The organism is Roseateles sp. NT4 (assembly GCF_051857475.1).
Lineage (GTDB): Bacteria > Pseudomonadota > Gammaproteobacteria > Burkholderiales > Burkholderiaceae_C > Pelomonas.
Map to the genome: position 1 here is coordinate 673,131 of NZ_JBPZGZ010000002.1, position 53,922 is coordinate 727,052.

57 protein-coding genes (2 of these 57 running past the window's edge) are annotated in these 53,922 nt (G+C 67.2%); 23 read left to right on the forward strand and 34 right to left on the reverse strand.

Going from position 1 to position 53,922, the window contains the following annotated elements:
- Both ACS5PN_RS12660 and ACS5PN_RS12665 read right to left on the reverse strand, forming a co-directional pair.
- Positions 1-325, reverse strand: the 5' end (the start) of a protein-coding gene (locus ACS5PN_RS12660) for an ATP-binding protein (protein ID WP_439464312.1). Its footprint begins 1,745 nt before the window's first position; the window shows 325 of its 2,070 coding nt (coding positions 1-325); it begins with the start codon at positions 323-325; the stop codon falls past the left edge of the window.
- Positions 322-753 (reverse strand): response regulator, encoded by a 432-nt coding sequence (locus ACS5PN_RS12665; RefSeq protein WP_439464313.1) that lies wholly within the window; start codon positions 751-753, stop codon positions 322-324. Before ACS5PN_RS12665 ends, ACS5PN_RS12660 begins: the two co-directional genes overlap by 4 nt.
- Before the next feature lie 136 nt (positions 754-889).
- Here ACS5PN_RS12665 and ACS5PN_RS12670 point away from each other — a divergent pair, with 136 nt between their 5' ends.
- On the forward strand, positions 890-3,493 hold the full coding sequence (locus ACS5PN_RS12670; protein WP_439464314.1) for a sensor histidine kinase: 2,604 nt from the start codon (positions 890-892) through the stop codon (positions 3,491-3,493).
- Complete coding sequence (locus ACS5PN_RS12675; protein WP_439464315.1) at positions 3,468-4,109, forward strand: response regulator; 642 nt, start codon at positions 3,468-3,470, stop codon at positions 4,107-4,109. The genes ACS5PN_RS12670 and ACS5PN_RS12675 overlap by 26 nt, the downstream gene beginning before the upstream one ends.
- Here the strand turns inward: ACS5PN_RS12675 and ACS5PN_RS12680 are convergent.
- The 3 genes from ACS5PN_RS12680 to ACS5PN_RS12690 are packed head-to-tail and all read right to left on the reverse strand — an operon-like array spanning position 4,106 to position 5,339.
- On the reverse strand, positions 4,106-4,264 hold the full coding sequence (locus ACS5PN_RS12680) for a hypothetical protein (RefSeq protein WP_439464316.1): 159 nt from the start codon (positions 4,262-4,264) through the stop codon (positions 4,106-4,108). The genes ACS5PN_RS12675 and ACS5PN_RS12680 overlap by 4 nt on opposite strands.
- Positions 4,252-4,665 (reverse strand): DUF6036 family nucleotidyltransferase, encoded by a 414-nt coding sequence (locus ACS5PN_RS12685; RefSeq protein WP_439464317.1) that lies wholly within the window; start codon positions 4,663-4,665, stop codon positions 4,252-4,254. The genes ACS5PN_RS12680 and ACS5PN_RS12685 overlap by 13 nt, the downstream gene beginning before the upstream one ends.
- Positions 4,662-5,339, reverse strand: a complete 678-nt coding sequence (locus ACS5PN_RS12690; protein WP_439464318.1) for a helix-turn-helix transcriptional regulator — start codon at positions 5,337-5,339, stop codon at positions 4,662-4,664. Before ACS5PN_RS12690 ends, ACS5PN_RS12685 begins: the two co-directional genes overlap by 4 nt.
- Positions 5,340-5,580: 241 nt before the next feature.
- Between ACS5PN_RS12690 and ACS5PN_RS12695 the strand changes: the two genes are divergently transcribed.
- Both ACS5PN_RS12695 and ACS5PN_RS12700 read left to right on the forward strand, forming a co-directional pair.
- Positions 5,581-5,931: a PRC-barrel domain-containing protein gene (locus ACS5PN_RS12695; RefSeq protein WP_439464319.1), complete on the forward strand. Its 351-nt coding sequence runs from the start codon at positions 5,581-5,583 to the stop codon at positions 5,929-5,931.
- Between the two features lie 72 nt (positions 5,932-6,003).
- Entirely contained in the window at positions 6,004-6,195 is a 192-nt protein-coding gene (locus ACS5PN_RS12700) for a hypothetical protein (protein ID WP_439464320.1), read from the forward strand.
- Here ACS5PN_RS12700 and eutC read toward each other — a convergent pair.
- Positions 6,192-6,983 carry an ethanolamine ammonia-lyase subunit EutC gene (gene eutC / locus ACS5PN_RS12705; RefSeq protein WP_439464321.1) on the reverse strand — a complete coding sequence of 264 codons (792 nt, stop codon included), beginning with the start codon at positions 6,981-6,983 and terminating at the stop codon, positions 6,192-6,194. The two genes, ACS5PN_RS12700 and eutC, sit on opposite strands and share 4 nt — an antisense overlap.
- On the reverse strand, positions 6,980-8,350 hold the full coding sequence (locus ACS5PN_RS12710; protein WP_439464322.1) for an ethanolamine ammonia-lyase subunit EutB: 1,371 nt from the start codon (positions 8,348-8,350) through the stop codon (positions 6,980-6,982). The genes eutC and ACS5PN_RS12710 overlap by 4 nt, the downstream gene beginning before the upstream one ends.
- Before the next feature lie 99 nt (positions 8,351-8,449).
- Here ACS5PN_RS12710 and ACS5PN_RS12715 point away from each other — a divergent pair, with 99 nt between their 5' ends.
- Positions 8,450-9,502 (forward strand): hypothetical protein, encoded by a 1,053-nt coding sequence (locus tag ACS5PN_RS12715; RefSeq protein WP_439464323.1) that lies wholly within the window; start codon positions 8,450-8,452, stop codon positions 9,500-9,502.
- Here ACS5PN_RS12715 and ACS5PN_RS12720 read toward each other — a convergent pair whose 3' ends face one another.
- Entirely contained in the window at positions 9,503-10,384 is an 882-nt protein-coding gene (locus ACS5PN_RS12720) for a LysR family transcriptional regulator (RefSeq protein WP_439464324.1), read from the reverse strand. It abuts the gene before it with no gap.
- A 133-nt stretch (positions 10,385-10,517) separates the two neighbouring features.
- Here ACS5PN_RS12720 and ACS5PN_RS12725 point away from each other — a divergent pair, with 133 nt between their 5' ends.
- Positions 10,518-11,459, forward strand: a complete 942-nt coding sequence (locus ACS5PN_RS12725) for a DMT family transporter (protein ID WP_439464325.1) — start codon at positions 10,518-10,520, stop codon at positions 11,457-11,459.
- 4 nt (positions 11,460-11,463) lie between these two features.
- Here the strand turns inward: ACS5PN_RS12725 and ACS5PN_RS12730 are convergent, their stop codons facing one another.
- Positions 11,464-12,024 carry a hypothetical protein gene (locus ACS5PN_RS12730; protein ID WP_439464326.1) on the reverse strand — a complete coding sequence of 187 codons (561 nt, stop codon included), beginning with the start codon at positions 12,022-12,024 and terminating at the stop codon, positions 11,464-11,466.
- Between the two features lie 120 nt (positions 12,025-12,144).
- On the opposite strand from ACS5PN_RS12730, the gene ACS5PN_RS12735 reads away from it, so the two are divergent.
- Positions 12,145-13,011 carry an alpha/beta hydrolase family protein gene (locus tag ACS5PN_RS12735; RefSeq protein ID WP_439464327.1) on the forward strand — a complete coding sequence of 289 codons (867 nt, stop codon included), beginning with the start codon at positions 12,145-12,147 and terminating at the stop codon, positions 13,009-13,011.
- On the opposite strand, the gene ACS5PN_RS12740 is transcribed toward ACS5PN_RS12735, so the two are convergent.
- Positions 12,977-13,840 (reverse strand): GNAT family N-acetyltransferase, encoded by an 864-nt coding sequence (locus tag ACS5PN_RS12740; protein WP_439464328.1) that lies wholly within the window; start codon positions 13,838-13,840, stop codon positions 12,977-12,979. The two genes, ACS5PN_RS12735 and ACS5PN_RS12740, sit on opposite strands and share 35 nt — an antisense overlap.
- Positions 13,841-13,941: 101 nt before the next feature.
- On the opposite strand from ACS5PN_RS12740, the gene ACS5PN_RS12745 reads away from it, so the two are divergent.
- The gene (locus ACS5PN_RS12745) at positions 13,942-14,769 is read left to right on the forward strand and encodes a ThuA domain-containing protein (RefSeq protein WP_439464329.1); all 828 of its coding nucleotides are present in this window, start codon (positions 13,942-13,944) and stop codon (positions 14,767-14,769) included.
- Positions 14,770-14,771: 2 nt separating this feature from the next.
- On the opposite strand, the gene ACS5PN_RS12750 is transcribed toward ACS5PN_RS12745, so the two are convergent.
- The 8 genes from ACS5PN_RS12750 to dnaN all read right to left on the reverse strand — a co-directional run bounded on the left by ACS5PN_RS12750 (position 14,772) and on the right by dnaN (position 29,524).
- Positions 14,772-15,686, reverse strand: coding sequence for a restriction endonuclease (locus ACS5PN_RS12750; RefSeq protein ID WP_439464330.1), 915 nt, complete (start codon positions 15,684-15,686; stop codon positions 14,772-14,774).
- Between the two features lie 22 nt (positions 15,687-15,708).
- A complete protein-coding gene (locus tag ACS5PN_RS12755; RefSeq protein WP_439464331.1) occupies positions 15,709-16,812 on the reverse strand; it encodes a hypothetical protein in 1,104 nt (367 codons plus the stop codon).
- Complete coding sequence (locus tag ACS5PN_RS12760) at positions 16,805-18,607, reverse strand: AAA family ATPase (RefSeq protein WP_439464332.1); 1,803 nt, start codon at positions 18,605-18,607, stop codon at positions 16,805-16,807. The genes ACS5PN_RS12755 and ACS5PN_RS12760 overlap by 8 nt, the downstream gene beginning before the upstream one ends.
- Positions 18,607-20,328, reverse strand: a complete 1,722-nt coding sequence (locus ACS5PN_RS12765; protein WP_439464333.1) for a restriction endonuclease subunit S — start codon at positions 20,326-20,328, stop codon at positions 18,607-18,609. Before ACS5PN_RS12765 ends, ACS5PN_RS12760 begins: the two co-directional genes overlap by 1 nt.
- Positions 20,325-22,784: a type I restriction-modification system subunit M gene (locus ACS5PN_RS12770; protein WP_439464334.1), complete on the reverse strand. Its 2,460-nt coding sequence runs from the start codon at positions 22,782-22,784 to the stop codon at positions 20,325-20,327. The genes ACS5PN_RS12765 and ACS5PN_RS12770 overlap by 4 nt, the downstream gene beginning before the upstream one ends.
- A gap of 20 nt (positions 22,785-22,804) precedes the next feature.
- The gene (locus tag ACS5PN_RS12775; RefSeq protein WP_439464335.1) at positions 22,805-25,546 is read right to left on the reverse strand and encodes a type I restriction endonuclease subunit R; all 2,742 of its coding nucleotides are present in this window, start codon (positions 25,544-25,546) and stop codon (positions 22,805-22,807) included.
- Positions 25,547-25,766: 220 nt separating this feature from the next.
- Complete coding sequence (gene gyrB / locus ACS5PN_RS12780) at positions 25,767-28,316, reverse strand: DNA topoisomerase (ATP-hydrolyzing) subunit B (protein WP_439464336.1); 2,550 nt, start codon at positions 28,314-28,316, stop codon at positions 25,767-25,769.
- Positions 28,317-28,411: 95 nt separating this feature from the next.
- Positions 28,412-29,524: a DNA polymerase III subunit beta gene (gene dnaN / locus ACS5PN_RS12785; RefSeq protein WP_439464337.1), complete on the reverse strand. Its 1,113-nt coding sequence runs from the start codon at positions 29,522-29,524 to the stop codon at positions 28,412-28,414.
- A 366-nt stretch (positions 29,525-29,890) separates the two neighbouring features.
- On the opposite strand from dnaN, the gene ACS5PN_RS12790 reads away from it, so the two are divergent.
- From ACS5PN_RS12790 to ACS5PN_RS12800, 3 genes are all read left to right on the forward strand, one after another.
- A complete protein-coding gene (locus tag ACS5PN_RS12790) occupies positions 29,891-30,583 on the forward strand; it encodes a hypothetical protein (protein WP_439464338.1) in 693 nt (230 codons plus the stop codon).
- Between the two features lie 326 nt (positions 30,584-30,909).
- On the forward strand, positions 30,910-31,368 hold the full coding sequence (locus tag ACS5PN_RS12795) for a hypothetical protein (protein WP_439464339.1): 459 nt from the start codon (positions 30,910-30,912) through the stop codon (positions 31,366-31,368).
- Positions 31,369-31,480: 112 nt separating this feature from the next.
- Entirely contained in the window at positions 31,481-32,812 is a 1,332-nt protein-coding gene (locus ACS5PN_RS12800) for an aminotransferase class I/II-fold pyridoxal phosphate-dependent enzyme (RefSeq protein ID WP_439464340.1), read from the forward strand.
- Positions 32,813-32,815: 3 nt separating this feature from the next.
- Here ACS5PN_RS12800 and ACS5PN_RS12805 read toward each other — a convergent pair whose 3' ends face one another.
- The 3 genes from ACS5PN_RS12805 to ACS5PN_RS12815 all read right to left on the reverse strand — a co-directional run bounded on the left by ACS5PN_RS12805 (position 32,816) and on the right by ACS5PN_RS12815 (position 34,345).
- The gene (locus ACS5PN_RS12805; RefSeq protein ID WP_439464341.1) at positions 32,816-33,520 is read right to left on the reverse strand and encodes a glutathione binding-like protein; all 705 of its coding nucleotides are present in this window, start codon (positions 33,518-33,520) and stop codon (positions 32,816-32,818) included.
- A 97-nt stretch (positions 33,521-33,617) separates the two neighbouring features.
- Complete coding sequence (locus ACS5PN_RS12810; RefSeq protein ID WP_439464342.1) at positions 33,618-33,965, reverse strand: hypothetical protein; 348 nt, start codon at positions 33,963-33,965, stop codon at positions 33,618-33,620.
- A gap of 5 nt (positions 33,966-33,970) precedes the next feature.
- Positions 33,971-34,345 carry a nuclear transport factor 2 family protein gene (locus ACS5PN_RS12815; RefSeq protein ID WP_439464343.1) on the reverse strand — a complete coding sequence of 125 codons (375 nt, stop codon included), beginning with the start codon at positions 34,343-34,345 and terminating at the stop codon, positions 33,971-33,973.
- A gap of 74 nt (positions 34,346-34,419) precedes the next feature.
- On the opposite strand from ACS5PN_RS12815, the gene ubiA reads away from it, so the two are divergent.
- From ubiA to ACS5PN_RS12830, 3 genes are all read left to right on the forward strand, one after another.
- Complete coding sequence (gene ubiA / locus ACS5PN_RS12820; protein ID WP_439464344.1) at positions 34,420-35,325, forward strand: 4-hydroxybenzoate octaprenyltransferase; 906 nt, start codon at positions 34,420-34,422, stop codon at positions 35,323-35,325.
- A 1-nt stretch (position 35,326) separates the two neighbouring features.
- Entirely contained in the window at positions 35,327-36,103 is a 777-nt protein-coding gene (locus tag ACS5PN_RS12825; protein ID WP_439464345.1) for a substrate-binding periplasmic protein, read from the forward strand.
- A gap of 69 nt (positions 36,104-36,172) precedes the next feature.
- Positions 36,173-37,813, forward strand: a complete 1,641-nt coding sequence (locus ACS5PN_RS12830) for a S41 family peptidase (RefSeq protein WP_439464346.1) — start codon at positions 36,173-36,175, stop codon at positions 37,811-37,813.
- Here the strand turns inward: ACS5PN_RS12830 and ACS5PN_RS12835 are convergent.
- The 6 genes from ACS5PN_RS12835 to proC form a co-directional block, all read right to left on the reverse strand.
- Entirely contained in the window at positions 37,810-38,832 is a 1,023-nt protein-coding gene (locus ACS5PN_RS12835; RefSeq protein WP_439464347.1) for a Gfo/Idh/MocA family protein, read from the reverse strand. The two genes, ACS5PN_RS12830 and ACS5PN_RS12835, sit on opposite strands and share 4 nt — an antisense overlap.
- Before the next feature lie 11 nt (positions 38,833-38,843).
- The gene (locus ACS5PN_RS12840) at positions 38,844-39,872 is read right to left on the reverse strand and encodes a Gfo/Idh/MocA family protein (RefSeq protein WP_439464348.1); all 1,029 of its coding nucleotides are present in this window, start codon (positions 39,870-39,872) and stop codon (positions 38,844-38,846) included.
- The gene (locus ACS5PN_RS12845; RefSeq protein ID WP_439464349.1) at positions 39,862-41,013 is read right to left on the reverse strand and encodes an HPP family protein; all 1,152 of its coding nucleotides are present in this window, start codon (positions 41,011-41,013) and stop codon (positions 39,862-39,864) included. Before ACS5PN_RS12845 ends, ACS5PN_RS12840 begins: the two co-directional genes overlap by 11 nt.
- 85 nt (positions 41,014-41,098) lie before the next feature.
- Positions 41,099-41,647 (reverse strand): hypothetical protein, encoded by a 549-nt coding sequence (locus ACS5PN_RS12850; protein WP_439464350.1) that lies wholly within the window; start codon positions 41,645-41,647, stop codon positions 41,099-41,101.
- A 182-nt stretch (positions 41,648-41,829) separates the two neighbouring features.
- On the reverse strand, positions 41,830-42,360 hold the full coding sequence (locus tag ACS5PN_RS12855; RefSeq protein WP_439464351.1) for a chorismate--pyruvate lyase family protein: 531 nt from the start codon (positions 42,358-42,360) through the stop codon (positions 41,830-41,832).
- 1 nt (position 42,361) lies between these two features.
- Positions 42,362-43,174 carry a pyrroline-5-carboxylate reductase gene (proC, locus tag ACS5PN_RS12860; protein WP_439464352.1) on the reverse strand — a complete coding sequence of 271 codons (813 nt, stop codon included), beginning with the start codon at positions 43,172-43,174 and terminating at the stop codon, positions 42,362-42,364.
- A 79-nt stretch (positions 43,175-43,253) separates the two neighbouring features.
- Between proC and ACS5PN_RS12865 the strand changes: the two genes are divergently transcribed.
- The 3 genes from ACS5PN_RS12865 to ACS5PN_RS12875 are packed head-to-tail and all read left to right on the forward strand — an operon-like array spanning position 43,254 to position 46,212.
- Positions 43,254-44,264, forward strand: coding sequence for a hypothetical protein (locus ACS5PN_RS12865; RefSeq protein WP_439464353.1), 1,011 nt, complete (start codon positions 43,254-43,256; stop codon positions 44,262-44,264).
- Between the two features lie 39 nt (positions 44,265-44,303).
- Positions 44,304-45,305 carry a hypothetical protein gene (locus tag ACS5PN_RS12870; RefSeq protein WP_439464354.1) on the forward strand — a complete coding sequence of 334 codons (1,002 nt, stop codon included), beginning with the start codon at positions 44,304-44,306 and terminating at the stop codon, positions 45,303-45,305.
- Entirely contained in the window at positions 45,295-46,212 is a 918-nt protein-coding gene (locus ACS5PN_RS12875) for a hypothetical protein (RefSeq protein WP_439464355.1), read from the forward strand. Before ACS5PN_RS12870 ends, ACS5PN_RS12875 begins: the two co-directional genes overlap by 11 nt.
- Positions 46,213-46,353: 141 nt before the next feature.
- On the opposite strand, the gene ACS5PN_RS12880 is transcribed toward ACS5PN_RS12875, so the two are convergent.
- From ACS5PN_RS12880 to ACS5PN_RS12895, 4 genes are all read right to left on the reverse strand, one after another.
- Complete coding sequence (locus tag ACS5PN_RS12880) at positions 46,354-48,210, reverse strand: ABC transporter ATP-binding protein (RefSeq protein WP_439465565.1); 1,857 nt, start codon at positions 48,208-48,210, stop codon at positions 46,354-46,356.
- An 81-nt stretch (positions 48,211-48,291) separates the two neighbouring features.
- On the reverse strand, positions 48,292-48,708 hold the full coding sequence (locus ACS5PN_RS12885; RefSeq protein ID WP_439464356.1) for a hypothetical protein: 417 nt from the start codon (positions 48,706-48,708) through the stop codon (positions 48,292-48,294).
- A gap of 37 nt (positions 48,709-48,745) precedes the next feature.
- Positions 48,746-49,141, reverse strand: a complete 396-nt coding sequence (locus tag ACS5PN_RS12890; protein WP_439464357.1) for an MAPEG family protein — start codon at positions 49,139-49,141, stop codon at positions 48,746-48,748.
- A gap of 45 nt (positions 49,142-49,186) precedes the next feature.
- Positions 49,187-49,465, reverse strand: a complete 279-nt coding sequence (locus ACS5PN_RS12895; protein WP_439464358.1) for a DUF2277 domain-containing protein — start codon at positions 49,463-49,465, stop codon at positions 49,187-49,189.
- A 58-nt stretch (positions 49,466-49,523) separates the two neighbouring features.
- Here ACS5PN_RS12895 and ACS5PN_RS12900 point away from each other — a divergent pair, with 58 nt between their 5' ends.
- Positions 49,524-50,450, forward strand: a complete 927-nt coding sequence (locus ACS5PN_RS12900) for a hypothetical protein (protein ID WP_439464359.1) — start codon at positions 49,524-49,526, stop codon at positions 50,448-50,450.
- 12 nt (positions 50,451-50,462) lie between these two features.
- On the opposite strand, the gene ACS5PN_RS12905 is transcribed toward ACS5PN_RS12900, so the two are convergent.
- Positions 50,463-50,651: an oxidoreductase-like domain-containing protein gene (locus ACS5PN_RS12905; protein WP_439465566.1), complete on the reverse strand. Its 189-nt coding sequence runs from the start codon at positions 50,649-50,651 to the stop codon at positions 50,463-50,465.
- A 43-nt stretch (positions 50,652-50,694) separates the two neighbouring features.
- On the opposite strand from ACS5PN_RS12905, the gene ACS5PN_RS12910 reads away from it, so the two are divergent.
- From ACS5PN_RS12910 to ACS5PN_RS12925, 4 genes are all read left to right on the forward strand, one after another.
- Positions 50,695-51,243 carry a GNAT family N-acetyltransferase gene (locus tag ACS5PN_RS12910; RefSeq protein ID WP_439464360.1) on the forward strand — a complete coding sequence of 183 codons (549 nt, stop codon included), beginning with the start codon at positions 50,695-50,697 and terminating at the stop codon, positions 51,241-51,243.
- Between the two features lie 76 nt (positions 51,244-51,319).
- Entirely contained in the window at positions 51,320-51,646 is a 327-nt protein-coding gene (locus ACS5PN_RS12915; protein WP_439464361.1) for a YbjQ family protein, read from the forward strand.
- 7 nt (positions 51,647-51,653) lie between these two features.
- Complete coding sequence (locus tag ACS5PN_RS12920) at positions 51,654-51,941, forward strand: hypothetical protein (protein WP_439464362.1); 288 nt, start codon at positions 51,654-51,656, stop codon at positions 51,939-51,941.
- Complete coding sequence (locus ACS5PN_RS12925) at positions 51,934-52,359, forward strand: hypothetical protein (protein ID WP_439464363.1); 426 nt, start codon at positions 51,934-51,936, stop codon at positions 52,357-52,359. The genes ACS5PN_RS12920 and ACS5PN_RS12925 overlap by 8 nt, the downstream gene beginning before the upstream one ends.
- On the opposite strand, the gene ACS5PN_RS12930 is transcribed toward ACS5PN_RS12925, so the two are convergent.
- A complete protein-coding gene (locus ACS5PN_RS12930; protein ID WP_439464364.1) occupies positions 52,343-52,663 on the reverse strand; it encodes a hypothetical protein in 321 nt (106 codons plus the stop codon). The genes ACS5PN_RS12925 and ACS5PN_RS12930 overlap by 17 nt on opposite strands.
- An 89-nt stretch (positions 52,664-52,752) precedes the next feature.
- Between ACS5PN_RS12930 and ACS5PN_RS12935 the strand changes: the two genes are divergently transcribed.
- Positions 52,753-53,166, forward strand: a complete 414-nt coding sequence (locus tag ACS5PN_RS12935; protein ID WP_439464365.1) for a hypothetical protein — start codon at positions 52,753-52,755, stop codon at positions 53,164-53,166.
- Here the strand turns inward: ACS5PN_RS12935 and ACS5PN_RS12940 are convergent.
- Positions 53,132-53,922: the 3' portion of a hypothetical protein gene (locus ACS5PN_RS12940; protein ID WP_439464366.1), read on the reverse strand. 109 nt of this gene lie beyond the right edge of the window; 791 of the gene's 900 nt are visible here — the last part of the coding sequence; the start codon falls outside the window, past its right edge; its stop codon occupies positions 53,132-53,134. The two genes, ACS5PN_RS12935 and ACS5PN_RS12940, sit on opposite strands and share 35 nt — an antisense overlap.

The following is a 53,922-nucleotide window of genomic DNA, read 5'->3' on the forward strand; positions in this document are numbered from 1 at the left end:
GCGTCTGCCAGGTCTCGGCATCGGTGGGTTCGAAAGGGCCATGCAGCATCACGTCCGGCAGGCGGCCCACCAGGCTGCTGCCCGGCGGCGGCGCGACGACCAGGCCGGCCACGCGGGCGGCCTCGTCGTTGCAGACCAGGCAGCGCCCCTCGGCGTCGTGCACGACGACGGCGACGCCGGCATCGGCCAGCACGGCATTCAGCATCTGCACGGCCTTCACGCCCAAGGCCTGGCTGCGGCGACGCAGCAGGCGGCTGCGGCCGAAATCGCGCAGCCGGCGCAGCCAGCGCGCCGGGCCCGAGGCGGGCAGGGGCAGAGCGCTCACGCGGCCACTCCCAGCGGCCTGGCGCGGGCGTTGCTCAGGGCCAGCAGCCGGTGCAGCTCGAGCTGGGCCTGCACGCGGGCCAGCAGCACCAGCGGGCGCAGTGGCAGGCTCAGGCAGTCGGAAGCTCCCAGGGCCAGGGCCAGTTCTTCGTCGCCGCCCTCGGACACGAACAGGACGGGAATGGCGTGTGCCGTCGCGTCGTCGCGCAAGCGGCTCAGCAGGTCCAGGCCATGCTGGTCGGCCACCGTCTCGCCCAGCAGGATGAGCCCCGGCGCTGGCGCGCTGCCGGCCAGGCGCAGCAGGGCGGCGCCCGTGGCGGCGCTGCGCACGTCGTAATTCGCCTCGCGCAGCAGCGTGGCCGCGCCTTCGGGCACGGCACCGGCCAGCAGCACCCGGGGCGCAGCGTCGGAGGGGTCAGATATGAGCATGGGCCGCATCTTGTTCGCGTGCGGTCCGCGTGGCGAGGGGCTAATGAGGGGTTTCCGGCAACCCCGACAGCAGCCGTCAAGAATCCCCTACACGGCCGGCATGGCGTCGTTACATGTCTTGACGGACAGTGGTTCCATGACGACGACCCAGGAGCCCAGCCATGGACTGCACGCCAGCAGCAAGGCGGCCGGGCGTCACGACGGCGGCGGCATGAACCGCGTGTCCCGACCGACCTGGCGCTTCGCGCTGCTGCCGGCCCTGGCCGTCGTGCTGCTGACCTGCGTGCTGCTCTTCGTCGGCCAACGGCTGCTGGGTGCCGAGCTCATCGAGCGCAGCCTGGCCCGCAACCAGCAGCGCGCCGACGTGATGGGCCTGCAGCTGCAGCTGGCCCTGCGCGACGCGGTCAGCCAGGTGCGCCTGCTGGCGCGCTCCCAGGCCCTGCAACCCGGCGTGGCACCCGCCCGCGCACGTGCCGAGCTGGACCATCTCGTCGAACGCTCGCCGCGCTTCGTCTGGGCCGGCCTCGTCGCGCCCGACGGCCAGGTCATCGCCGGCAGCCGCGGCTGGCTGGAAGGCACCTCACTCGCGCAGCGGCCGGTGTTCCGGCGCGGCCGTGACGGCATGGTGGGCGATGTGCACGAGCCCGTCGCCCTCGCCCCGCTGCTGGCCCGACTGCCCGGCGGCGTGCGTGAACTCATCGACATCGGCGAGCCCGTGCTCAACGAGGCCGGCGAGGTCGTCGGCGTCGTCACCGTCCACCTGGGCCTGGACTGGGTCAACGAACAGCTGGCGCTTGCCCTGGGCGAGCCCGCCGCCGCCACAGCCGAGGGCCTGCAGGGCCTGGTGCTGACCGAGCCGGGCACACGCAGCGTGGCCCCGGGCGCCGTCGTTCCCGCCGGCCTGCCACAGGCCCACCCCCGCCCCCAGGCCTGGCGCAGCGCCGAAGGCGCGCGCTGGCTGCTGGCCCAGTCGGCCCTGCGCGGCCTGGGCAGCAGCGACGCCCCCCTGTTGCCCTGGCGTGCCGTCGTGCTGCAGCGCGAAGACGTGGCGCTGGCGCCGCTGCGCGAGCTGACCTCCTCCATGCTGCGGGTGGGCCTGCTGTCGGCCCTGCTGCTGGCCGCGGCCGGCTTCTGGGCCGGCCGCCGCCTGCTCGCGCCCTGGGCCCCCATCTTCGACAGCGTGCTGGCCAGCCAGGCCGGCGGCGGTGCCGACATGGGCCATGTGGGCGCCCGCGTGCAGGACCTGGTGGCCGAGCGCGCCCAGCGCGGCCCGCAGTCGCCCACCGAGATGCTGATGGGCTGGCTGGCGCGCGACGCCGGCAATCTGCGCCGCGCCATCGACCATGTGCCGGTCGCCATCGCGCTGACCGACCACCACCACCGCTGCGAATACGTCAACCCGGCCTACACGCGGCTGCTGGGCTGGACGACCGAGGCCCTGCGCGGCCGCATTGCCGGCGAGGCCCTGCTGGACCCGACGCTGCGCGAAGGCCTGGCGCGGGCCTACCAGCAGCTGGGCGACCCGCCGGGCGAGTTCGTCATGCGCCTGGAGGCCCTGACGTCTACCGGCGAGACGGTGGCCGTGCAATGCCATCTCGTGCCCATGTTCGACGGCCAGGGCCGCCTGGGCGGCGCCCTGCAGATCGTGCACGACATCCGCCCCGAGCGCAGTGCCCGCGCCCGCGCCGACGCCATGGCCGGCCGCCTGCGCGCGCTGGCCGACGCGGCCGTCGACACCCTGCTGGCGACGTTGGACTCCGCCGGCCGCGTGCTGGAGTGGAACCGCGGCGCCGAGAGGCTCAGCGGCCACGCGTCCGTTGCGGCCCTGGGCCAGACGTTGGATACGCTGCTGCCGGGCTTCGGCGGCTGCGCGGCCTGGATGCGCGCGGCCCAGATCGACGGCGCGTGCGAGCTGCGGGTGCACGGCCAGGGGCCCGACGGCCGCGAGCGTCGCTTCGAGGGCACCCTGTACGCCCTCGGCCTGGCGCCGGGCTCGGCACGCTTCGGCCTCATCCTGCGCGACGTCAGCGAGCGTGCCGCCCAGGTGCGGCTCGTCGAGGCCACGCGCGACGAGATCATCCAGTTCAACCGCAGCCTGCTCGACCAGGAAAAGCGCACCGGCCGCCGCCTGGCCCAGTCCCTGCACGACGAACTCGGCCAGACCCTGGCCGCGCTGCGCCTGCACTGGGAGGCCTGGCGCAGCGCCAGTGCCGAGCAGCGCGAGCGCATGGACGAGCGCATCGCCAACCTCATCGCCCTGGCCAACCGGCAGGTGCGCGGCGTGCTGGCCGAGCTGCGCCCGCCGCTGCTGGACGAACTCGGCCTGGTCGCCGCCATCGACAACGAGATCCGCCAGCACGGCGACACCCGCATCGTGCTGCAGGCCAGCGAATCGAACCAGCTGCAGCGCTGGCCGGCCGACATCGAGTACGCCGTCTTCATGGTGGCCCGCGAGGCCTTGCTGAACGCGCTGCGCCACGCCGACGCCCAGGTCATCACCGTACAGCTGGATGGCGATGAATTCCTGCTCGAACTCAGCATCGGCGACGACGGCCGGGGTTTGCAGCTGCCGGCCGGCGCGCCCCAGCTTGGCCTCATCGGCCTGCGCGAACGTGCCCTCGCCATCGGTGCGGAACTTCACATTGACGGCCGTGTCGGCCATGGCACCATGGTCGCATTGACCTGGGAAGCCACCGACGACGAGACGCCCGCCGATGAGCCGCATCTACCTGATCGATGACCACGCCATCATGCGCGATGGCCTGCGCATCGTGCTCGAGACCGCCGGCCACGAGGTCATCGGCGAGGCCGCCGGTCCCACGCCCGCCCTGGCCGACCTGGGCCGCCTGCTGCCCGACGTCGTGCTGCTGGACCTGCGCCTGGGCCAGCGCTCGGGATTCGAGCTGCTGGCGGAGCTGAACAAGCGCGGCCTGCAGCTGCGCGTCATCGTGCTGACCATGTCCGACCAGCCCCGCCATGTGGCCGAGGCGCTGAAGCTGGGCGCCTGGGGCTATCTGCTCAAGGGCTCGGCCAGCTCCGAGGTGCTGCAGGCCGTGCAGGCCGTGGCCGCGGGCCAGCGCTTCCTGAGCCCGCAGGCGGCCGAGTTCGCCGCCTCCATGCTGACCAGCGCCGGCACGCCGGGTGACGAAGGCGACCTGTCGCCGCGCGAGCGCCAGATCCTGCTGATGGTGGCCCAGGGCGCGACCAGCAGCGCCATCGGCGAGGCCCTGCACCTGTCGCCCAAGTCCGTGGACACCTACCGCAGCCGGCTGATGAAGAAGCTTGGCTTGAACGACATCGCGGGCCTCGTGAAATGGGCCATCCGCGAAGGGCTGATCAGCCTGGACGAGAACTAGGCCTCAGGGATCTCATGGCCGGCGTCGCGCAGCGCCTTGACCCAGCGACGAATCGTGGCGCGCAGGCTGCGTTGCAGCCGGTCGTCCAGTGGCATTTGATGAACCAGATTCAGGGCTTGCTCCGGTCGCAGGTAGCGGTGCTTCAGCATGGCCATGCAGAACTCGCGATCCTTGTCCCGGCCCGCGCCGCCTTTGACATGAACAGGTCTGGCAGGTCCAGGCAGTAACCCACCCGGCCATTGGTGTTGCCGTTCTGGACTCGATGCACGCGGTGGAACCAGCCATCGGGCAGGATCGCGGTATCGGGACCAACGCCCTGCGCGTAGTAGCCGTTTTGTTCGTGGAACTGCGACCCTTCACCGATGGCGCCATCGATCTTGTCGGCCAGTCCGGGCGCGTGAAGTGGATAGATGTCTGCTTCGGCCGAGGCCGTGAAGACAGGGTCAGGGTTGGGGACTGCGCCAAGGATGGATTGGCTTCCAACAATGATGAACTCGTACTGATCGGTCACGTCCGCGCTCGCGCGGATGATGTGCTCCAGCTCTTCACGAGTCACGACACATCCTCTTTGAGGTCGCCGCCCAGCCGCACCCCGCTTTTGAGTTTGCTGGCTGCCGTCAGGATGTTCTGTCTCACGGCCTCCGGCAGGATGGTCGGCAGTGGCGAGGCTTGCCGCAACTCCTGAGCGCGCCGCGTACGCCCCAGCACCTTGCGCCAGTTGCGGCCTTCAAGAATGTTGCGCCACTCTTCCCAGAGACTCGCAGAACGTGAAGATGGCTTGGTGGTCAACCAAAGTTGCAGCGTCGCCTTGGCCTTGTCGAGCAGTTCAGGATTCTTCTGCACCGCCCGTATCGCCTCTTCATGGAGCGCGAGGCTCTGGAGGTCCTGGACTTGGTGACGCGACTCGTCGGCAGAGACGAGCACTTGCACGACAGGCTTTCTGCGTCTGGAGCGCGCGCCCGCAGATCCGGATGGCGCGGGCTGCATTGCGTCTCCAGCCAATAACGCAAGCTCGCCGCTGACGCCCAGCACGGACATGACACGCAGATAGGTCCCGATGGCGGTACCGGGGTCGCCAGCTTCAACCGCGCTGAGCGTTGAACGAGACACACCGACGCGGTGCGCCATCTCAACCGTACCTATGCCCTTTTCCTGCCGGAGACGCTTGAGTCGATCGCTCAGTTGCAGCAGCAACTGGCGATCCAGCATGGCAAGAGTTGAAGCAGTCATTTGTCCAATATTTTAGGCAAAAAATGCATATTTGCCTACTTTGACAGACATACGGCGACATGTGTTTTTCGAGATCTGGCCCGAGTCACCTCACGGTCGGTCCACTCCTACAGTGCCGGGGCGCGCCCCCCGACTGCGTCGAAACGTTCAGCCACGCATAGTGGACTCATGGTGTGCACAGCACCTGGCGGAGCAGGCCGCAGGCCCGCGCCGTGCCCATGTTCAATCTCAGGAGTCCATCATGGCCAGCGTCACCCCCACCATCTCCTCGTCCAAGGTCGAAGGCACCAATGTCTACAGCCCCAGCGGCGACAAGCTCGGTTCCATCGACGACCTCGTCATCGACAAGAAGTCCGGCCAGGTCCGCTATGCCGCCCTGGAATTCGGCGGCTTCCTCGGCATGGGTACCGACCGCTATCCCCTGCCCTGGGATCAGCTGAAGTACGACACGCAGAAGGACGGTTACGTCGTCAACGTCGACAAGACCCAGCTGGAGCGCGCGCCGCGCTACCCCAGCGACGAAGCGCCCACCTACAGCGACGAATACGGCCGCAAGGTCTACGACTACTACGGCTCGACGTGGTGGATGTAAGCCGGCTCCCATAGCCGCTTCGTGATCCAAGGGGCGGCGTTGCCGCCCCTTTTTCCTTGCCTGGAGCACACCATGCCCGACCCCACCCGCACGCCACCCATCCCGCCCGAACCGGCACCGTCTGTACCGCAGGCCGCCGACGCCGACCGGCCCACCGCCAAGCAGCGCCCCGCGCGCGACGTGAAGAACGGCGCCTTCGATGACTCGGTGGCCGGCGAGGAAGACCCCGGCGCCGGCATCGACACGCTGACGCCGCGGCGCTAGCCGCCCAGCAGGCGCATCAAGGGCGCGGCCGCCGCCGTCGGCAGGGCGCGCTCGTCTTCTTCGTCCTTCAGCGCGATGCCGCTCAGCTGGCGCGTTCGTGCCAGTTTCAGCAGGCCGTGCAGCTTGGCCGCGGCCGCCTGCGGCGACAGGCCTTCCGGGCGCACGTTGGAGATGCAGTTGCGCTCGGCGTCCACCCGACCCACGCATGGCGCCCAGCTGAAATACACCCCCAGGCTGTCGGGCGCCGACAGGCCCGGCCGCTCGCCGATCAGCACGACCGCGCAGCGTGCCTTCAGCAGCTCGCCCACCTCATCGCCCAGGGCCACACGGGCCTGCGTCGCGATGACGGGCGGCGCCCAGGTCCAACCGCCTTCCTGCAGCAGCCGCTCCCGCAGCGCCGTGAACAGGGGCAGGGCCTGGCGCTGCAGGGCCAGCGCCGACAGGCCGTCGGCCAGCACGAAGGCGAGATCGGTCGCCGGCGCTTGCAGGTCCTGCAGCCGGCCGGCATCGGCCTCGTCGAGGCGCCGTCCCAGGTCGGGGCGCTGCAGATAGCTCGCTCTGTCCATGGCCCGGCTCCGCACCCGCAGCGGCACTTCACCCAGCGCACGCAAACCTTCCAGCAGCGCGTCGGCATCCAGCGGCGCATGCACAGCATCGCGCGCCTCGGCATGGGCTTGCAGGAAGGCGAGGTGGCCGGCCGTCGGCACGCTGATGCCGGCGCGGCCCAGGCCGATGCGCGCGGCGGTGTAGCGGCGCAGGCGGGACCAGGGCTGCTCGACAACGCTCATGCCTGCTCCAGCATGGCAGCAAAGCGCGCCGGCAGACCGTCGGCCAGCTGGGGCACCTCACCGGCCTCGAAGATGCCCATGCGCTGCAGCCAGGCCTCGAACTCGGGCGCGGCGCGCAGGCCCAGCAGGCGGCGCATCGCGAGTGCGTCGTGAAAGCTGGTGCTCTGGTAGCCCAGCATGATGTCGTCCGAGCCCGGCACGCCCATGATGTAGTTGCAGCCGGCGGCGCACAGCAGGGTCAGCAGGCTGTCGACATCGTCGACATCGGCCTCGGCATGGTTGGTGAAGCAGACGTCCACGCCCATGGGCAGGCCGAGCAGCTTGCCGCAGCAGTGGTCCTCCAGGCCGGCGCGCAGGATCTGCTTGCCGTCGTACAGATACTCCGGCCCGATGAAGCCGACCACGCTGTTGACCAGCAGCGGCTCGAAGCGCCGCGCGACGGCATAGGCCCGGCACTCCAGCGTCTGCTGGTCGCAGCCGTGATGGGCGCCGCTGGACAGGGCGCTGCCCTGGCCGGTCTCGAAATACATGACCTGCCGGCCACCGCGCTTCAGCGCCAGCGCCGCGGCTTGAGCCTCCTCCAGCAGCGCCAGCGTGATGCCAAAGCCCCGGTTGGCGCCCTCGGTGCCGGCGATGGACTGGAACACCAGGTCCACCGGTGCGCCGCGGTTCATCGCCTCCAGCGTCGTCGTCACATGGGTCAGCACGCAGCTCTGCGTCGGGATCTCGTGCCGCGTGATGACGGCGTCCAGCATCTGCAGCAGCCGCGTCACCTGGGGCAGGTTGTCGGTGGCGGGGTTGATGCCGATGACGGCGTCGCCCGCGCCCATCAGCAGGCCATCGAGCAGGCTGGCCGCGATGCCGGCCTCGTCGTCCGTCGGGTGGTTGGGCTGCAGCCGCGTCGCCAGGCGGCCGCGCTGGCCGATGGTGCTGCGGAACTGCGTGACGACCTCGCAGCGCGACGCGATCAGCATCAGGTCCTGCACGCGGCAGAGCTTGCTGACGGCGGCCGCCATCTCGGGCGTCAGGCCGGCGGCGCTCTGCGCCGGGTCGGCGGCGTCGGCCAGCAGCGCGTCGCGCAGGCCGCCGACGGTGAGGTGAGCAATCGGCGCGAAGGCAGCCGCGTCATGCGTGTCGACGATGAGCCGCGTGACCTCGTCGCTCTCATAGGGCACGACGGCTTCGCTGAGGAAGGCCTTCAGCGGCAGGTCGGCCAGGGCCAGCTGGGCTGCCACGCGTTCACGCGCATTCGCGGCGGCCACGCCGGCCAGCTCATCGCCCGAGCGGCGCGGGCTGGCGCGCGCCAGCAGGGTGCGCAGGTCGGAGAAGCTGTAGCGCTCGCCGTCGAGGGTGTGCGTGTAGGCCATGGCCGGAGTGTGCGCAAAAGCGGCGGCGCCTGCATGACAAAGCGGTGACCCGCCGCGTCAGCAAGACTGGGGATGCCCGTCCCGGCCATGGCGGCTAGCGTGACGGTCTTTGCTGCACGGCGCGAGGCGACCATGGACGACGACAAGATCTCCCAGCGGGTCAGGTGGGGCGTGACCGGCCTGCTGGCGGTTTGCGCCGTGATGGCCCTGATGCTGTGGCGGCAGGACAAGCACAGCGACTCGGCCCTCTGGTTCGTCGGCCTGCTGGTACTGACGGCTACGGCGCTGACCCTGACGGCCATCGTTTTCGGCGGCCTCAAGCTCAACGATCCCAGCGAGGCCTTCGGCCTGCCGTCGGGCTCGGTGCGCACCCTGCTGGCGGTCGGCGTGATGGTGTTGTTCGCCGTGTTCGGGCTCAAGTTCTTCGGCGACGACGGTCAGGGCGCCGTGAGCGACAAGCCTTTCATCGAGACCACCGTGCCGGCCGCCAAGCTGGCCGACGAACTGGCGCGCTACAAGGATGTCGCCGTGCTGGCCGTGGTGGTGTCTCCTGGCAAGGCCGCCTCCGGCGCCGACCCGGGCACCGATGCCAAGCTCAATCTCTATGCGGTGAAGCCCCGTCGGCCAGCGGATGCCGTAGACGCGCAGAAGCAGCTGCTCACCGCCATCATCACCCTGCTGACCACGGTGGTCGGCTTCTACTTCGGCAGCAAGAGCGCGGGCGATGGTCTGCGTTCGCAGGCAGGCGGCACCACGCCGCCTGCCGATGCGTCCCTGCAGCGCCAGCACGCAGCGCTGACGACGGAGCGCGACGGGCTGGAGGCCCACATCAAGAGCGACCGCGAGACCCTGGAGGGCCTTCGCAACTCACCGGGCGACATCCCGCCCGACTGGCAGCAGCGCCTCGACGAAGCGCTGAGCCTGTCGAACGGCCTGGACGCGCTGCGTGACCAGGTGGCCCGCGCCCTGACCGAGGCCCAGACCCGGCTCGGCGCCATCACCGCGGCGCCTGCCGGCGGCGAGGCTGCGGCACGCGATGCGGCCCAGAAGGCGCTGACGCGTGCCAGCACCGAGCTGGATGCCCTAAAGCAGGCCGCCCAGCAGTTCGAAGCCGCCGTGGCCCAGTTGCGCGAGCCGCCCGTGAAGACCTGATCAGACCCAGGTCAGCGCCACTGCGTCCCTGACTGCGCCCACGGCCGGCACGGCCATGGCGGCCGGGCTGCTGATCCAGCAGAACCAGGTCGGCGCCGCCCAGCCCGGCCAGATGCGGGCCTGGCCGGCGTCTTCCATCAGCACGGCCTGGTCGCGCCTGACCATGCCGGCGCCCATGCCGGCCGCCACCATGCTGCGCACCGCCACCTCGGTGTCGGCCTGCAGGCCCACCTCCAGCACAGCGCCGGCCTGGGTGAAGAGGCGTTCCTGGTGCACGCGCAAGCCGCAGTCCGGCGGCGTCGTCACCCAAGGCAGCATGGCGAGGCCGGCCAGGTCGGCCGGCAGGCCGCCGTTCAGCAGCAGGCGCTGCGGCACCACGGGCACGATCTCGCAACCCTGCAGGCGACGCAGCTCCAGGCCCTCGATCTCCGGGTGCTCGTGCAGCACGCAGGCGCAGTCCAGCTCGCCCTTGCGCACGGCGGCGATGGCGCGCAGCGACACCAGCTGCTGCAGCTGCAATTGCACGAGGGGATGGTGCTCGGCCAGGTGCACGAAGACCTCGCCCAGGCGCAGGGCCACCGCGTCGCTGACCGTGCCCATGCGCACCTGGCCGCGCGCCTCGCCACGTATCTGCGCAGCCGCTGCCTGCATGCCCTGGGCCGCGGCCAGCGTGCGGCGCGCCTCCTCCAGCAGGCGCTCGCCGGCAGGCGTCAGCGCCATGCCACGGGCGCTGCGCTCGAACAGCTTGACGCCGAACTCGTCCTCCAGCGCCTTGAGCTGGGCGCTGACCGCCGGCGGGCTGGTAAAGACGCGCTCGGCGGCCCGCGTGAGGTTGCCCTCGGTGGCCACGGCCACAAAGGTCTTGAGCTGGTAGATCTCCATGGCCGGCATTCTGAACACGCCGGGCCGGGCGGGGGTGTGGATTTTCCGAACGGGGCGGTCTGCCGAAACGAATGGAGGGAATCGCGCGAGGCGCCCAGACTGATTGCCATTGAAATCCGTCTGGAGCCCCTCCATGACTGCCACCTCCAACCTCCGCGCCATCGTCGCCCTGCTGCTCGCCACCACCGCCTGGGGCAGCCTCTTCCTGATCGGCAAGCCCGTCGTCGCCCAGCTCGACCCGGTCTGGTTCACGCTGGTGCGCTACGGCCTCGCTACCAGCGTGCTGGCCCTGCTGGTGCACTTTGCCGGCGTCCAGCCCTGGGCCAAGCTGCGCCGCCATGCGCTGCGCCACAGCCTGGTCGGCCTGGCCGGCTATGGCGTGTTCAGCATCATGGTCTTCCACGGCCTGCGCCTGTCCCTGCCCTCGCACGGCTCCGTCATCATGGCCACCATGCCCTTCACGACGCTGGGCCTGCGCTGGCTGCTGGACGGCCAACGTCCGCCGCTGCGCGCCGTGGTCGGTGCCGCCCTGGCCCTGACCGGCGTGGCTACCGTGGCCAACCTGCTCGGCCACGCCGACGAGATCAACGGCCGCATGCTGCTGGGCGACGCCATCACGCTGACCGGCACCCTGGGCTGGGTGTTCTACACCCGCGCCATGACCAAGCTGCCCGACCACAGCCCGCTGGAATACGCCGCCCTCACAGCCATCGGCGCCCTGCCCTGGCTGGCCGCGGCCGCGGTGCTGGCCACCCTCGTGGGCTGGGCGCCCGCCCCGTCGCCCGAGCTGGTGCTGAGCCTGAGCCCGAAGCTCATCTACATCGCCCTCATCCCCACCGTGCTGGGCGTGCTGGCCTTCAATGCCGGCGTGAAGCGCCTCGGCGCGCCCATGGGCACGCTGTTCCTGAACATGGTGCCGGTGTCCGTCATCGCCGTGCGTGCCGTGCTGGGCGAGGCGCCGCATGCCAACGAGATCGCCGGCGCGGCGCTGGTGGGCATCGGCCTGGCGCTGACGGTGTGGACGCCCAAGCCCGTGCCCATCGCTGCGGCGTCGCGCTGCACGGCCGGGGCCTGAGCGCTCACAGATAGGTGCCGGTGGCTTCCATGTTCAGCAGCCACAGCGCGTTGCTCAACCACCGGCTCCGGCGCCCGCCGCGCAGCGCGCCTTCTGCCTTCATCGCGCGCGCCCAGCTTTCCGTCATGGACGCGGCCGACTGCACATGGCCGCCCCACAGCGTCTGCGTGATGAACCAGAACTCCCCGTCGCTGAACACGTCCGGCGCCGGGCTGCGCAGCAGCACCTTCGCGTGCGTCCAGGGCGTCTCGAAGAACGGCTGCTCGGGGTCGAACATACGCTCCTTGTAGGACGGTTCCACGGCGTCCCAGGGCTCGCCGCGCGCATCGCTGAGGTGCCTGCTGAAGGCGCCCTCGTCGAGCGCTCGGTGCTGCCGCGCCCAGAACGGCCTCCACCACCGGCGGGCCGGCTGCCAGGCCCACAGGCGGTTGGGCCAGAGGGGTTCCCAGCCGAGCCCAGGCGGCGCCAGCAGCGCGCGCCGCTGCGCCTCCGGGCAGCCGGGCCACGCGCGCTCCAGCGCGGTTTGCAGTTCGGGGGGAAGGGCTTGCAGGTCCAGGTCGGGCATCGGCCGCGCACCTTAACGCGCCGCCGGCGCTGAGCGCATTGAGAAGCTAGGGACGCGCCCTCACCGGCCTGTCATGTCCGCGGCCTAGGCTGGGTGGCTTTGCGGCTGCCCTCCAACGCCATGCTTGCCAACCTCCCGCCCTGGGCCTGGGCCCTGCTGCTGTGCCCGGCCCTGGCGGCCGCGCTGATTGCCTTGCAGGGCAAGCTGCTGTTCGGCCGCACCTGGGTCATCCGCCGCACCGACCCCGGCCCCGCCGCGGCCCGCCGGCGCAGCGAGGCCGTCTGGCTGGAGCGCCCGGGCGGTGTGAAGCTGCAAGGCTGGCTGACCACGCCGTCGCACGACGCACCGCGCCGCCTGCTGCTGTGGTTTGGCGGGCGCAATGAGAACGTCGCCTGGACGCCCGACCTCGCCGGCTGGCTGCCCGACGACTGCGCCCTGCTGGCCTTCAACTACCGCAGCCTGGGTGAGAGCGGCGGCTGGCCGAGCGAGGCCGCCTGCGTGGCCGACGCCGAAGCCGCCGCGGCCTGGGGGCTGGCGCGGCTGGGTCTGCCGTCGAGCGCCCTGCACCTAGCCGGCCGCAGCCTGGGCACCGGCGTGGCCATGCAGCTCGCAGCGCGCCTGGTCGCAGCCGGCCGTCCGGCAGCCAGCGTCGCGCTGATCACGCCGCTGAAGAGCCTGCGCGCGGTGCTCAATCGCAACCCACTGCTCTTGCCGCTGACGCCCTGGCTGCGCTCACCGCTGGACAGCGTCGCCGCCGCGCGTGCGCTCAAGGGCGAGGTGCTGGTGCTGCTGGCCGAGCGCGACACGCAGGTGCCGCATGCGCACTCCCACGCCCTCGTGCGTGCGCTGGAGCATGCCGGCGCGGCCGTCACCGTGCACCAGCTCGCCGGCACCAACCACCGCAGCCTGGCGCGCACGCCGGCGGCCATGCAGCGCCTGGGCGGTTGGCTGCTTACTGAAGAGCCGGCGCCAGATCCAGCCGCATGAGGGCCTGATGCAGCGCCTCGGTGGCAAAGCCGCAGCGCTGCAGGGCCTCGCCGCCCAGGTCGCTGCGCTGCAGCTGCGGCACGCTGACCTTGGCGCCCGGGTGGGCGGCCAGCAGCGCCTGCACCAGGGCCTCCGCGTCCTGCTGGGCGGGGTTGGGGTCGATCAGCGAACGCACCAGCAGGCCGTTCTCCCGGTCGCCCGTGAACACCAGCTGCGCGCTGCCGCGCCGCCAGGCCGTCCAGGGCACGGTCAGCACGCCCACGACGTCGGCGCACACCTGCAACGGCAGGTCGGCGACGGTGGCCTCCGCCTCGCGCAGCCAGGCCAGCGCCTCGGCCTGGGTGCAGGCCAGCTCGGGCGCCGGCGGGCGGGCCTTACCGGTGTCTGCCACGCGCTGGTAGCCGTGCAAGGCGTGCCGCTCCACGAAGCCATGGCGGCGGTACAGGCGGGCGGCGCGCTCGTTCTGCACGAACACCTCCAGCTCCACCGCCCTCAGGCCCGCCTCGCGGCCCCGTTGCACAAAGTCCTGCAGCAACTGCACCGCCGCGCCGCTGCCGCGCGCCTCCGGCACCGCGCCCATGGTGCCCAGCCGCCAGCGCTGAAGCGTCGGCCGCGGCGCCACCAGCGCGAAGGCGAGCACCTTGCCCTCGGCATCGACCGCCGCCCGCCCCAGGCTCAGGTCCACGCCCTGGCGCAGCACGAAGCCCGGCCATTGATCCAGGGCGAGGTTGAAGGGGCCGATCAGGTAGTCGGCAAAGCTCCGCACAAAGGCCGCGTGCAGGGCTTCGGGGGCGAGCTGGCTGGTGGAGACGAGGGAGAAGGCGGGCATGGGGGCATTCTGGCCATGCCGGGCTCGCGGCCGCAAAGTCATGCGCCTTGCTCTCGCTTGAACGCCGCCCGGAACTCCGCGGTGGAAGAATCAGCCGCACCATGATCAAGAAGACGCTGCAGACCCTCGCCGTGGCCGCCACCGTTGCTAGCGCTGCCGTGCCTGCACAGGCCGGCGACGGCCAGTTCTCGCTGCTGGTGCTGGCCATGCCCACCAAGTACCACCACGAGTACATCCCCATCGCGCGGGACAGCTTCGAGAAGCTCGCCAAGCTGCACGCCTTCGAGCTGACGTGGACGGCCCAGCCCGGCGCCTTCGAGGGCGACCTGAGCAAGTACGCGGCGGTGGTGCTGCTGAACAGCTCGGGCGAGGAATTCAACGAGGCCCAGCGCGCGGGCCTGGAGCGCTACATGAAGGCCGGCGGCAACGCCGTCGTCGTGCACCGCGCCATCATCAGCAAGCCGGGCCTGTGGCCCTGGTACGAAAAGCTCGTCGGCCGCAGCTTTGTCATCCACCCCATGCTGCAGACCGCCGTCGTCACCAAGGCCGACGCCAACCACCCCGCCACCTTCGGCCTGCCCGACCGCTGGATCTGGTCAGACGAGTGGTACGAATTCAGCAACCCGCACGGCATCACCATCCACCCCGTGCTGGCCGTGGACGAGCGCACTTACGACCCCACCAAGATCTGGCCCGGCCAGGTCGCCAAGGGCATGGGCGCTGACCACCCGGTGAGCTGGTGGCACCCCTACGAAAAAGGCCGCGTGTTCGTCACGGCGCTGGGGCACAACGGGGAGATGTACCGCGAGGGGCGGTATCTGGATCACTTGTGGGGTGGGGTCTGGTGGGCGGCGACTGGCCACGGCACTACCTCGCCAAAGCCTGACATAACGCCTAGTCCATTTATGAACAGCTCCCAAGCTGACTAACCTCAACCGCCAGGTGCAAGAAAGCGAATCGATCGCAGTGGCAGCCGCCGCCGCGCACGGTCAGTCAACTGGTCGTAATGCTCGTCCCACAAATCAAAGAGCTTGTCCAGGCCGATCAGCATCACACGACGCTTTTCTTGGGTGCGGGCCTCGGCTTCGGCGTCTTTCGTGAATCCGCCGGTGCAGACGAACAGGCCTACGTCATCGTCGCCAAGTAAGGCCATGAAGGAGCGCAATCCGTCGACATTGACGGCATGCTGTTGACGCTTCACCTGCACCTTGATGCGTGGCAGCCGTGTGCCCAGCGCGTCGGGCCACGCCAAGATGTCCAAGCCGCCATCTTTCCCAGGAGGTGACACCCAAGTCACGTGGTACGTCATCGCTCGTAGCAGGTCAGCCACAAGGTCTTGGAAGTCGTACGGATTCATGGCCCGCAGATACTGCGAAATCTCGGCCCAGGCTTGCTCTTCTGCTTCTTCGAAGGTAACGCTCACCGATTTGGCTGTGCTGTCCACATCATCGGCGACGGTGGTTGAAGCGGCCGCTGCGGCTACGCTGACTTCTGCGTCAGGCTGAGCGGCCTTCCATTCGGCGTACAGCTTGCAAGCACGCTTGTAGAAGGCTTCTGGATCACTCAGCTCTGCATAGGCGGCTCGACCTTCGTCAGTGATGGACCAGATCCCCTTGTCCTTCACCAGCCAGCCAGCCTTGACGCAATCGACCGTGGCAAAGCGAACGATCTTCTCGAAGCGGCGGGAGCCAGATTCGTAGTTGTCGGCCTCGTAGGGCGACAAGGTAAAGCGGCTGGACAGCAACTGCAGGGCGTCACTAGCGCGCATGCCTTCGGGCACGGCCATCAAGATGCTGAACAGCTCGCGCAGAAATTCTCCTGTGCGTCGACGGGTGATTTCGGCCATATCTAAGCTACTCCGACTGGGGCTATTGAACCGTCGCTAACTCAGCAAACCAAGCTTGCATTCGGGCAGGTTCGATCATGGCTTGCCCAAGGGTGGCATGAACCTCATGATGCGGCTCGCTAGGCGAGAGGCCCCCTGTCCACTGCTGAACGTACGCGCCAAGCTCCTGCAATGTGTGCCTCGCCTGAGCAGCCCTAACTCGTCGGCTCTCATTGCGCCGAAGGACGTCCTGATGCTTGGCATATTCCGCCTTGAATTCACGAGTCCATCGGCTTGCCAAGTTGAGCAACACGTCGAGATTTGCCGCCTTGGGCTGGTCGACAGGCGCAACGGCTGAACAGTGCACGGCAGCCGCATGAAGGTCATACCCAGGCTGCACGGCACCGTTGCCTGGGCGCCAGTACGGGTGAAACCAGTCGGCGAAGCTGCCTGCACTGTGCACCGGCTTGTCGCCCTTGTTCGGTGCTTCGTTGCAAGTGCCGCAGATCAGCGTCAAGTTGTGCGCACACATGCTCAGCAAAGGAAACGCGCTCTTGATGATCCAGTGGTCCACATGCGGCGTATCGCCGAGCGGCCCACCACAGAGCACGCAAACCTGGCGGGCGTGCGGGTCAGGGTTCAGACGATGCGCGATTCGAAAAGCATCGACGAACGAAGCGTACGTGACCCCGCCAGCCGCAACAGGCGTGCCATCTGCCAAATAGGGCAGGCCAGTGCGGAATCCCGTCCCATAGAAGGCCTCCATCAAGGTCCTGAACGCCCCCCAGTTGAGCGGACCCGCCTGCGGCGCTGTCACGGGCCATGGCGGCGGCGTGGCATGAAACTGCGCTGCGAGTGCCGAGACAGATTGCACCCAAGCCGCCACAGCGCCCTTCTGTACAGCGGACATCGCCACGAGGACTTGGGCACGGTTCAGAAGCAGCTGTCCGCCCACCTTACGCTGGAGAAATCCCCACAGCCAGTCCGCCTCTATGGCGGTTGGCATTGCCGGCGGTTGCAGCCCCGCTTGGGTAAGGTTCGCTGCTGTGGTGCCAGGTTCGCAAAGCCACAGGGCAAATCGCTGCATCAGAAGCTGGCAGGCCGCTAGGGCGGGCGAACACGTCACGCGATGGATGGGCTTAAGCATCGCCACCCCGCCAGGTGTTCAGCAAGGTACGCAACTCACTGCGGTAGAAACCTGATCCCATGCGGGCAATCAGCCGCTCCAGGTCGGCGATATCGGCCTGCGAGCCTGTGGCTTGCGCTAGCTTGCCTTCAATGAACTCCTGCGCCCTCTTGCCAATGCTGTCGTCGGCGCCAAACACTGTCATCATCAACGCACTCGGATCGGTGCCGAATGTCGGCTCGTCGACGCTGCGCACATTGGAGCCATGCGGGGTCTTCTGCACCAACACGATCTCGTTGTTGAACACATCGGACAGCACGATGGCCGAGTGGGTGGAAATCAACACGTCGTTGCAGGTGTTGCCAATCGCGTCGTCGATGATGTCAACAATCTCGCGCTTCCATTTGTCGTTGAAATGGGTCTCGGGCTCGTCGAGCAACAGCAAGGCGTCTTTCTGGCCCTGCAGTAGGTGAAACAGGGCCATGCGGCCCAGCACCATCTGCTCGCCATCTGACAGCTCTTCGTACCTGAGCACGCCGATGTCGTCCTCATCAGTCACGTCGTCATCGGCGAGCGCCGGTGCGCGGCGCAAGCGCAGCAGCACATCGTCAAACAGTCCGGTCTGATTCAATTCCAACAGGCGGGTGAACAGGTCGAAGGCGCTGGCATCTTTGGCGCCACCCAACAAGGCCCACAACGCCTCGCCCGGCGTGCTGCAAGTTAGCAATTCGTCGCGAGCGGGCGACGCAAAGCTCGGAGCCTGTGCATCAAACGGGCCTTTCAAATCGAACAACAAGGTGCGGCGAGTTTCCGCCGGGTGTGGTTCGGCAATCACCTCACTGGCGCACAGCCACCAGTCGTGCGCGGTTTCGCACAGCTTCTGGTCCCATTGCGTTGACCTCAAACGTGAGCGGAATGCCACCGCCACCAGATGGTGCCAGCCGCCACGTTCCAGCAAATCCTGCAGCGGTGTCTTGTTGTCAGTCCGGCGCCGAAGCTGGGCCATTGCCGCATCGACCCCGGCACGAGCGGGGTAGTCGGTGGTTTCGATAAAAGCTTGCGGCAAAGCCACGGCCAGCAGCGCGCATTTCAGCAGGGTGGCATCCAGCAGCACGGGCCGCCGAAACCGATCCGTCTCGGTGGCGCTGGCGCTCACGGGCTGAGGTGCAGGCTCTACCTCGGTTCGCCGAAAAGATTGCAAGGCGCTTTCCTGTGCTGCCGTCCAGCCTGCCGGGCGCTCGTCACTTTGCGGGTCGTCGCCGCTCTCCAGCAAACCTTCGGCGCGCTGGTTGCGGTTCCACACCGAGCGCCAGGGCCGCAGATCGCCCGTGGTGTAGGCCAACACCGCCGAGGGCAACGCAATTTGCGGCGGCGTGCTGTCGCGCTGTGGCCACCGGCCTGGCTCGATCAAGGCCGTGAAGCCAGGCACGATGGGTGTGCCCTTGAGCGCCAAGTGCTCGATGCAAACATCAAACACCTCCTGGCCATTCTGGTCGTCAAAGGCGAATCGCTCGTGCAGCCACAGGCTGGCCTGGTGGCGGTCGCCCGGGCAATGCAACAGCAGCGTGCGGTGATTGGGTGACCCCCTCACGCCCAGTTCGTACACCAGGCTCACCGGAAAGGCGGGCACGCGCAGGTCGGCCAGGGCCAGAAAGACCTCGGCCACTGCGCGCAGGAGGTTAGATTTGCCGCTGCCGTTGACGCCCACCACAAAGCGAATGGCGCATTCGCGATCCAGGGGAGAGCCGCTGGCAAAGCACACTTTGATGTTTGCGATGGGTGGGTAGTTCTGCAGGTGCAGGTAACGCAGCCGCATCAGCTCGACTCCCCGTCTGCATCGGGTGACAGGGCCTTGCGCAAGGCCTGCACATCGCCCAAGCGCGTGAACTCCTCCGGCCGCAAGGGACGGAACGCCTTAAGGTAGTCACGTTCACCGCTTTCAGGGTCGACCTTGGGCAATGTGACTTTGGCAATCAGCCCCAGTGCAGACAGTTGGCTGAGCGACCGTCGGATGCGGTTGCCATGCGATGTGCCGAAGGCCTTAAGCCGCTCGGCCACCAAAGCGTCATCGCAGAAGCGGGCGAACACGTCCGGGTCTTCAACCAGCAAGGGCTCGCCGGTGACCTGGCAATGAGCTGTGAAGACGGCCAACACCTGGCGCTGGAAGTCACTTAGTTCGCCAAGCAGCCAATGGCGTGCTGGGCGAGCAGTACGAACGACTTCAACAACGGGAGCGGCAATCGCGTTTGCTCCAATGTTGATCTTCGTGCCACGCACGCGTAGAGATGCATCACGATGAGCAGCGGCCGTCGCAACACGATCCCTGTTTTGCTCGCGCCAACCTGCACTCAGATCACCTGTGAATGCAGCCACAGTCAACTCGGCGGCCAACCCGCCACGCCTGTAGGCCTGCTTTGTTGTCACACGAGTCAACTCGCGCATTTCATTCACGAAGCGGGAGAACTCAATCTGCAAAGCCTCTGGTGGCCTTGGCATGCGCAACGTCCTCAACGTGTCCAAGTTGATGTTCATCTGCGCAGACTTCGGGGCACGATGCTCAAAATACTCCTGATAGAAGCGCAGGCAATACAACACGTATTCGTTGCTTACCCCTTCAAACGGCGTGAATCCAACTACGCTGTCAGGAAAGCAGGCGTCAAACTCAAGAAGCGCTGCCTTGGCAATGTTCGCGGCAATGGTGATGCAGAGGGTGCCTTTAGGCCAAAGTCTGCTTTGTGCAAGCCCAGCCTCTGAATAGGTCTCCCTATATGTGCTGAGCCAGTCGCCGGCATTCGATACGTCCCCGGTCTGAATGAAGGGGTAGGGTCCTCCGAACAGGTGGCCTGCATCGCGAGGACGGTGTTTTGAGACTCCGCGATCAAGCGTCCCAAATGATGCGAATGCAGCGGTCTCAAAGCCTTTTGGGTTCTCCGCCGGATGACCGAAAAGCTCCGCGAAGCGCTGCATGGCTAGCGAATCGAGGAGTCGTCTCGCCTTACTTGCAAGATCGTTGACCAGGTCGGCCTGCCGCAGCACATCGACAATCCGCTGTTGTTCGGGGATGGTAGGTAGTGGGATCTTGAAGGAAGCGAGCGTGTCACTCTCAATCCCAGCTTGGCTGACCCAGCGCTTCGCGCGAGTCTTCGAATACCCCATCGACCATAGCGACTGCAAATAGGCAGCAAGGTACTTTGAACAGACCAAGTCCTCGCGGACACGCAATCGCGTCATGTGATTGGAAAAGACAAAGTCGCCCCCCTTGTCGAAGACTGCTGTTTTTCCTACCCACTCTTCGCTGTTCGTGTTGTTGAAGACCACATCGCCTGCAGCAAGGGAATAGCGTGCAAGCTCCCGTTCACTGGCGGTGATGTGCTTGATTCCCTCCAGACTGATCTTGCCGTCAGGAGTCACGTTGTGCGTGCGGATCTGTGGCGTCGTCCCTTCGTCTTCCTCGCCGGGCTTTTGTGCAAAGCCAGGTTGCACATCAGCGACGACAGCTCCAACTGTCGTCTGTATCCAAGTCTCGGGCAGCCTCATTCCCGGCCCTCAACCATCGCCAGCAGCTTGTCGAGGCCCTTGATGATTTCCATCTCAGTCACCTTCAGCGCACCGATCATCTCAGCCACGCTCTTGTCGCTCTTGAGCTGGGTGAAATCGAAGGGCTTGTACTGACCGGCTGACAAATTCCACTCTCGGGCCTCGATGCAGTCGGGGTCAAGCACGCCGTCCTTGAGTTCGCCCCTTTCGTCGTACACGCCTGCGGCCAACATGGCTTGCACATAGGTGGGCCGCACCAGGCCGTCGGCGTCGTGCGAGCCGATCACAGTACCCTCATTGCTCTGCCATTCGTCGTTACGCGCCCAGGCACGCACCGGCACTACCCAGTGCTTGGCTGCCTTGAGGTCGGTCGCCTGGTCAACGGCCAGGCTGCGCAGGGTTACGTCGAAGCCGTCCAGTTTGGCTACCTCACGGGCGATTGCTGCTAGTGCAGAGTTCAGGTCCGGTACTGGCTCATATGAGCTGAACTGGACCACGGGCGCTTGAGTGGCTGCGTTCTGATGGAGGGACAGCCCAGCATTGAGCGCGTCCTTGACCATGTCTTTCCACAGAGGCAGCGCATGGCCGTCTTCCGGTTCAAAGAAGACCTGGGCCTCGCGCGCGGCGCGGTTGAACTCCTGCTGCGGCACCTTGATGGCCTTTTGCCATTCCGCAAAGGCCTTGTCGCCCTCCATCTTTTTGTCGGCCGTGCCTGCATCTCTCCACTTGGCCCACACCGTTCTAGTGGGGGGCGCGAAGAACTGGATCACCAGGTCGTACAACATCCGGCTGGATGCGTTGCGAACTTGGATCTCAGCAGCTTTAGGATCGCGCGGAAGTTCAGGAAACAGCTCGTGGACGCCCCAGACCTGCCCGTCCCACATGCTCGTGTCTAGCAGCGTCGCAAAGGCCTGGCCCGCTGGTGTCAGTTGGTCAGCGGTGTCGCGCAGCAAGGCCTGTCGCCAGCGTTCGACATGGAAGGTCGGCTGCAATAGCGTCGTCTCATGGCGCTGAGCGCCTGAGCGCCCCTGATCAATCCAGAGTTTAAATTTCTCCAGCGCGTCCCACAGGTCGTTCTGCTGACCTGGCCGGGCGTTGCGTTTTGCGTCTTTGGTGTAGCCGTCTTCTTCAACCTCGTAGAACCAGACGTGCTCGGTGCGCAGGGGCACGGCACCGGTGAAGCTGGCACGGACATCGCGCCGCGTTTCCTTACGGAAGATAAGGATCGAAGTCTTGACGCCGGTGTAGGGCTGGAACACGCCACCAGGCAATGAAATGACGCCTTCCACCACATGCTCGGTGAGCAGTTCCCGGCGCAGGTGAATGTGTGCTTCGGTGTTGCCGAACAAAACGCCCTCGGGAATGATTACCGCGCATCGCCCTCCGACGCGCAGCAGGTCGAGCATCAGCCATAAGAAAAGCAATTCGCTCTTGTTAGTGATGGCGTCGTCCTTCTTCTTGCCGCCACCGCCCACGCGAGGGAACAACAGGGAATCCGGCTCCAAGTCACCACTGTCCACCGTGCCAGTGAATGGTGGGTTGGCCAGCACGTACTGGTACGACTCGGGCTCAAGGAGTTGTTTGAGCTTCTCCTTGCCTTCGCGCTTGCTGAGTGAGTCACCCTGCACCAGGTGCGGATCGGTCACGTCGTGCAGCACCAGGTTCATCCAGCCGATTCGGGCCATGGTGCGATCGTTGTCCAAGCCGACGAGGTTAGCGCCGTTATGGATGGCCGCGTATTGATCCGGCGTGGCGGCGGCGCCATCGGTGCGGTGCGGCGTGCCGTCCCATTCCAGCACCACGTTGTCCTGCGCTGAGTACTTGCGCATCAGGTGCTGCTGGGTGCTGAACAGGAAGCCGCCTGTGCCGGCGGCGGGGTCGATCACACGCTGGCCAGGCTCGGGGTCGAGTAGTTCGACCATGAAGCGGATCAGGTGGCGCGGGGTGCGGAACTGGCCGTTCTTGCCTGCGGTAGCCATCTCGCTGAGCAGGTACTCGAAGGTGTCGCCCATGATGTCTTGGGCAGCATTGCCCTCGCCGGCACGCGCGAACAACTGGTCGATGGCGTCGATGGCGTCACTTAGCACCTTGCCCTTGTTGGGGTCGAGCTGAAAGTAAGCGTCGGCCATGCGGTTGCTGAGGCTGGCCAGTTCGGTGCCGTCTGCGCTGGCGGTGGTGAAGTGCTTATCGAGCTCGCGCAACCATGGGAACACCACGTCAATGAGATGACCGGGGTTGGTCTTCTCTTGACGGATGTAGCTCCATTTGCAGGACTCGGAACCAGCGTAGACCGATGGAAAGCCGCGCTGCTGGCGCTTGAGGTCGATGTCTTCCAAGCGTTTGAGAAACAGCAGGTAGGTGATCTGCTCGACGGCCACCAACGGGTTGGTAAGGCCTGCGGCCCAGAAGCGGTTCCAGAGTTCGTCAACTTTCTTCTTGATATGTGGAGCAAGCATTCAGGTTCGTCCTAAAGGTGTCACGCGGCTTCGTCCAACAATGTGTTGGCCAAGGCAATGAGTTCGTCGATGTCTTGCGGCGGGAACAGTGATTCCACGCGACCGACTCGCGACAGTGGAGGCTCGTTGAGCGCCGCCAGGGTGATGCGGCCGTGGCTGTGCACGGCCGCCTTCACTGCACGCAGGAAGTTGAGTTGGTTGGCGCGCAGGTATTTGTGGCTGGCAATGAAGGCGTCAAACGCAACATTGATGCGCTCTTGGCGGTTGGGCAGGAGTGCATCCTCACGCAACATGTGGCGCAGGAAGTCGACCAGTGATGCTGCCGGCGCTTCGAAGGCCTTGCGCAATGTGTCTTCGGTGATGAAGAGATCGGCCTGGTTCAGCGCGACGCTGATGCGCTCCAGCTCTTCGTTGCTCAGCTCTTCGCCGTTCTTGAGCTTGGCCAATTCCGGCAATTGGTCAGCCATGCGGCGAACCAGCGCTTCCACCTGCTGGCGGTAGCTTTCTGCAAAGGCGCCCTCGCCACTCGGGCCGTAAATGATCCAACTGCGCTGAGTGATGTTGTCGGGAAGGTTGATTTCCACCGTGTGATCAGGGGCGCTGGTCCGGTAGCGCATCAACGGCGCGAACACGGCCTGCAAGACGGCAAACCGGCTCATGTCCAGGTGGTCCCAGAACGCGGCTGACTGCACCCAGGCGCGCTGCTGAGCCACGCGCTGCACTTCGGGGATGTTGTCGGCAAGGTTGGTCACTGCGCCCAGGATGCGCTCGCGCACGGTTGCTTGCTCTATGGCATCGCCCTTGAGCCAGGCCACGGTGAGCCGTTCGCACCAGATGCGGAACTGCAACTCGTCTAGTCCCGCCAAAGGCGCCAGGCGCATCAGTGGAGCAATGGTCTTTGACAGGTGTTCGAGTCTGCTGGGGTCGGGCGCTGACCACTGCCCGGCCAGTGCATCCAACTCGTCCCAGTGTGGTCGTACGTTGATGCTGTGACGTGGCAGGGCCAGCAGCATGGCTTGGAGAACTGCAATGGCGTCACGAGCGCTTTGCGCACCTGGCTCCTGACCGTGGAGCAACTGCCACACCTCCAGCCGCAATCGGAAGAGGCGCACAGGCAAGGGCTCGCTGGGGTGGTCGACCTCCCCGTCGGGCTTGAGTTTGAAGTAGGCGAAGTTCTTCCAGTGATCAATGATCAAGAAGTCCTTCTTGATCTCACCTGTGGCCTTGTCGGTATGCAGGCGCGTGCCGCGACCGATCATCTGCCAGAACTTGACCTTGCTGAAGACAGGCTTGGCGAACACCAGGTTCTGAATGGCAGGCACGTCGACACCGGTGTCGAGCATGTCCACCGAGATGGCCACGCGCGGCATGGTTCGAAACTTAAAGTCATCCAGAGTGGCATCGGCACGCTCCATGTGGCTGTCGATGATCTCGGCCATGCCCTGGCGTTGCTGCTCCGGGTACAGGCGATTGAAGCTCTCGTACAACCGCTTGGCATGAGCGTGGCTAACAGCAAAGATGATGGACTTGTGGGGCAAGCCGCGAACGTCTTTGCGACTCTTGTCCATGAACTCGCGCACCATGGCGTCGTTGGTGCCCTGATTGATGACGCCCTTCTCAATGTCGGTGCCATCAAAGTTGAGTTCGTCGACTTCCACGCCCTGGTCACGTGCCATCTGCTGAAGTGGCTGCGGCAGCGCCTCGCCCTGAATGCCTTTCAGCTGGAAGTTGGTCTGCGCGTCCAGCACGCGGTAGTTCACCAGGTTGTGGTCGGCGATGGCCTGCTCGTAGCTGTAGTAGTAGCTGGGCGCTCCGTCGCCACAGTCGAACAACTCAAAAGTGTTGTGGTCGATGTAGTCGGTGGGCGTGGCGGTCAAGCCTAGTTGAATGGCATCGAAGTGGTCAAAGACCGCCTTGTAGCGCTGGTAGATGGATCGGTGGCTTTCGTCTGCCACGATCAGGTCGTAGTAGCCGACAGACAGGCGTGAGTACACCTGCATCATGCTTGGGTAGGTGGAGAACTGGATGCGCGCGCCGGATGTCTCTCCGGACTCGATGCGGGCAAGGCTCTCGTTCGGCAGATGGGACTTGAATTCCGACATGGCCTGGCGCACCAGTTCGCGACGATCGGCGAGGAAGAGCACGCGCTGCACACGCTTGGAGCGCAGCAGGGTATCGACGAGCGCGATGGTTGTCCGTGTCTTGCCCGTGCCGGTGGCCATGACCAGCAGGAACTTGCGCTTGGCGGCGGAAACACCCTCGGTGACACGTCGAATCGCTTCGTTTTGGTAGTCGCGGCCGGCAATGTCTGAATTGATAGCAATGCCATCGAGCGGCTGAGCGAACTGGCGCTGATGGCGCAGTCGCTCCAGGTCGTCCCGCGTGTAGAAGCCAGAAACCTTTCTGGGGGCGTAGCGCTCGCGATCCCAAAACTGGATCTCTTTGCCGTTGGTCAAGAAGATGAAAGGCTCATGGCCGAACTTCGTCTTTATTGCATCGGCATAGTCAGAGGCTTGCCGCTTGCCCGCCAGCTCATCGCGCGAGGTGCGCTTAGCTTCAACTAGCGCCAGTGGCTTGCCATCAGTGCCAAGCAACACATAGTCTGCGAACTGCAGGCCGTTGTAGCTTTCCTCAGGGGTCCGTGCTGTCAGCACGAACTCTTCTATCAGGCTCCTTCGAGTCTTGGACCAGCCGGCGTGGGCAAGCTGCGCGTCAACGAGTTGAGCACGTGTCGTAGCTTCGTTAGAAGTTGGGACTGCCAAGCTGCCTCTCCCATAAGACGTCCACCACGGCCGCACGAAGACAAGCGAAAACGATCCTGCGCACTTCTACGAATGACGCCGCGTCTGCGGGCCGACTCGCGCCTAACGACGCGCGCCAACGGCGGAATCTACTTCAGGCGCCCGCTTCATCTCTTGTTAGCCATTGAGATCATTTGATATGAAGCGGCGCTCCAACTTCATGGGAGCTGGCTCCACAAAATCAAACGTCGATATTCCCCGCCCTCAACGCATTCGTCTCAATGAAATCGCGTCGCGGCTCCACCTCGTCGCCCATCAGCATCGTGAAGACCTTGTCCGCCTCAATGGCGTCGTCGATCTGCACGCGCAGCAGGCGGCGCACGGTGGGGTCCATGGTGGTTTCCCAGAGCTGCTCGGGGTTCATCTCGCCCAGGCCCTTGTAGCGCTGGCGGCCGACGCTGCCTTCGGCCTGGCTCATCAGCCAGGCCATGGCGGCGCGGAAGTCTTCGACCTTGGCCTCCTTGGCCTTCTCGCCCTCGCCCTTGCGCACGAGGGCGCCGGGCTTGATGAGGCCCTGGAAGCTGAGGCCGGCGTCGGCCAGCACGGCGTAGTCGGCACCGTGCACGAAGTCGGCGGTGATGACGCTGGCGCGCACATTGCCGTGGTGGGTGCGGGCGATCTTCAGGAAGAGCTTGTCGGTGCGCGGGTCGGTCTCGACCGTCACCAGCGCGTCGTGCAGCAGGCCCTTGAGGCTGGCGGCGCTGACTTCGGCTTCTTCACGCGTGTCGAGCTTGAGCGCCAGGCCGTTGGCCAGCACGTGCAGGGCTTCGATGTCCATCCAGTTGGACAGGCGCTCGATGACGGACTGGGCCGCGACGTACTTGCGGGCCAGGGTGTCCAGCGTGTCGCCCTTGAGGGTTTCGCCGGTGCCGGTGTCCAGGCTCGCGTCCTGCAGCGCAACCTTGAGCAGGAAGGCGTCGAACTCGTGGCCGTCCTTCAGGTATTGCTCGTGCTTGCCGACCTTGACCTTGTACAGCGGCGGCTGGGCGATGTAGATGTGGCCGCGCTCGCAGAGCTCGGGCATCTGGCGGTAGAAGAAGGTCAGCAGCAGGGTGCGGATGTGGGCGCCGTCCACGTCCGCGTCGGTCATGATGATGATGCGGTGGTAGCGGAGCTTGTCGGGGTTGAAGTCGTCGCCACCGGCGCCGCGGCCGATGCCGGTGCCCAGGGCCGTGATCAGCGTCAGGATTTCATTGCTGGTCAGCAGCTTCTCGTAGCGGGCCTTCTCGACGTTCAGGATCTTGCCGCGCAGAGGCAGGATGGCCTGGAATTTGCGGTCGCGGCCCTGCTTGGCGGAGCCGCCGGCGGAGTCGCCCTCCACGATGTAGATCTCGCACAGGGCGGGGTCCTTCTCCTGGCAGTCGGCCAGCTTGCCGGGCAGGCCCAGGCCGTCGAGCACGCCCTTGCGGCGCGTCATCTCGCGCGCTTTCCGAGCGGCTTCTCGAGCCCTGGCGGCGTCGAGGATCTTGCCGCAGATGGTCTTGGCGTCCAGCGGGTTCTCGAGCAGGTAGTCGGTCAGCAGGCGGCTGACGATGTCTTCCACCGGGGCGCGCACTTCGGAGCTGACGAGCTTGTCCTTGGTCTGCGAGCTGAACTTGGGCTCGGGCACCTTCACGCTGACGACGCAGGCCAGGCCTTCGCGCATGTCGTCACCGGCGACTTCGACCTTGGCCTTCTTGGCGAGATCGTTGTCGTCGATGTATTTGTTGATGACGCGGGTCATCGCGGCGCGCAGGCCGGTCAGGTGGGTGCCGCCGTCACGCTGCGGGATGTTGTTCGTGAAGCAGAGGACGTTCTCGTTGAAGCCGTCGTTCCACTGCATCGCCACTTCGACACCGATGTTGGTGTTCTGGTCGCTCATCTTGTCGCCCACGGCGTGGAAGATGTTCGGGTGCAGGACGGTCTTGCCCTTGTTGATGAACTCGACAAAGCCCTTCACGCCACCGGCGTAGGCGAAGTTGTCTTCCTTGTTGTTGCGCTCGTCGACCAGGCGGATCTTGACGCCGTTGTTCAGGAAGGAGAGCTCGCGCAGGCGCTTGGCGAGGATGTCGTAGTGGTAGTCGTTGTTCTGCTGGAAGATTTCCGTGTCCGGCAGGAAGTGGACTTCGGTGCCGCGCTTGTCGGTCTCGCCGATGACCTTCATGGGGCTGGTCTCGACGCCGTCGACCATGACGATCTCGCGGTCCTGCGGGATGCCCTTGGCGAACTCCAGGAAGTGCACCTTGCCGTTCTGGCGCACGGTCAGGCGCAGGAACTTGGACAGGCCGTTCACGCAGCTCACGCCCACGCCGTGCAGGCCGCCGGAGACCTTGTAGCTGTTCTGGTTGAACTTGCCGCCGGCGTGCAGCTCGGTCAGCGCGATTTCGGCGGCGGAGCGCTTGGGCTCGTGCTTGTCGTCCATCTTGACGCCGGTGGGGATGCCGCGGCCGTTGTCGATGACGGAGATGGAGTTGTCGGTGTGGATGGTGACGACGATGTCGTCGCAGTGGCCGGCCAGGGCCTCGTCGATGGAGTTGTCCACCACTTCGAAGACGAGGTGGTGCAGGCCGGTACCGTCGGAGGTGTCGCCGATGTACATGCCGGGGCGCTTGCGCACGGCTTCCAGGCCTTCCAGGATCTGGATGGAGCTGGCGTCGTACACCGCACCCGATTTGGCCTCAGCCGCGGCCGCCGCCTGCTGGTTGGCGTTCAGGCCGTCGGGGTGCTCGGGGCTGCTGGAAACATCACTCATCGGGAACTCTCTCTCACTCGCGGGCGATATTTCATCGCCCTTTAAAAGCACTGAAGCGGGCCGAAGCCCGCTGTGTCCAAGTCAGGGGTGCTGACTCAGATCCGCATCGGCATCACGACGTACTTGAAGCCGGTGGTTTCGGGGATGGTCAGCAGCGCGCTGCTGGCGCTGTCGTTGAGGTCGATGCAGACCATGTCCTGGCTCATGTTGGCCAGGGCATCCATCAGATAGGTCACGTTGAAGCCGGTCTCGATCTTGTCGCCGCCGTAGTCAATCTCGATCTCTTCCTTGGCCTCTTCCTGCTCGGCATTGCTGGACGCGATGGACAGCAGGCCCGGCTCGAAGGTCAGGCGCACGGCCTTGAACTTCTCGCTGGTCAGGATGGCGGCGCGCTGCAGGCTGCTCAGCAGCGGGGCGCGGCCGAGGGTGAGGCGGAACTTGTGGCTCTTGGGGATGACGCGGTTGTAGTCGGGGAACTTGCCCTCGACCAGCTTGGTGACGAACTCCATGCCGCTGAAAGAGAACTTGGCCTGGTTGCCGGCGAAGCGCATCTCGATGGCGTCGTCGTCCTTGCCGTCCTTGAGCAGGCGCTGCAGTTCCAGCACGGTCTTGCGCGGCAGGATGACTTCCTGCTTGGGGATGTCGGTGTCCAGCTCGGCCTGGGCCAGGGCCAGGCGGTGGCCGTCCGTCGCGACGAGCGTCAGGTTCTTGCCTTCGGCGACGAACAGGATGCCGTTCAGGTAGTAGCGGATGTCGTGCACCGCCATCGCGAAGTGGACCTGGTTGATCAGGCCCTTGAGCGCTTTCTGCGGCACGCTGAAGGCGGGGCCGAAGTCGGCGGCTTCCTGAACGAGGGGGAAGTCATCGGCGGGCAGGGTCTGCAGCGTGAAGCGGCTCTTGCCGCCCTGCAGCGTCATCTTGTTCTGGTTGCTCGTCAGGCTGACCGTCTGGTCGGCCGGCATGGAGCGCAGGATGTCGATGAGCTTGCGGGCGCCGACGGTGGTGGACAGGTTGCCGGCGTCGCCGTCGAACTGGACCGTGGTACGCACCTGGATCTCGAGGTCGCTGGTCGTGAGCTCCACCTGGTTGCCGGTCTTTCGGATCAGCACATTGGCCAGGATCGGCAGCGTGTGGCGCCGCTCAACGATGCCGGACACCGCTTGCAGCGCGCCGAGCACCTGATCCTGGGGAGCTTTCAAAACGATCATGGAGGCCTCTTGGGGGGAGAGATTCAGCTGGGGCAAGCCCAAAACCGCGCGCGCGCGTAAAGCTGCGATTGTCGCCCGGAAACGGTGCCCGGCCGGCCGGCAAGGCTGTCGCGCAGGCTACGGGTCAACCCTGGGGCCGGGCCTGCCGAACGAGCGGGCGGCCACTTCGGGACCGCCAACCTGCCTGCTTTCGGGAGCGCCAAAGCCCGCGAAATGCTGTCGAGTTTCTTTACAGAACCCGCGGCACTGTCAGGCCGGAGTGTCGCCCGGACCCGCCCTGCCCAGGGAGACGCCCGAACCTGCGGCCACTTGGAACGGAATATGCGTCATACCTGAGGTTCGTTTCGAACGTATTGGGGAAACATGATGAGCAAGAGCAAGTTCTGGATGCTGGCGCTGCTTCTATGCGCCCTGACGGGTTTGGCCAGGGCCGACGTCATTCTGCGTACCGGCGTGGACGGGTCCAACGTCGTGCAGGCGGAAGGGTCGACCGACACCCATTGGCAAATCTCCACCGACAACAAGGCAACCTACGCCGACGCCAAGGTGCTGTACGCGGCGCAGATCTGCTGCAACATGGGCACCGCCGGTACCACCGCCGCCTGGATCAGCGATCCCAGCGTGACCGCCGGTTCTTCGGCCACCCAGTGGGGCACCGGCACCGACGTGTGGATCAAGACCAGCTTCGACCTGACCGGCTACAACCTGTCGACCGTCGGGCTGTCGGGCCTGTGGCGCATCGCCGACTGGACCTTCGGCGTCTACCTGAACAACCAGCTCATCACGGGCACCGACATCGGCAACTGCGGCGGCGACCAAAACGCCTGCGGCACCTGGTTCTCCGACCATGTGCTGACGGTGGCCACGGGCAGCGCGCTGTTCACCAGCGGCATCAACACGCTGGAGTTCCGCGGCCAGTCGCTCAACAGCGCCTGGGACGGCCTGTGGTTCGATGGCACCGTCACCGGCCGCCAGGGCAATGCGCTGCCGCTGCCGGGCACGCTGCCGCTGCTGGCCCTGGGCATGCTGGCCCTGCGCGCCACGCGCCGCCGCCGCTGACGCCTGATTCCATTGCAGGAGGTGCTGCAGACGCCCGCTCGATGAGCGGGCGTTTGTCCGTCTGCAGGGATTGCAAGCCGCCGAGCGCGGCCCGTCCCACGCCATTCCTGACCGAGGAATGACAGAAGGGGTGCCAGGCCTTGCGGCACCCCCTCCCCAGGGGGCATCGCGCGCAATTCACCCAAATGGGTGAGGCCGCGTGACCTCCTTCTCCCTAGAGTCGCGCGGCACTCAGGGATTGCCAAGAATGAAAACCGCGCCACGCCAACCTGGCCGTGCACTCGGGGCCCGATCCGGCCTAAAGTGCCCGCGCAGCAGGAGCGCCGATGCCGAACGACGCGACGGCCCGCCAGGTGGCGGGGTTCATCGAACGCTACATGCCCGCGATGGCCGAGACGCTCTCGGCCTGCCGGCGCAAGCTGCGTGCGCGCGTGCCGCAGGGCTTCGAGCTGGTCTACGACAACTACAACGCGCTGGCCATCGGCTATGCCTGGGCCGACAAGGCGTCGGCCAGCCTGGTGTCCATCGCCGGCTATCCGCGCTGGGTCACGCTGTTCTTCCTGTACGGCAAGGACCTGCCCGACCCGGAAGGCCTGCTGGAGGGCGACGGGGTGCGGGTGCGCAGCATCCGCCTGGCATCGCCCGACGACCTGGACCGGCCCGCCGTGCAGCAACTGCTGACGCTGGCACTGGCGCCGCATGCCGCGGCGTTCGCGGCCGCGCCGCCGCTGAAGACCATCGTCAAGGCCGTGGCCGCCAAGCAGCGCGAGCGACGCCCGGCCTGACGCCGGCACTGCAAATTCGACAGAAGTGCGGATGCCAACCGCACCGGGGCTGAGCACAGTCCGACACACAACACGACAAAGCTTTTTATCGGGGGCCGCTATGGACGAATTGATGGAACGGACCGTGGAGAACAACACGGTGGGGGAGGAGGTCTCCAGCCATGGAGCCGAGCTGAAAGGCTCGTCCTTCGACTTTCTGACACAACCGGGTGCCGACCTGGCCGCCAAGGCGCGGTCCTTCCACGCCTGGGCGCAGCGGCGCGTCGCGCATGGCGTGTTTCCCTATGCCAAACGCCTGGGCGGCCGGCCCGGCGCCACCGCCGAGCTGACGCTGCTGAACGGCCAGCGCCATGCGGGGCTGAACTTCTCGTCGCAGGAATACCTGTCGCTGGCCCGCCACCCCAAGGTCTGCGCGGCCGCGCAGGAAGCCATGGAACGCTATGGCGTGCACAGCGCCGGCTCCACCGCCCTGGCGGGCAATGTCGAGGAGGCCGTGGCGCTGGAGGCCGAGCTGGGCGAGCTGCTGCAAACGCCCGAGGTGCTGCTGTTCCCGACCGGCTGGGCCGCGGGCTTCGGTGCCATCAAGGGCCTGGTGCGCGAGTCCGATCACATCGTCATCGACCAGCTCGCCCACAACTGCCTGCACGAGGGCGCGCGCGCGGCGACGCCCAATGTGCATCTGCACCGTCACCTGGACGCCGACCATGTCGAGCGCCTGCTCAAGCGCGTGCGCCAGCGCGACCCGCACAACGGCATCCTCCTCGTCACCGAGGGCTGCTTCTCGATGGATGCCGACTCGCCGGACATCGCGCGCCTGCAGGCCCTGGCCCACGCGTACGGCGCCCTGCTGATGGTGGACGTGGCCCATGACCTGGGCTGCCTGGGACCCAACGGCGGCGGCCAGATCGAGCTGCAGGGCATGCTGGGCAAGGTGGACCTGGTGATGGGGTCCTTCTCCAAGACCTTCGCCTCCAACGGCGGCTTTGTCGCCAGCCATGACCGCGCGATCAAGGAATACCTGCGCTTCTATGCGGCGCCCAACACCTTCTCCAATGCGCTGTCGCCGGTTCAGGTGGCCATCATCCGGGCCTGCGTGGCCATCGTTCGCTCGGAAGAGGGCGCAGAGCGGCGCGCCCGCCTGATGAGCGCCATCCTCGCCCTGCGCAGCGCGCTGACCGAACAGGGTGTGACGGTGCTGGGCCATCCCTCGCCCATCGTGCCCGTCATGCTGGGCCACGACGCGACGGCCCGCGTGGCCAGCCGCGAGATGGCCGAGGCCGGCCTGCTGGCCAACCTCGTCGAATACCCGGCGGTGTCGCTGAACAGCGCGCGCCTGCGCATGCAGGTCATGGCCGACCACACGCCGGAGCTGGCCGAGACGGCGGCTCGCCTGGTCGCCTCGTCATTGCAGCGGGCGCGCGCCATCACGGGCGAAACGCGCTGACCGTCAGTCGCGGGCTGGGATCTTCAGCCCGCGCTGCACGGCCGGCCTTGCCAGGAAGGCCTGCAGCACACGCTTCACCTCGGTGAAGTCGTCGAAGCCCACCAGTTCGCCGGCGCCGTAGAAGCCGACCAGGTTGTTGACCCAGGGCCAGGTGGCGATGTCGGCGATCGTGTACTCGTCGCCGACCAGCCAGTCGCGGCCCTTCAGGTGCACATTGAGCACGTTGAGCAGCCGCTTGGCCTCGGCGATGTAGCGGTCGCGCGGCCGCTTGTCCTCATAGTCCTTGCCGGCGAACTTGTGGAAGAAGCCGACCTGGCCAAACATCGGCCCGATGCCGCCCATCTGGAACATCAGCCACTGGATGGCCTCGTAGCGGCGCGCCGCATCGGCGGGCAGCAGCTGGCCGGTCTTGTCGGCCAGGTAGATCAGGATGGCGCCGCTCTCGAACAGCGGCAGCGGCTGGCCGCCCGGGCCATTGGGGTCGATGATGGCCGGGATCTTGTTGTTCGGGTTCAGCGACAGGAACTCGGGGCTGAGCTGGTCGTTGGTGTCGAACTTCACCAGATGCGGCTCATAGGCCAGGCCGATCTCCTCCAGCGCGATGGCCACCTTGACGCCGTTGGGCGTGGGCAGCGAATACAGCTGCAGGCGCTCGGGGTGGGCGGCGGGCCATTTCTGGGTGATGGGGAAGCGGCTGAGGTCGGTCATGGCAGAAGCTCGGTCGGGGGGTGGGCGACTTTAGGCGCGCCGGCCAAGACCTGGGAGCAGCGAGGACTTCGGCTCGGGCGTAGGAGAGCGGCGAGCCTCAGCGCACGCCGGCCGGCTTGCGCGTGGCCTGGCAGAACTTGGCCTGGGCGGCCTTGTCATCGGGCTCGACGCGCGGCTCCAGGCCCGCCAGGGCCTGCGTCACGTGGGCGTTGCCCTTGTACTTCTGCTTCAGCCGGGCCAGCTCAGCATCGGTGCCGGGGCAGCTCTGGCAGACCGACCAGTCGATGTCCTTCTGCCGCTCGGCATCAAACCCGCGCTGGCCGCGGTAGTGGTCGCAGGCCTCGCGCTGGTCGACCAGGGTCTGGACCTCCTTGGGCAAAGGCGACGGCGCGGCCCAGGCCCCCAAGGAGGCTGAGAGAAGCAACGCTGCTGCCGAACGGCTCATGAGGGTCAATACCTCTCTACATGCTTGGACAAACGCGGCCCCGGTTCATAAGGGTCAGGCCAGTAGTCTGTCACCTTCACGATGAGCCCGTCTTTCAGGTCGAAAAGACTGAGTCCCATCATCGGTGGCGCGCTGCTGATGAAGCTGATCTGCGTCATCGCACTGCTGCCGTCGGCAATGCAGCGCAACACCTCGGCCCGCCAAGGCTGGGGCCAGGTGGCGAAGAAGTCTACGTAGCCCAGCGGGCTGCGGATGCGCTCGCGACTCTGCGGCGCCTCGTAGGTCATTTCGGCATGTAGCAGGCGGCCCAGGCCGTCCCAGTCCTGGACGTTGGCAAGCCGCCAGTGCAGCAGCACGAGATCGCGGGTGGCAAGGCTCATGGCAGAAACCTCCCAATGCAATCCGATGACTATGCAGCAAACCAGCGCCCCTGAGCAGCGTGAAAATGGCTGACATGTCCACCGTCATTCCCACCACCGCGCCGCCGTCGCGGTTGGCGCTCTATCTGCAGCTGATCCGCTGGGACCGCCCAGCCGGCTGGCTGCTGCTGCTGTGGCCGACGCTGTCGGCGCTGTGGATTGCCGCGGACGGCTGGCCGGGCTGGCACTTGCTGGCTGTGTTCACGCTCGGCACCGTCCTCATGCGCTCGGCCGGCTGCTGCGTCAACGACGTGGCCGACCGCGATTTCGACCGACATGTGCAGCGCACCGCTGCACGGCCGGTGACGACGGGCGCCGTGTCGGTGAAGGAGGCGCTGATCCTCGGCGCCGCGCTGTCCCTGGTGTCCTTCGGCCTGGTGCTGACGACCAACCCGCCGGCCATCCTGCTGAGCTTCGCGGCCCTGGCCGTGGCCATCGCCTACCCCTTTGCCAAGCGCGTGCTGGCCATGCCGCAGGCGGTGCTGGGCGTGGCCTTCTCCTTCGGCATCCCGATGGCCTTCGCCGCGGCCCTGGGTGGCATGGAGTGGAATCTGCGCGCCGTGCCGCTGTCGGCCTGGGCCCTGCTGGTGGCCAACCTGTTCTGGGTGCTGGCCTACGACACCGAATACGCGATGGTGGACCGCGACGACGACCTGAGGATAGGCGTGCGCTCGTCGGCCATCGCGCTGGGCCGCTGGGACGTGCCCGGCATCATGATCTTCTACGTCACCTACCTGGCCCTGTGGGCCGGCCTGGGCTTGCGCCTGGGCCTGGGCCGCTGGTTCCTGCTCGGCATCGCGGTGGCGGCGGCACAGGCGCTGTGGCACTACACGCTGATCCGCCGGCGTCACCGAGCCGGCTGCTTCACGGCCTTCCGCGCCAACCACTGGCTGGGTTTTGCCGTCTTTGCCGGCACCGTCGTGGACCTGGCCCTGCGCTGACATGGACACGCGGCGCCGCCTCCTCGCTCTGGGCGCCGCCGCGCTGGCGCCGGGCTGGGCCAGCGCCGACACGGCGGCCTCCGCGCCGTCCAGCGGCACGCTGCTGCTGGTCAACACCGTCTATCCGCCCTTGGTGAACCCGCAGGGCCACCCGAGCGGCGAGGGTGTCGACATCGAGATCGCCCGCGAGGCGCTGAAGCGCGGCGGCCACACCGGCGGCATCGAGATCCAGTGGGTGCCCTGGAAGCGCGCCCTCTTCATGCTGGAGCGCGGCACGGCCGACTTCACGACGACGGTGAACTACAGCCCCGAGCGCGACCGTTTCCTGCGCTGGAGCAGCAGCTACCGCGCCGGCAAGAACTACCACTTCTACACGCGCGCCGGCTCGGGCCTGAAGCTGGAGAAGCTGCAGGACCTGCACGGCCTGCGGCTGGCGGTCAGCGCCGGTTACATCTATCCCAAGGCGGTGCTCGAGCAGGTGGACGGCCATGTGGAATACGCGCGCGACGTCGGCACCGCCGTGCAACTGGTGGAACGCGAGCGCGCCGATGTGGTCATCGTGACGGCCCTGGTAGGCCTGTGGGAGGTGCGCCACCTGGGCCTGGTCAGCCGGCTGGACCGCCAGCCGCTGCAGTACTTCAACCCGGAGCCCACCTTCATGGGCTTCTCCAAGAACAGCCCGCGCAGCATGGCCGCCCTGGCCGCGATGGACGCGGGACTCGCCAGCATGCAGCGTGACGGAAGCATCACGCGCATCGAGAAGCACTACGTGCGCTGAGGCAGTCAGGCCCTAGACTGCCGGCCCGAAGCGGCCCAGACCGCTTGCCTTCATTCAGGGAGCTCGTTCATGTCCTATGCATTCCGCGGCGCCGCCGCGTTGGCCGTTCTTGTGCCGCTGCTGTTCGCAGGCTGCGGCGGTGGTGGTGGCCCGGCGGGCACGCCCATCTTCCGGCCGGGCGACACACCGACGTCTCCGGGATCGTCGAGCGGCTCTTCCAGCAGCGGCAGCCCCAGCACCGGTACCGCCTCGCCCGACCCCGCAGGCCCTTCGGCCAGCTTCGCCCAGCAATGCGCGGCCAACAACACGCTGGCCGCCAGCAACCTGCGCACCGCCAACCTGGGCACCGAGAAGACCTGGCTGCGCGCCTATTTCGACGAGGCCTACCTCTGGCGCGACCAGGTGCCCAGCGTCGACCCCAACCAGTCGGCCTACAGCAGCAACGACACCTATGTGGCCATGAGCGCCTACTTCGAGGCGCTGAAGACGACCCAGACCACCGACACCGGCCAGGCGCGTAACCGCTTCAGCTTCACCTACCCGACCGCGCAGTGGAACGCGCTGTTCGAGAACGCCGTCGAGGCCGGCTACGGCATCGAGTGGAAGCTGACCAGCCAGCTGCCGCCGCGGCAGATCCAGATCGCCTATGTCGAGCCCGGCAGCCCCGCGGATCGCGCCGGCCTGAAGCGCGGCGACCAGCTCGTCAACGTGGACAGCGTCAGCGCCGACGTGGGTGACCAATTCGGTGTCGACGCCCTGAACAGCGCCCTCTTCCCCGACCTGGCCGACGCCCAGCACAACTTCACGTTCTCGCGCGCGGGCGGCAGCACGCTCACCGTGCGCCTGACCAGCGCCGCCATCACCAAGACGCCCGTGCCCATCGCGCGCGTCGTGACGACGCCGGCGGGCCAGCGCGCCGGCTACCTGCTGTTCAACGACCACATCGCACCGTCGGAAGGCCAGCTGATCACCGCCATGCAGAGCTTCCAGACGGCAGGCGTGCGCGAACTGGTGCTGGACCTGCGCTACAACGGCGGCGGCTACCTCTACATCGCCAGCGAACTGGCGACCATGATCGCCGGCACCACGCGCACCGCGAACCAGGCTTTCGAGACGCTGAAGTACAGCGCCAAGCGCAGCGCCGAGAACGAGACGACGCCCTTCTTCGACACCTCCTGCATCCTGGTGGGCAACAAATGCACGCAGGAGCAGCCGCTGCCGACGCTGAACCTGACGCGCGTCTATGTGCTGGCCCAGTCGGGCACCTGCTCGGCCAGCGAATCGGTCATCAATGGCCTGCGCGGCATCGGCGTGGACGTCGTGCTGATCGGCGGCAAGACCTGCGGCAAGCCCTATGGCTTCACGGCCAAGGACAACTGCGGCGTCAGCTATTTCCCCATCGAGTTCGCCGGCGTCAACGCCCAGGGCTTCGGCGACTACGCCGATGGCTTCGAGCCCAACGCCACCGGCACGGCCAACACGCGCTTCGTCAAGGGCTGCACCGTGGCCGATGACACCGCCCATGCGCTGGGCGACACGGCCGAAGCCATGCTGGCCGCGGCCCTGGGCCATGTCGACCGCGGCAGCTGCCCGGTAACGGCCAGTGCCTCGGCCAGCGTGCGCGCCCAGAGCGCGGCACGCGGCGACGGCGCAGCGATGACGCTGAAGCGCCACCCGGGGCGCAGCAACCGCGTGCTGGTGGGCCGTTAGGCCGGCTGTGGAAAGCGGGCTCGGATGGCATCCATCCAGCCCAGCAGGGCCAGCGTCTCCGCGTGCGGCATGCGCGGGCTTTCCACCCGACCGGCGCGGACGCAGGCCTGGACCTCGGCGATCTCGCCCTCGAAGCCATTGAGGACGAAGGGCGCCTCGACGCGCTCGGTCGACGACGGGGGCCGGTCGAGTTCGACGACCTCGGCATAGGAGAAGCCGCGTGGAAAGCGCAGTGAACCTGCGCTGCCCAGCACCTCGAAGGCGTTCGCCGAGGCGGCGTCGAAGCCGCAGCGGAACTGCGATGTGACGCCGCCGGGGAAATGCAGACACACGTTGACCGCGGCATCGACCCCGGTGGGCGCCAGCCTGGCCTGCACGTCGATGGACTCGGGCTCGGGGCAGGCGCCGCCCTGCATCTGTTGCAGCACCCAGCGCGTCACGGCGAGGTTGTAGATGCCGATGTCCCACAAGGCACCACCGGCCAGCGCCGGGTTCCACAACCGGTGCTCGGGGTCGTAGTTGGCGGCGAAGCAGAAGCTCGACTGCATGGCGCGCAACTCGCCGATGGCGCCCTCGCGCAGCCAGCGGCCGGCGACGTCGTAGACGGGCAGGAAGCGCGTGCACAGCGCCTCCATCAGGAAGACGCCCTTGCTGCGCGCCAGCTCGATGAGGGCCTGCCCCTCGGCGCGCGTCGTCACCAGCGGCTTCTCGCACAGCACGGCCTTGCTGGCTTGCAGTGCGGCCCGGATGTATTCGCCGTGGTGGGAATGCGGCGTGGCGATGTAGACCGCGTCGACGGAGGCGTCGGCCAGCAGCTCGGGCAACGCCGTCGCCACTCGCGCCGGCGCCTCGCCTTCGCGCTGCCATCGCGCGGCATAGGCCTGACCCTTGGCCGCCTCGCGCGCCAGCACGGCGGCGAGGCGAGCGCCAGGCACCGCGGCCAGGGCCGCGGCAAAGGAGTTGGCGATACCGCCGGGACCGATGACGGCCCAGCGGAAGGCGTCGACGTCACCGGCCATGGCTCGGGCTTTCAGGCCTTGTTGACGCCACCGGGGAAGCGGGCGCGGATGGCGTCCATCCAGCCCAGCAGGCCCAGGGTCTCGGCATGCGGCATGCGCGGGCTCTCCACCCGACCGGCGCGTACGCATGCCTGGGCCTCGGCAATCTCACCTTCGAAACCGTTGATGACGAAGGGGGCAGCGATGCGCTCGGCCGGCTGCTTGCGCGTGACCACCTCCACCGCCTCGGCCTGCCAGAAGTCCAGCGGGAAACGCAGGCCGGACTTGGAGCCGATGGCCTCGAAGGCGTTCACCGAGGCCGCGTCGAAGCCGCAGCGGAACTGCGAGGTCACGCCGCCGGGGAAATGCAGGGTCACGTTGACGGCGGCATCGACGCCGGTCGGCGCCATCTTGGCCTGCACATCCATGGACTCGGGCTCGGGGCAGATGCCGCCATTCATCTGCTGCAGCACCCAGCGCGTCACGGCCAGGTTGTAGATGCCGATGTCCCACAGCGCGCCGCCCGCCAAGGCCGGGTTCCACTGGCGGTGCAGGGGGTCGTAGTTGGCGGCGAAGCAGAAGCTGGACTGCATGGCACGCAGCTCGCCGATGGCGCCTTCGCGCAGCAGGCGGCCGGCCACCTCGTAGGCCGGCAGGAAGCGTGTCCACAGTGCCTCCATCAGGAAGACGCCCTTGCTGCGCGCCAGCTCGATGAGGGCGGCACCCTCGGCGCGCGTCGTCACCAGCGGCTTCTCGCACAGCACCGGCTTGCCCGCCTCCAGCGCGGCGCGGATGTACTCGCCATGGTTGGAATGCGGCGTGGCGATGTAGACGGCGTCGATGGAAGGATCGGCCAGCAGGTCTGGCAACGCTGTCGTCACGCGCGCCGGCTCACCGTCGCCCTTCCACTGCTCGGCATAGGCCTGGCCCTTGGCGGCGTCACGCGCGAACACGGCGGCGAGGCGTGCACCCGGCACGGCGGCGAGGGCGCCGGCAAAACGGTTGGCGATGCCGCCGGGGCCGATGACGCCCCAGCGGAAGATGTCGTGGTCATGGGCCATGGCTGAGCGCTTTCACAAGATCGGATTGGGTGAGGATGCCGACGAGGCGGGCCTGCTCGCCGACGATGGGGATGTGGTGGTGGCCGGTGGCCGAGAACAGCGGCACCAGCTCGGCGATGGCGCGCTCGGCGCTGGCCACGCGCACCTGGCGGCTCATGATCTGGCCGACCACCTCGGGCTTGGTCGAATGCGTGGCGGGCGAGGGCTTCAGCAGGGCCTGCAGCCGGCCGGCCAGGCCTTCGCGCTGCTCGGCGTCCGCGGCGCGCATGAAGTCGGCCCGCGTGACAATGCCGACGATGCGCTGCACGCGGTCCACCACCGGCAGGGCCTTGATGCGATGCTGCTGCAGCAGGGCCCAGGCCTCGGCCAGCGGCGTGCCGAACTCGACCGTGATGACCGGCGCGGACATGATGTCGGTGCAGCGCAGGCCGCCCAGGCGGTTGCGGTAGCTCAGCAGCTCGGCCTCGTGCAGCAGGTCGGCGAGGTCGTCGCGCGGCACGTCCAGCACCTGGTTGTAGCGGGCCAGCACGGCGTCCAGCTCGGCGTCACCGAAGCGCGGCGGCGCCAGGGTCGCACCGGGCGCTGCCGGCGCCGGCGTCACGTTCTGGGCGTGCGGATAGCGCCGGCCGGTCAGCGTGTTGTAGGCCATGCCGGCCAGCACCAGCAGCACGGAGTTCAGCGCCACCGGCACAAAAGCGAAATGCCAGTCGTGGGTGGCCGTCAGCACCATCAGCAGGCTGGCAGCGCCGCCGGGCGGGTGCAGGCAGCGCAGAGTGAACATGACGCCGATGGCGAGCGCCACCGCGATGGCCGCGACGGCTACCGGCGGCAAGGGCAGCCAGTTCATGCAGGCGATGCCGACCAGGGCCGACAGCGTGTTGCCGCCCACGGCCGCCCAGGGCTGGGCCAGCGGGCTGGCCGGCACGCCGAAGACGAGGACGGCACTGGCGCCCAGCGGCGCGACCAGCCAGGGCAGGCCCGGCCCCATCGTCAGCTGGCTCAGCAGGCCGGCCAGCAACAGACCCAGGCAGGCGCCAACGACGACACGCAGGCGCTCGCGCGCATTGACCGCCTGCGGCGCGGGCCGCAGCGCGTTCAGCAGGGCGAGAACTCGGTCAGGCAGAGAGACGGCAGTGGTCATGCGGGCGGCTGGGCATCAAGGCCAAGCCGCCGATTGTGTCCGCCACCGGCCGCCACGCCGGTTCAACCGAGTTTCAGATAACCCGTCAGGCCTTGGCCAGCAGGCCGTTCATCTTCACCTTCAGGGCCTGGGCCTGGGCACGGCGCTCCTTGGTCGCGGCGCGCTGGTAAGCGGCCTCGGCCTTTTCGCGCAGGGCCACGGCTCTCTCCAGGGCCTCCTGGTAGCGCTCGATGGTGTAGGTGTTCTCGGTGCCGATGTAGACGCTGCGGGCCAGCGGCGTTTCGCCGAAGCGCGGCAGGGTCACGGCGAAGCTGCAATCACGCACACGGCTGCCGGCGCGCTGGCGCACGATGGGGCCGGAGATGCCGGAAGGCAGGTCGCTCTGCTTCTTGCGGCTGGGCGTGCGGCGCAGGCGCGACGGCGCCGGCAGCGTCGCGATGCGCTTGAGCAGTTCCTTGGTGGCCATGGCCAGGGCACGGCGGGCACCGCTGCCGTCCTGGCTGTGGTCGGAGTAGAGCTTGGTGCCGCCGTAGCGAAGCTGCCAGCCATGGGTCGACAAATGGTCGATTCTTTGAATGCATTGCGGCACGACAAAGTGCTCGCCGCTGAAGATCACGACATCACGGGTATTCATCACTGCCCCCAGTCCATCCAGCCCGCCTGTTGCGTCTTTGCGCGGCGGGTCTACTAACGCCCCTCTGATACGGACTGAGTTTATGGGGGTTTATGGGGGTGACGCGAATTTATGACTGCATGGAAACAGTTTCATCATCAACCCGTCAGCTCGCGGACAGCTAAGCGCGTGGTCGTACGGGTTCACCCGGATCTTTGACCTGCCAAAACCGGCGCGAACAGTTCCATGACGCGCAGTTGGGCACCACTGCGGTTGAACACCGAATTGCGTGACCACAGCATCTGTGGTGAGGGCGGCTGGCCGGTGGCGGCCAGCCACTGGCGCTCGGCATGGCGGCGCGTGTGGCCGTGGCGGGACAGGCGGCGCGGCTGCAGCTCACTGCGATGGATGCGGTAGTCGTCGTAGAGCAGATGGGCCAGCGGGCGGGTGCCCAGGCCCTTCAGCGCCCGCCAGGGGCCGGTGGTGGCGCGCTGGTGCACGGCGGAGCGCGCCCAGACCAGAGGCTGACCGTCGACACGCAGGATGACCTCGCGCACCACGGTCAGGCCGCGCGGCGGCAGGCCCAGGGCCGCGCGCTCCAGGGCGCGAAAAGGCGCCACGCCCTGGCGCAGCACCTGCACCTCGAAGCGCTCACCCAGGCGCGCCAGCCGGCGGCTCAACGACCCCGGCGCCCGCAGCCAGTCGCGCAGGCTGTCTCGTGTTGCGATGCCCACTTCAGCCGAATTCTTTACCGAGTTCCGTGGCGCGTTTTTGCGCGGCCAGCACGGCGCGCTGGATGGCGGCGTCGACACCGTCCGCCTGCATGGACGTGATGGCCGCGTGCGTGGTGCCGCCCTTGCTCGTCACGCGCTCGCGCAGCGTTGCCGGCGACTCGTCCGAGCCCAGGCCCAGGGCGGCCGCGCCGGCACAGGTGGCCAGTGCCAGGCGCTTGCCCTGGTCGGCGGTCAGGCCCATGTCGACGGCCGCGGCCATCATGGCTTCGACGAAGAAGAAGAAATAGGCCGGGCCCGAGCCCGACAGGGCCGTCACCGCGTCGAGGTCGTCCTCGTGCTCCACCCACAGGCTCTGGCCGGTCGGCGCCAGCAGGCGCTCGATGGTGGCCCGCTCCTGCGCGGACACGGCCGACCGTGCATACAGGCCGGCGATGCCCTTGCCGATCAGCGCCGGCGTGTTGGGCATGGAGCGCACGACGCGTTCGCTGCCGGTGGCGGCGACGAGGGATTCCGAGCGGATGCCCGCCATGACCGACAGATGCAGGGCGCCACCGACCCAGGCCTTGACAGGCTCGGCTGCCGCGCCGAAGAGCTGGGGCTTGACGGCCCACACGACGCACGAGGCGCCGGCCAGGCTGGCGTCGCCTGCCGCCAGCGCCGCGACGCCGAACTGGCCGACGAGCTTCTCGCGCTGCGGGGCATAGGGCTCGACGACGATGAACTGGGCGGGCTTCATGCCGGCGCGCAACAGCCCGCCGATGATGGCGCTGGCCATGTTGCCGCCACCGATGAAGGCGATGGTTTCTGCATTCATGGGGCGGAAGTCTAGGGCCGCTTGTCGCGGAGCTGACGAGAAACAAAGCAGCGACGTGGGGCGGCTATCGTTGCGGCTCATGAGCCTCACACGCCCCGCCCGCCGCTCGCTGCTGCTCCTGTGTGCCCTGACCCTCGCCGGCTGCGCCGGCGGCCCGCCCACGCCCAAGCCCTGGGCCGAGACGGCGACCCAGGAGCTGCATCTGTCCCTGGCCAGCTTCGAGGTGCAGGGGCGGCGCGTCAACGTCACGCGCAGCGCCGGCGCGCCGGCAGCCCAGCCTGTCATCGTCTACCTGCCCGGCCTGGGCCAGGGCAGCGATGCCGGCCAGCGCTGGGCGGCGTCCTGGGCCCTGGCCGGCTACACGGTGCTGGGCGTGCAGCCGCTGGAGGCCGACGCGGCCGCCTGGCGCTCGGAGCTGGCCCGCACCGGCGAATTCCGCGAGCTCGGCCGGCTGCACTATGGCGACGCCTTGCGCGCCGACCGCCTCGACGCGCTGCGCCGGCTGCAGCCAGCCCTGCGTGCCGCCCAGCCGGCCCTGGACTGGGGCCATGCCGCCCTGGCCGGCTATGAAACCGGCGCGCAGACCGCCCTCGACGCGCGGGCCGACGGCGGCTGGCAGGCCGTCGTCGCCATCAGCCCGCCGGCCATGCGGGCCCCGGCCGGTGGTGCGGCCACGCTGCTGATCACCAGCGAGCTCGACCAGGACCCGCTCGGCCTGCTGCAACGCCCCGGCGAGCGCCGGCAGGCCTTCGACAGCCTGGCGCCCGGCAGCGGCTGGCTGCTGAGCCTCGGCGCCGTCTCGCATGCGGCCCTGGCAGGCACGATGGCCCCCGAGGGCTGGCACGTCCAGGACCAGCACCGCGGCCAGGTCCCCCTGCCCGGTGCCGGCCGCGGACGCGGCGCGGGGGGTGGCGAGGGCGGCGGCATGCACGGCCCGCAAGGCGGCGGCTCGCGCGGCCCGCGCAGCGGCAGCGCCACCGAAGCGGCCCAGTCCGACGTGGGCGACGGTTTCCGGATCAGCCATGCCTTTCTCGATGCCCAGTTGCGCGGCGCGGCATTGCCCGCCAGCGGCCTGCTGATCGCCCGCTGACCTCCTTACACTGCGCCGCCATCGGCACGGAGGAGAGGCATGGGGGCGACGGACGAACTGGATGAGCTGCTGCTGCAGGATGCGCTGCTCGAATCGCTGGAGAAACCGGTCTGGGGGCTGTTCGGCCTGACCCTGGCCGCCGTCATCGGCCTGATGGGTCATTTCACGGCCCTCGCCGTCGTGGGCTGGATGGCAACCTGGGTCCTCGGCCCCTGGGTCATCAGCCGCGCGGCGCCGGCGCTGGACACCTCGCCCCTCGTCAAATACCCGCTGTTCCTGAGCTGCGCCGTGCCCTTCCTGAGCCTGCTGGCGCCCCTGTATGTGTGGCAGGCCTCCAAGACCCGGCGCGAAGAGCTGGCCACCGGCATCCGCCAGGCCGAGCTGCGCGAGCGGCGGCGCGGCCCTGCGCCGGCTGACGCTGCGGCCGCACCAGCGGCGCCGCGTGCCCCCATCCAGGAGGCCCTGCCCATCGTGCGTGGCGTGGCCAACGGCCTCGGAGCCGACGGCAACGAGCTGGAGATGCGTGTGACCCCGGGGCAGCTGCCGGACCACATCCCCAACGAGCCCGGCATGCTGCCGCCGGCGCGGGCCACGGGCGGCGTCTTCATCGTCGGCTATCACGTCGATGCGGGTTCCCACTGGACCTCGGTCGGCCGCGACGAGATGCGCGCGGCGGGCATGAACCTGGACGTGCTGCACCGCCAGTCCCTGTCCAACCTGATGAAGCTCGTGAAGGGCCAACCCGGCCTGAGGCTGGTCGAGAACCCGCCCTACTACGGCCTGCTGCTGGATGGCGACCACGAGGCCTGCCTGGTGTTGCTGGACGGCCTGTGGGACCACCTGTTCGCCGACAAGACGCCCAACGGCGCCGTCGTCGCCATCCCGTCGCGCGACGTGCTGGCTTTCTGCGACGCCAACTCGGCCGAAGGCATTGCCGCGCTGCGCGAAGCCAACCGCCGCATCGGCACCGACGCCACGGGCGCCCTCACCCAGCAGCTGCTACGCCGCCGCGACGGGCGCTGGACAGTTCTTGAATCCTGAATCCGAGGCAAGTCTCATGTTTTTGCCCTGGCCTCGATTGGATGAGACATCCGCTATGCCGCTTGGTTTGAAAACCACATCGATCCGGATTTGCCTCGCCAGCGCCATGCTGGCGGGCGGACTTGCGGGCTGCGGTGCGCCCTTGCCTTTTGGTCTGGAAGCTGAGACCCAGAAAACGGCGCAGGAGCGGTACACCAAGGCCAAGACGCTGTTTGAGGAGCGGTGCAAGACGGCCGGCGTGGTGATCAAGCGGACGGTCAAGGATGTGGAAGGCATCGAACTCATCAAGATCCGGCAGCCGATTCCTTGGGGTGGGAAGGAGTATTTCGATGCGATGTATCCCGAGGCGGCTATGGCTGGCGAGCACCGGGGAGATGACTACATCAAGCAGTTCTTGATGAGCGAATTCGTCGAGCCGTCGCAACCAGATAGGAGAGGCGGTCTTGGCCCTCCTACGAAGGAGAAGCAGGTCACACGCCCCGGAGCCAGGAAGGGCTACGCGTTCGTTGAATACGTCGGCCCAAGTGACGGCCAGCGGTATCGATGCACGCCGGACTGGTCTCTCGACCATCCCAATTGGGTTCCTGGACAGCATCATTGCAGCCCGATTGCCAAGTCCAGTACGCGCTACGCGTTGGACTACGAAGACCTTGTGGTTCCCGAAGACCGCTCGCTCTGGATTGCCGGCACCAAGCTCCGGGTCATCGATAAGCAAACCGGAGAAGTGGTTGCCGAACTAACTCGCTACGTCTGGGATATGGGGTTTGGTTCCGGCGCGACAGGGCGATGGCCTTGGGAATACGCGGCAGTTAGCGGGCGCTCCGAATGCATGCGATTCCCCGGCGTCAAGTCAGACATCAGCCGGAAATTCATTGACACCGTTATCCAACCAAAACAGGGAGATTGAATTAAGGGGACGAACACGAATGCCACGCCTCAAGTCATTCATTCAGCCAGAGCATTTACCGCCCGACTCGTCCAGCACTGCAATAAGTGAAGTCGCACGAGCGCCCCGCCGCACCCCCAGGAGCGTCCTAGTGACCTCCTCCTAATCCTCCAGCCCCAGGAAGCCGCCGCTCTGATGGGCCCAGAGCCGCGCATAGATGCCGTTCTGGGCCAGCAGCTCGGCATGCGTGCCCTGCTCGACGATGCGGCCGGCGTCCATGACCACCAGGCGGTCCAGCGCCGCGATGGTGGACAGGCGGTGCGCGATGGCGACCACGGTCTTGCCCTCCATCAGCGAGTACAGCGACTGCTGGATGGCGGCCTCGACCTCGCTGTCCAGCGCGCTCGTCGCCTCGTCCAGCAGCAGGATGGGCGCGTCCTTCAGCATCACGCGGGCGATGGCGATGCGCTGGCGCTGCCCGCCCGACAGCTTGACGCCGCGCTCGCCGACATGGGCCTCGAAGCCGGTGCGGCCCTTGGGGTCGGACAGGGTCGCGATGAACTCGTCGGCGTGGGCCCGCACGGCGGCGCGCTGCATGTCATCGGCGGCAGCGTCGGGGCGGCCGTAGAGGATGTTGTCGGCCACCGAGCGGTGCAGCAGCGAGGTGTCCTGCGTGACCATGCCGATGTGGCGGCGCAGCGAGTCCTGGGTCACGCCGGCGATGTCCTGGCCGTCGATGAGGATGCGGCCACCGTTCTCCGGCAGGTCGTACAGGCGCAGCAGCAGGTTCACGAGGGTGCTCTTGCCGGCGCCGCTGCGGCCCACCAGGCCGATCTTCTCGCCCGGCTTGATGGTCAGGTCCAGGCCGTCGACGACGACCTTGCCGTTGGGGTAGTGGAAGCGCAGCTTCTCGAAATGCACCTCTCCCTTGCTGACCTCGAGTTCCCTGGCACCGGCCGCATCCAGCACCGTCTGCGGCTTGGCCAGCGTGGCCAAGCCGTCCTGCACCGTGCCCACATGCTCGAACAGCGAGGCCATCTCCCACATGATCCAGTGCGAGATGCCGTTCAGACGCATGGCCATGGCGGTGGCCGCGGCAACGGCGCCGACGCCGATGGCCGACACGCCCCACAGCCACAGCGACAGCAGGGCGGTGCTGCCCACCAGCAGGGCCGACAGCACCGTGTTGACGACCTCGAAGCCCGTCACCAGCCGCATCTGGCCATAGGCCGTGACCATGAAGTCCTGCATGGCCGACTTGGCGTAGGAGGCCTCGCGGCGGCCGTGGGCGAAGAGCTTGACGGTGGCGATGTTGGTGTACGCATCGGTGATGCGGCCGGTCATCAGGCTGCGTGCATCGGCTTGCGCCTGGCCGATCTTGCCCAGGCGCGGCACAAAGTAGCGCAGGGCGACAAGGTACAGCGCCAGCCAGGCCGCGAAAGGCGCGATCAGCCAGACGTCGAAGCTGGCGACGATGGCGACCAGGGTGCCGAAGTAGACAGCCACGTAGACCAGGATGTCGACGACGATGAGCCAGGTGTCGCGCACGGCCAGGGCCGTCTGCATGACCTTGGTGGCGATGCGGCCGGCGAACTCGTCGCCGAAGAAGGCCAGGCTCTGGGCCAGCATGCGGCGGTGGAAGACCCAGCGCAGCCGCATCGGGAAGTTGCCGAACACGCCCTGGTATTTGGTCAGGGCCTGCACCGCGGCCAGCACGATGGACACGCCCAGCACGCCCAGCAGCATCAGCACGACGGGCTGGGGCTGGCTCCACAGCTCGGCCGGCTTCTGCGTGGCCAGCCAGTCCACCAGCCGGGCCATCAGGCTGAACAGCAGGGCCTCGGCGGCGGCGATGCCGGCCGTGAACAGCGTGACGACGAAGAGATGGCGCCGCACGCCGTCGGCGCAGCGCCACAGGAAGGCGAAGAAGCTGTTCGGCAGCGCCTCGGGGTGGGCGGTGCCGGCAGTCTCGGGCGAATCTGGATAGGGATCGACGAGGCGCTCGAAGCGCGAGACCAAGGGCTGGAACAACGACATCGGGCTAGTGTCGCCTGACAACGTTGCCAGGGCATGGCAGCAATGCCATGCCGGAACCCGGCCTTACTGGCTCGCGGCGGAAGCCGGAGGCACCGGCACGACGACACCCGGCGACAGCGAGATCTCGTCCACCAGCGTGACGCCGGTGACGAAATAACGTGTCTCACCGAAGCAGGAGGTCGGCAGGCCGACCTTCTCCTCGTAGTGCAGGTTGACGCGCCGGCCCATGACCTTGTTGATGGCCTCGGCGGTGGCCTCGTCATGCACGGTGAACTGGAACTTCTCGACCGAGGCCGTGCCGGGCAGGGACACCAGGGCCTGCTCGCCTTCCCAGGTCTTGCAGACCCAGCCCTTGCGCGAGAACTTCTGCACCCAGCCGGCGCGTTCGCCGCTGGAATAGCTCCAGTGCCAGGCGAAGGCGAACCAGGCTGCGACGAGCAGCAGCAGGGCGACGAAGAACAGGGCGAGCTTCAGGCGCATGGCGATGGGAGGGAGCCGGGGGCGCGGCGATTGTGCTTCAGGTCATGCCCATGACCATCATGGCCAGGCCGACGATGCTGACCGTCCAGACGCCCGTGCGCACGAAGGGAACGCCGATCACATAGACCGGCACATAGATGACCCGCGCCCACAGGAAGACCTGGGCGCCCAGCAGCACGCGCTCGTTGGTCGCACCCGCGGCCTGAGCGACCAGGGCCAGGGCCGCGAAGAACAGCAGGTTCTCCAGGCTGTTGGCCGCCGCGCGCTGGGCGCGGCCGGCCAGCGGCGTCGCCTCGGGCAGGTTGTCGCGGTTGCCGAAGGCCAGCATCAGCCCCTTGGGTGTCCAGGCCTTGGCCCGGATCAGGCTCGCAACGAGCACGGTGAGCCAGGTGAGCAGCGTCATGCAGACGACGAGGGACAGCAGCTTGGGCATCGTGATCTCCTGCGGAGTGGCGGCGTCCAATCGACGCGCCGCGCATCATCCGCCGGAGCCGCCGAAACGCGCCTGCGAGCGAACCCGCGCTTTCTCGGCCTCGATCTCGCGGTTCTTGGGCTCGGCCGTCGTCACCAGCGAAGCGATCAGCGTGCGGGCTTCATCGGCAATCGCCGCTACCGCGTGGTCGAAGGCGGCGGCATTGGCCTGCGACGGCACATTGAAGCCGCTGAGCTTGCGCACGAACTGCAGCGCCGCGTCGCGGATCTCGACCTCGGTGGCCGGGGGCTCGAAGTTGAAGAGGGTGCGGATGTTGCGGCACATGGCAATGAGGTCCGGTGGAGACAATCGGAAGAGATCAGGGGCGGACAACGATTTTCAAATGAATGTTCTCTACTGCAAGCGGGTGGCCACCGCCTGGCTCATCGCCCTCCTCGCGGGCTGCCAGCGTGAAGCCCCTCCGCCAGCGTCGCAACAGGCCGCTTCCGAGGTCGCCAAACCGGTGGGTGCCGTTGACGACACACCACGGGCGTTGACGGATGAAGTCATTGCCCGCACGAGCGTCGCCATTCCCGTTGGCGACTCGGGCCGGCTGATGGTGATTCCCACCGGCCAAGATGCACCGGATCAATACGTCCGGGTGTCACCCGGCCCTGTGCTGGCACCCGATGTCGAGCATCGATTGCTCGTTGCCCAGGGCGTGGGCATCACCGAAGGCGGAGAGCCATACGACGGACATGCTTCAGGCGGCAATCTGGGCCTCTTCGAATTCACCCTGAAGCAAGGGCGGTGGCTGCTGACCAGCCAGGTACCGAGCTTCGCTAGGCGGGGCTCCTGGGGAAAGGTCGGCGATCTCCAGGCCCTCGATCTGGGTGGCGGCCGGGTCGGCGTCGCAGTCAACTCCGAGTCCTGTGGCCAGGGTTATTGCGAGAACCTGCTCGAAATCTTCGCCTTGAACGCAAAGGGAGCCGTGCCGGTGCTCTCCGAACCGGTGGTCAATGACTCCGAAGGTTGGAGCGGGCCTTGCGACGACATGGTGAAGGAGGCGATGCAGGCACGCAGCAAGGGAGAGACCGAGCTCGACTGGCGGCTGCGCCATTGCATCGTCGTCCGCGGCGACATGACGATGCAGCGACGCTCGCCCAAGGACTGGCCCGACATCAAGATCGATTTCAGCGGTGAAGCCGTCGACATCGATGAGAAGACCTTCGAGGTGGCCCGAGCGAACAAGGCCACGGCCTTGGTGCTGCGCTACGACGGTCAACGCTACAAGCCCATCAACGGGCGCAACCCGCTTTCCAAGCAGTAGACGAAGGCGGCTTCAGGCGCTGGCAGGGGCTTCCGGATGTCGCTCCCGCCAGGCGCGCAGCTTCTGGCGGTAGTCGTCCATCGCCAGGTCGTGCAGGTCGAAGATGCAGGGCGAGCAACCATTGCCGCAGCAGGCCTCGAAGTCGGGCTCAGGCGGCGGCTCGGGCCTGGGGTCGACGTTGGGGACGGGAGGCGGGGTCATCGGCAGCATCGCCAGCCATTGTGCGGGTGAGCAGAATGTCCCCATGCAGTTCACCGCCCTACCCGAGTCCGACCACCCCCTCGTCATGTTGCGGCCGATTGAAGCCGCCGACCTCCCGGTCTGGTTCGGCTATCTGTCCCTGCCCCTCGTGCACGAACACACGAGCTGGAAGCCCCAGGCGGCAGCAGACCTGGCCCACTACGTTGCCATCGCCCACACGCCGGCTTCGCTGTTCCGGCTGGCCATCGCCGACCGCGCCACGGGGCAGATGGTCGGCTCCATCGGTTTTCACACCGTCTCGCCCGAGAACCGCACAGCCGAGCTGGCCTATGACTTGTCGCCTTCGGCCTGGGGCCAGGGCATTGCCAGCCGGATGGCGCGGACCCTGGTCGACTGGGCGCACGGCCATGTCGGCATGCTGCGCGTGCAGGCGACGGCGCTGAGCTCCAACGCCCGCTCCATGAAGGTGCTGGAGCGCTGCGGCTTCCACCGCGAGGGCCTGCTGCACAGCTACCGCCTGGTCAGGGGCCGGCCGGGCGACTTCTGGATGTTTGCCCATGTCGTGCCGCCCGGCACGGTTGTGGAGGGCTGACCTGCTGCACTTATGTTTTCCTGATGCCCGCGATCTGAGGATCACGCCACACCCGCTTCAACCACAGGAGTCAAGCGTGCTCATCGTCACCACGGAAAACCTCGCCGGCCACCGCGTCACCGAGGTCAAGGGCCAGGTCTTCGGCGTCGTCGTGCGCAGCCGCGGCCTGGCCGGCAACATCCTCGCCGGCCTGCGCTCCATCGTCGGTGGAGAGATTACCGAATACACCCAGCTGCTGGAAGAGGCCCGCCGCCACGCCATCGACCGCATGGTCAAGAACGCCAGCCTGATGGGCGCCAATGCGGTGGTCATGATGCGCTTCGACTCCTCGGAGATGGGTCAGACCATGAGCGAGATCGTCGCCTACGGCACCGCCGTGGTGGTCGAGAAGCAGCCGGCCTGACGACACCATGCTGCGCACCCTGCTGCTCATCGTGGCGCTGGCCGTCGGCGTGATCGGCCTGGGCGCCCATCTGGCCGGCCACCGCGACGCGATGCCCGCCGCCCTCTGGGGTTTCGCCATCGCCGTCGCCGTGCTGGTGGAACGCTGGCGCTATCGTTCCCGCAACGCGGGGGTCGATGGCGACTGGCAGAAGACCGAGGAGCGTTTTGTCGACCCCGAGTCCGGGCAGACCCTGCAGGTCTTGTACAACCCACGCACCGGCGAACGCCGCTACGAACCCGACAACCATGCCTGAACGCCGCCGCAGCTTCGCCATCAAGGCCGAGATCGCCGACCCGGACGCCAGCAGTTGGGCCTTTGCCGCGCAGAAGACCATGTACGACGGCAAGCGCATCGCCGTCGGCGACGTGATCTATCTCTTCGCCAGCGAGAACGAAGGCGGCGCCGGCCTGGTGGCACGCGGTGTCGTCACCTCGGCCGAAGACACGCCCCGCATGCCCGACGTGGAGCGGCAGACGCCGCGGGTCAGCATCACCGTCAAGCGCACGGCCTCCGCCACGCGCCGCCTGGGTCGCGCCGAACTCAAGCTCTTTGCCGACTGGGATGACGGCCGGCCGGAGACCGAGCTGAACTTCAAGTTCTACCGGCAGGCGACCAACAAGATCGTCGGACTCAGCGACGCGACGGCGGGATTCCTCAGCGGATTCTTTTGACCCGTTCGGTGTCCTTGATGGCCTCGATGCGCTTGTGGATGGCGCGCAGCTCCTGCAGCGGCTGGGAGCGGGACTGCTCCTCCGCCGGCAGCCGCTCGGCCATCTCCATCAGCAACTTGGTGATGACGCCCAGCTGATCGCCATAGCTGGCGACGTCAAAGGCCTGGGCCTCGATGCGCGCATCACCGGCTTGCGGCTTGATGGCATTGAAGAACCAGTCCAGCCGCGGCTCGATCTCCTGAGCCACATCACCGCTGAAAGGCAGGCGCACTTGCGGCGCCCAGAGCCAGAACCAAGGAAACATCGTGTTCTCTCCCTGCACGCCGGGACAGCGGGCGTGTGGCGCGATGGTGTCTGAGATGGGCCGGCTTGGCGAGGCCCCAGAATGCCTTCGTGCCCCGCTTCATGCTCGACCGACAAGTCCTGGTACCCGCTGGTTATGCCGAGCGGTCGTGCGTGCTGGTGAAGTACCGCCTGCCGCTGCTTCGGCATTGCTTCGTTCTTTGCCACGAGCAGCAGGAGCCGCCAGATTCCTCGGCCGAGCTGATGAGCTTCTTCATCTGCGAGGCAGAACGTCTGGCTCTGGCGTCGGTTGGAGATGCGCAAGCCTTCATGCTGATCCATAGCGGCAGCTCGATCCGCAAGCGCCCCAACTGGCATCTGCATGTCTTTGTCGTGCAGCACCGCTGGCAGAAGGCGTGGGTCTATACCGTGCTGGGCGCCAAGAACTTTGCACTGGCCGTGTACAACTCCGTACGCGCCGGCAGATCGCCTAAAGCCGCGTCCACCCCGCCACCTTGGCATTGAAGAAGCCGCTCTGCTCATAGGCTCGCCGCACCAGCCCCTGCTGGCGCAGCCGGGCCAGGCCGGCGTTGAGCTGGTCGAGCAGCCGCGGCCCGAGGGCGTGGGTGGCGGAGACGAGGAAATGGCGCGTGCCGCGCATGCTGACCTTGAGACCCGGGATGGGCACGAGGCGCACGCCGTCCACCACCAGGGCCATGTCGGGCGTGGGCTGGAAGGGAGCCAGCAGCAGGTCGGCGCGGCCCTGCTGCAGCATGCGCGGCATCAGGTTCCAGCTGGCCACGTGCTGCAGATTCGCCATGCCCAGCTGCTCCAGCGTCTGCCAGTCGACCCGCCAGGTGTTGTTGCTGAGCACGCGCAGCTGTTGCACGTCGCGCAGTTGGCGAGCGGCCAACGCCTGTGCGTTGCCGGGCGTGGTGTAGAGGCCGGCCTCGAACTCGCCTTCCAGCAGCACCGCGTCACTGAACAGCAGGCCGTCGGGTTGGGGAAAGTCTTCGCGCCAGTAGGTGGTGGCGCTGCAGGCCGCATGGCCGATGCGCAGCTCGGCCTGCAGGCGCTGGCTGGTGGGCATGGGGGCCATGCTCAGGCGAAGCTTGCGGTCCTGGCGGGCCAGGGCCTGGTGGATGAGCACCACCTCGACGACGTCGCGACGCGACAAGGCGCCGCCGTAGTCGGTGATGGCGGCCGGGTCGCGGCCGGCCAGGAAGCGCTGGTAGTCCAGCAGCACATCGTCCGGGATCAGGGCCGGCAGCAGGGGCTCAC

What these genes read in the sequence shown, in the direction of transcription:
- ACS5PN_RS12665 (WP_439464313.1), bottom strand. Translation starts at nt 753, where the DNA reads ATGCTCATATCTGACCCCTCCGACGCTGCGCCCCGGGTGCTGCTGGCC.
- ACS5PN_RS12670 (WP_439464314.1), top strand. Translation starts at nt 890, where the DNA reads ATGACGACGACCCAGGAGCCCAGCCATGGACTGCACGCCAGCAGCAAG.
- ACS5PN_RS12675 (WP_439464315.1), top strand. Translation starts at nt 3,468, where the DNA reads ATGAGCCGCATCTACCTGATCGATGACCACGCCATCATGCGCGATGGC.
- ACS5PN_RS12680 (WP_439464316.1), bottom strand. Translation starts at nt 4,264, where the DNA reads ATGGCCATGCTGAAGCACCGCTACCTGCGACCGGAGCAAGCCCTGAAT.
- ACS5PN_RS12690 (WP_439464318.1), bottom strand. Translation starts at nt 5,339, where the DNA reads ATGACTGCTTCAACTCTTGCCATGCTGGATCGCCAGTTGCTGCTGCAA.
- ACS5PN_RS12695 (WP_439464319.1), top strand. Translation starts at nt 5,581, where the DNA reads ATGGCCAGCGTCACCCCCACCATCTCCTCGTCCAAGGTCGAAGGCACC.
- ACS5PN_RS12700 (WP_439464320.1), top strand. Translation starts at nt 6,004, where the DNA reads ATGCCCGACCCCACCCGCACGCCACCCATCCCGCCCGAACCGGCACCG.
- eutC (WP_439464321.1), bottom strand. Translation starts at nt 6,983, where the DNA reads ATGAGCGTTGTCGAGCAGCCCTGGTCCCGCCTGCGCCGCTACACCGCC.
- ACS5PN_RS12710 (WP_439464322.1), bottom strand. Translation starts at nt 8,350, where the DNA reads ATGGCCTACACGCACACCCTCGACGGCGAGCGCTACAGCTTCTCCGAC.
- ACS5PN_RS12720 (WP_439464324.1), bottom strand. Translation starts at nt 10,384, where the DNA reads ATGGAGATCTACCAGCTCAAGACCTTTGTGGCCGTGGCCACCGAGGGC.
- ACS5PN_RS12725 (WP_439464325.1), top strand. Translation starts at nt 10,518, where the DNA reads ATGACTGCCACCTCCAACCTCCGCGCCATCGTCGCCCTGCTGCTCGCC.
- ACS5PN_RS12730 (WP_439464326.1), bottom strand. Translation starts at nt 12,024, where the DNA reads ATGCCCGACCTGGACCTGCAAGCCCTTCCCCCCGAACTGCAAACCGCG.
- ACS5PN_RS12735 (WP_439464327.1), top strand. Translation starts at nt 12,145, where the DNA reads ATGCTTGCCAACCTCCCGCCCTGGGCCTGGGCCCTGCTGCTGTGCCCG.
- ACS5PN_RS12740 (WP_439464328.1), bottom strand. Translation starts at nt 13,840, where the DNA reads ATGCCCGCCTTCTCCCTCGTCTCCACCAGCCAGCTCGCCCCCGAAGCC.
- ACS5PN_RS12745 (WP_439464329.1), top strand. Translation starts at nt 13,942, where the DNA reads ATGATCAAGAAGACGCTGCAGACCCTCGCCGTGGCCGCCACCGTTGCT.
- ACS5PN_RS12750 (WP_439464330.1), bottom strand. Translation starts at nt 15,686, where the DNA reads ATGGCCGAAATCACCCGTCGACGCACAGGAGAATTTCTGCGCGAGCTG.
- ACS5PN_RS12755 (WP_439464331.1), bottom strand. Translation starts at nt 16,812, where the DNA reads ATGCTTAAGCCCATCCATCGCGTGACGTGTTCGCCCGCCCTAGCGGCC.
- ACS5PN_RS12760 (WP_439464332.1), bottom strand. Translation starts at nt 18,607, where the DNA reads ATGCGGCTGCGTTACCTGCACCTGCAGAACTACCCACCCATCGCAAAC.
- ACS5PN_RS12765 (WP_439464333.1), bottom strand. Translation starts at nt 20,328, where the DNA reads ATGAGGCTGCCCGAGACTTGGATACAGACGACAGTTGGAGCTGTCGTC.
- ACS5PN_RS12770 (WP_439464334.1), bottom strand. Translation starts at nt 22,784, where the DNA reads ATGCTTGCTCCACATATCAAGAAGAAAGTTGACGAACTCTGGAACCGC.
- gyrB (WP_439464336.1), bottom strand. Translation starts at nt 28,316, where the DNA reads ATGAGTGATGTTTCCAGCAGCCCCGAGCACCCCGACGGCCTGAACGCC.
- dnaN (WP_439464337.1), bottom strand. Translation starts at nt 29,524, where the DNA reads ATGATCGTTTTGAAAGCTCCCCAGGATCAGGTGCTCGGCGCGCTGCAA.
- ACS5PN_RS12790 (WP_439464338.1), top strand. Translation starts at nt 29,891, where the DNA reads ATGAGCAAGAGCAAGTTCTGGATGCTGGCGCTGCTTCTATGCGCCCTG.
- ACS5PN_RS12795 (WP_439464339.1), top strand. Translation starts at nt 30,910, where the DNA reads ATGCCGAACGACGCGACGGCCCGCCAGGTGGCGGGGTTCATCGAACGC.
- ACS5PN_RS12800 (WP_439464340.1), top strand. Translation starts at nt 31,481, where the DNA reads ATGGAACGGACCGTGGAGAACAACACGGTGGGGGAGGAGGTCTCCAGC.
- ACS5PN_RS12805 (WP_439464341.1), bottom strand. Translation starts at nt 33,520, where the DNA reads ATGACCGACCTCAGCCGCTTCCCCATCACCCAGAAATGGCCCGCCGCC.
- ACS5PN_RS12810 (WP_439464342.1), bottom strand. Translation starts at nt 33,965, where the DNA reads ATGAGCCGTTCGGCAGCAGCGTTGCTTCTCTCAGCCTCCTTGGGGGCC.
- ACS5PN_RS12815 (WP_439464343.1), bottom strand. Translation starts at nt 34,345, where the DNA reads ATGAGCCTTGCCACCCGCGATCTCGTGCTGCTGCACTGGCGGCTTGCC.
- ubiA (WP_439464344.1), top strand. Translation starts at nt 34,420, where the DNA reads ATGTCCACCGTCATTCCCACCACCGCGCCGCCGTCGCGGTTGGCGCTC.
- ACS5PN_RS12825 (WP_439464345.1), top strand. Translation starts at nt 35,327, where the DNA reads ATGGACACGCGGCGCCGCCTCCTCGCTCTGGGCGCCGCCGCGCTGGCG.
- ACS5PN_RS12830 (WP_439464346.1), top strand. Translation starts at nt 36,173, where the DNA reads ATGTCCTATGCATTCCGCGGCGCCGCCGCGTTGGCCGTTCTTGTGCCG.
- ACS5PN_RS12835 (WP_439464347.1), bottom strand. Translation starts at nt 38,832, where the DNA reads ATGGCCGGTGACGTCGACGCCTTCCGCTGGGCCGTCATCGGTCCCGGC.
- ACS5PN_RS12840 (WP_439464348.1), bottom strand. Translation starts at nt 39,872, where the DNA reads ATGGCCCATGACCACGACATCTTCCGCTGGGGCGTCATCGGCCCCGGC.
- ACS5PN_RS12845 (WP_439464349.1), bottom strand. Translation starts at nt 41,013, where the DNA reads ATGACCACTGCCGTCTCTCTGCCTGACCGAGTTCTCGCCCTGCTGAAC.
- ACS5PN_RS12850 (WP_439464350.1), bottom strand. Translation starts at nt 41,647, where the DNA reads ATGAATACCCGTGATGTCGTGATCTTCAGCGGCGAGCACTTTGTCGTG.
- proC (WP_439464352.1), bottom strand. Translation starts at nt 43,174, where the DNA reads ATGAATGCAGAAACCATCGCCTTCATCGGTGGCGGCAACATGGCCAGC.
- ACS5PN_RS12865 (WP_439464353.1), top strand. Translation starts at nt 43,254, where the DNA reads ATGAGCCTCACACGCCCCGCCCGCCGCTCGCTGCTGCTCCTGTGTGCC.
- ACS5PN_RS12870 (WP_439464354.1), top strand. Translation starts at nt 44,304, where the DNA reads ATGGGGGCGACGGACGAACTGGATGAGCTGCTGCTGCAGGATGCGCTG.
- ACS5PN_RS12885 (WP_439464356.1), bottom strand. Translation starts at nt 48,708, where the DNA reads ATGCGCCTGAAGCTCGCCCTGTTCTTCGTCGCCCTGCTGCTGCTCGTC.
- ACS5PN_RS12890 (WP_439464357.1), bottom strand. Translation starts at nt 49,141, where the DNA reads ATGCCCAAGCTGCTGTCCCTCGTCGTCTGCATGACGCTGCTCACCTGG.
- ACS5PN_RS12895 (WP_439464358.1), bottom strand. Translation starts at nt 49,465, where the DNA reads ATGTGCCGCAACATCCGCACCCTCTTCAACTTCGAGCCCCCGGCCACC.
- ACS5PN_RS12900 (WP_439464359.1), top strand. Translation starts at nt 49,524, where the DNA reads ATGAATGTTCTCTACTGCAAGCGGGTGGCCACCGCCTGGCTCATCGCC.
- ACS5PN_RS12905 (WP_439465566.1), bottom strand. Translation starts at nt 50,651, where the DNA reads ATGACCCCGCCTCCCGTCCCCAACGTCGACCCCAGGCCCGAGCCGCCG.
- ACS5PN_RS12910 (WP_439464360.1), top strand. Translation starts at nt 50,695, where the DNA reads ATGCAGTTCACCGCCCTACCCGAGTCCGACCACCCCCTCGTCATGTTG.
- ACS5PN_RS12920 (WP_439464362.1), top strand. Translation starts at nt 51,654, where the DNA reads ATGCTGCGCACCCTGCTGCTCATCGTGGCGCTGGCCGTCGGCGTGATC.
- ACS5PN_RS12925 (WP_439464363.1), top strand. Translation starts at nt 51,934, where the DNA reads ATGCCTGAACGCCGCCGCAGCTTCGCCATCAAGGCCGAGATCGCCGAC.
- ACS5PN_RS12930 (WP_439464364.1), bottom strand. Translation starts at nt 52,663, where the DNA reads ATGTTTCCTTGGTTCTGGCTCTGGGCGCCGCAAGTGCGCCTGCCTTTC.